This is a genomic window from Luteimonas sp. BLCC-B24 (assembly GCF_028550595.1).
In the GTDB taxonomy this organism is placed as follows: domain Bacteria; phylum Pseudomonadota; class Gammaproteobacteria; order Xanthomonadales; family Xanthomonadaceae; genus Luteimonas.
Window position 1 is genome coordinate 112,294 of record NZ_JAQQGN010000004.1, and the last position, 55,782, is coordinate 168,075.

Consider the following 55,782-nt stretch of genomic DNA (forward strand, 5'->3'; position numbering starts at 1 on the left):
CGCGCGCAGTTCCGCGCCGCTTCTGCTGTTCGGACTCGGCGGCCTCGCATTGACCATCACGGCCTATGCGTGGATGGATCTGCCCGGCGTGGACCGCACGTTCGAGGGCCTCGTCCACGGCCTCTCGGCGCAGGCGGCGTTTCTCTGTGCGACCGGCGGCATGGTGCTCCAGGCCCTGCGCTTCGCGGCTGATTCCGCGTGGCGGGCCACGGCGCGCTGGGCCTTGCCCTGGGCCCTGCTGTGCTTCGCATCGATCTGGGTGCTCGCGGCCTGGCGCGATGCGCCGCGGGGCCTTGCGCAGAAAACGGTGATCGCCCTGATCGTCGGATGGCTGGTCTGCGTGGCACTGACCCTGTGGCGGCGAACGCGGCGCAGGCACGCGCACGCGAGCTGATCGCGTTCACGCCGGCAGCACTGCGGCCGCACGAGACTCCGGAGCAAGGACGCACTGCGCATCGCGGTGCGTCCATCGACTGCCAGGAGAGCAACATGATCAAGTGGGCCATCATCTTCGCCGTCATCGGCCTCATTGCCGGTGCGCTCGGCTTCAGCGGCGTCGCGGGCGCCTCGATGGGCATCGCCCAGTTCCTGTTCTGGGCCGCGATCATCATCGCGGTGGTCCTGTTCGTGCTGGGACTCACCGTCGCCAAGAAGGTCGTGCGCTAGGCCGGACGCGGCACGTTTTCACACCCGCCGCCTGCGTCCGCGCAGGCGGCGTTTTTCATGGTCCTGGGCCAGCCTGTCAGGCGACGGGGCCGCACTCCGCAACACCGCTTCGAGGACACGCCGTGGACCAGACCGTGCATCCGTTTTCAGAACTCTTCGCCCAGCTGGGGCTGCCGAACGACGAGGCATCGATCCGCGCGTTCATCGCCGAACACGGCCCGCTGCCCGCGGACATGCGGCTCGAGGAAGCGCCGTTCTGGTCCGACGCTCAGGCCCAGCTGTTACGGGAGGAGCGGATCGAGGACGCCGACTGGATCGTGGTGATCGACCAGCTCAATGTCGCCATGCACGCCACGCCCGATACCTGAGCCGGGCTCGCAGCGGCCGGCCAGCCGCTTCCGATCACGGTGAGCGCGCCCGCGGTGCGCAGGCCGCCCGCAGCAGGTGCAACCACCCGGGAGCGCGCGCCGGCCTCAGGCGAGCAGCAGCACGAGTCCGATGATCACGCCCGATGCGAGCAGCAGCATCAGGCAGTAACCCATGATGTCCTTGATCTTCAGGCCGGCGATCGCGAGCAGCGGCAGCGCGAAGAACGGCTGCAGCATGCTGGTCCAGGCGTCGCCCCACGCGACCGCCATCGCCACCCGCGGCAGGTCGGCGCCCAGTGCCTGCGCGGCCGGGATCATCACCGGGGCCTGCACGGCCCACTGGCCGCCGCCGGAGGGCACGAACATGTTGATCAGTCCGGCCGACAGGAAGGTCAGCACCGGCAGCGTCTCCGCGGTGGCGAACGAGGCGAACCACGTCGACAGGGTCGTCGCCAGGCCGGAGCCGACGAGAATCGCCATGATGCCGGCGTAGAACGGAAACTGGATCACGATGCCGGCACCGCCCTTGATCGCCTCCTGCAGCGCCGCCAGCAGCCGCGCCGGCGTCCGGTGCAACACGATCCCGAGCATCAGGAACGCGTAGTTGACGATGTTGAGGTTCAGGCCGCCACCACCGATGAAGTGATCGGCGAGATAGACGAGGCCGGCGCCGCCGATCGCGACCGACAGCAGCCCGCCATGCTCGAGGCGTTCGGCCGGCGACGCGTGCGCGTCCCGTGCCGGAGGTTCGACGTCCTCCGGCGGCGTGAACAGCACGCTGTCGTGTTCGGGCGGTGTCATCGCGCGATTGATCAGCGGAATCGCGATCACCAGCAGCGCGATGATCAGAAGATTGAAGGGCGCGAACAGGGTCTCGCGGGTCGGGATCAGCCCGATGGCCTCCTGCATGAAATGCCCGTCGGTGGCGATGGTCAACGGAATCGAGCCGGACAGGCCGCCGTGCCAGAGGATGAAGCCCGAGTACGCACTGGCCACCAGCAGGCGGTAGTCGACACGCACATGCCGCGCCACTTCGCGCGCGAACAGCGCGCCGATCACCAGACCGAAGCCCCAGTTGATCCAGTTCGCCGCCATCGCGACCAGGGTGACCATGACGATCGCGTTGCGCGGGCTGCGGCAGCGCGACGCCAGCCAGGTGAGTCCACGTTGCACCGGCGGCGTCTTGGCGAGAATGAAGCCGGTGACCAGCACCAGCAGCATCTGCATCGAGAACCCGAGCAGCTCCCAGAAGCCGGTGCCCCAGTAGCGCACGAGCGCCAGTGGCGGCGTGCGCTCGATCGCCAGCGCCGCGATGGCGGCGAGTGCGGTGAAGATCAGGACGAACACGTAGGCGTCGGGCAGATAGCGCTCGACGAGGCGGACGGACGAACGGGTCGCACGCTGGAACATGGGGAACACCGGCTGACACGCGGGCGGCCAAGCCTAGCGGCATCGCCGGGCGCTGCCTGCTAGACCTTGGTCGGCGCGCGGTCGACCAGGGCACGGATGCGCGCGATGCGCATCCGTGCTGCAACCCGTCAGACCGGGTCGGCCGGATGCCCGGTGCAGCTGCGGTCGGGCTGGTCGGCGCGCATCAGCAACGCATCGTGGGCGCCGCGGGTCCAGAGCACGTTGCCTGCACCGTCCACATACTTCGTGCCCGAGGCGGCAGGCTCGGTCTGCATGGCCAGGGTCAGGCCGTCGACCCGCACCGTGGCCCGATCGCCGCCGTCGAAGCTGGCGTCGACCGGCGTGCCCTCGCAGTCGTAATGGACGACCTGTGGCGCGGTAACGGTCGCCGTCTCCGCGGGTGTCGAGCCGCCCGCATCGGCCGCCGGCGGGGGCGTGCGCTCGTCGGGCGGGGCTTCAGCAGGTGAACAGGCGATCAGCGCGCCGCTGACCGCAGCAACGAGGATGGAAAGATGCCAGCGCATGGTCGTCTCCTTGCCGTGGTAGGACCGGAACGACGCGGGGGAGGTCGCAGCATAGCCCGGCGGAGCGCCGGGCGTGGACTTCAGTAGACGCGGTGGCAGTTGCGCTCGTGGTCGCCTTCGAGCGTCAGCCGGGCTTCGTCGGGACGGTGCGCCCAGAAGCGGTTGCCGGCGGCGTCGGCATACATCGCGCCGGACGCCGCGTCTTCGCGGTCGAGCGCGAGGGTTTCGCCGTCGACGACGAATTTCGCGAGTGCATCGTCGTTCTCGTAGGCCACGGTGATGCGGATGCCCTCGCAGTCGAAGTCGAGGGTGGACGTCGGCTGGGACGCGGCCTCGCGCGCGGCGAGCGAGCCGGTCATCGGCGTGTCCTCGGGTTCGGTCGGCGCGGCAGGCGGCGCCGGCGGTGGCGTCGCGACGTCGTGGGGCGTCACGTCCCCGGGCGCCGGTGTGGCCGGCGTCGGCTCGCTGCAGGCGCCGAGTGCGAACGCGGCGATCAGGGCGGTCAAGGCGGGGGCTGCGCGCATGGGATGTCCTCGTCGAACGTGGATCGGGGCCGGCTGACCGGCCCGCTTACCGTAGGCAGGCCGCCGTGAACACCCGGTATGGCATCCACGGCGCGCTGCACGTGCGTCGGCACGGTCACGGGTGCGACGCGATCAGGCCGCGAGCCCGCGCATCGCGTAGCGGTGCCGGTCGGCGCCGCTGCCCGTACTCGCGACCGCCGCGAGGAAATCGCGCCCCCAGCGCTCGATGTCGTAATGGCGCACGGTCTCGAACAACTGGCGCTGGCGCCCCACGGCCTCGTGATCGGGCATCGCCAGCGCCTGGCGCAGGCCGGCGACGAGATCCGTCTGGTCGTGCGGATTGGTCAGCACCGCGCCCTTGAGTTCGGCGGCGGCCCCGGCGAATTCCGACAGCACCAGGGTGCCGGCCGACCCCTCGATGCCATGGGCGGCGACGAATTCCTTGGCGACGAGATTCAGGCCATCCCGCAACGGGGTGATCCACATCACGTCGGCTGCCGCGTAATGCGCCAGCACTTCCTCGAAGGCCAGTGCGCGGGCGAAGAACCGCACCGGCGTCCAGTCGAGCATCGCGTAGCGCCCGTTGATGCGTCCCACGGCCTGTTCGATCCGGGTCTGCAACTCGCGGTAGATGGTCATCTCCTTTGCGGCCGGCACGCAGACCATCAGCAGGTTGACCTTGCCGCGCAGCTCGGGCTCTGCGTCCAGAAGGCGCTCGAACGCCAGCAGTTTTTCCAGCGTGCCCTTGGTGTAGTCGAGGCGCTCGACCGACAGGACGAGCTTGCGCCCGGCGAATTCGCGCCGGATCTGCTCCAGGCGCACGCGCACCCGGGGATGGGCGAGGCCGCGCTCGATGCGCTTGATGTCGGTGCCCACCGGATGCGCCCCCAGGCCCACGGCGCGGTCACCGACCCGGATGCGGGTGATCATCTCGTCGAGCCCGACGGCGCAGCCGTAGGTGAGGAAGCGTGGTGCGCAGCCTTCGCGCTCCAGCACCTCGGTCGGCATCGCACCGCGCACCACGTCGACGAAGTTCTCCACCTGCCGCGGAATGTGGAAACCGATGTAGTCGCACTGCAACAGGCTGCCGAGGATCTCGCGGCGCCACGGCACCACGTTGAACACGTCGGCCGACGGGAAGTACGTGTGATGGAAGAATGCGATGCGCACGTCCGGCCGCAGCTCGCGCAGGTAGGCCGGCACCATCCACAGGTTGTAGTCGTGCAGCCACACCGTGGCGCCGGGCGCGGCCTCGGCAGCCGTGGCCTCGGCGAACTTGCGGTTCACGCGCAGGTAGATGGCCCAGTCGTCCTCGCTGAAACGCGCGCGTTCCCAGAACGTGTGCAGCATCGGCCAGAACGCTTCCTTGGAGAAGCGCTTGTAGAACGCATCGACTTCGGTCTTCGACAGCGGCACGCGGGCCACCGTGAGATCGGGATAGGCCTCCGCATCGACCGGCGTGCGGGTTTCGAAGCTGCCGAGCTTGGGATCGTCGACACTCCATGCCACCCACGAGCCCCGCTGCCCGCCACCGAAAAAGCCGAGCAGACTCGGAATGATGCCGTTCGGGGAGGTCGGACGCCGACGCTTGCGCGCGCCGTCCTCGACGTATTCCTCGTAGGGCAGGCGGTGGTAGACCATCACCAGATCCGACTGGCCCGTCGCCGGCTCGGCCGTGCTGCGCAGGTGCGGGTCGTCGGCGTCGAGCAGGTCGAAGTGTGCGATGGCTTCGAGGATGCCGCCGCAGCCGGGCGCCTGGGCGTGGAAGACGTTGGAGAGCTGATCGGTGGCCTTGACCAGCGCCGGCTCCGATTCACCCACGCACACGCCCTGGAAGCCCGAGGTGTACATCGACAGGTCGTTGAGCGTGTCGCCCGCCACGAGCACGCGCTCGCAAGGCAGATCGAGGTGCGCGGCGAGTGCGGCCAGCGTGCGGCCCTTGTCGGTATCGGGCGGAAGGATGTCGAGATAGCGGTCGGCCGAATACAGCACCGAACAGCCCAGACGCCTGGCCGTCGCCTCGATGTCGCCGCGCATCTCGGCCAGCGCCTCGGGTTCGCAGAAATACGAGCAGCGGCGTTCCTGGGGGACGTCCTGGCGCACGAGGCCGGGGAACACCGCCATTTCGCCGGCGACGGCGTGCTCGCCCGGCCAGCGGCGGTCGATCCGCGTCTGCAGTGGCTGGATGGGCTGCAGCGTGTGTCCGTCGACGACGGTGCCGCCGACGTCGCAGATCACGTAGTCGGGACGCGGCAGGCTGGGATCGGCGAGCAGCGGCATGACGGCTTCGAGGCCGCGGCCGGTGACGAAGGTCAGACGGATCTCCGGATGACGGTCGACCAGGCGGTAGAGCTGCTGGCGGTGCGCGGGGGATCCGGCGAGGAAGGTGCCGTCGAGGTCGGTCGCGAGCATCAGACGCGGCACGAACGGCATGTTGGCAGGGGCGAGGTCGGGCGAGATCGGATCTGGGGTCAATGCTTGTCCTTGTGGTGTGGGTCGGAACGGTCGGGGCCTTCGGGCGCAGGGCCGGTTTCGGGCAGCAGTTCCAGCGCCGAGGGCGTGGTGCGCAGCATCGGATGGAAGTGCGCCGGGTGGTCGTTGTCGCGGCGACGCACCAGTCGGCGCCCGGCCGCGATCAGGGCCAGCGCGCCGAGGATCACCGCGAACGAGGCCGGCAGCGCGGACGGCCCGAACCGCGACATGGCGACGCCGGCCAGCGCCGGTCCGATCGCCGAGCCGACCCCGTTGAGCAGCAGCAGGCTCGAGCAGCCCGACAGGGTGTCTTCGGTCGGCAGGTGGTCCAGCAGGTGGGCCACGCAGATGGGGTAGATCGCGAACGCCACGCCGCCGAACAGGAAGAACAGGCCGAACAGCAGCCACTGCGACTGGGGTGCGATGAACACCATCGCCACGCCCAGCAGCGCGGCCGCGGCGCAGATCAGGGCCAGGGTGATGCGCCGGTCGCCGCCATCGGACATGCGCCCGATCGGCCACTGCAGCAGCGCACCGCCGAGGATCGTCGCGCTCATCAGCGATGCGATGCCCTGCAGGTCCAGGCCCAGACCACTCGCGTACACCGCGCCCATGCCCCAGAAGCCGCCCATCGCCAGACCCGCCAGCAGCGAGCCGCTGGCGGCGGCCGGTGCGGCGCGCCACAACGCCGCCACGGCCAGCCGCGGCACCGACGGCAACGTCGGCTGCACCATCCGGCTGGCCACGACCGGCAGCGCCGCCAGGCAGACGAGAATCGCGACCACGCTGAAGAGTGCGAACGAGGCCGGATCCTGCAGGCCCAGCAGCCACTGGCCGGCCGCCAGGGCGAGCAGGTTGACCGCCATGTAGACAGCGAACACCTGACTGCGCTTGTCCGGCGGCGCCTGCACGTTGAGCCAGCTTTCGATCACCGTGTACAGGCCCACCAGCGCGATGCCGGTGAGCACGCGCAGGCCGCCCCAGGCCCAAGGATCGATGAAGATCGGATGCAGCAGCACCGCCGCCGCGCACAGCGCCGCGTAGAACGCGAACGCGCGGATGTGGCCGATGCGCTGGATCAGCCCGGGTGCGAGATAGGTGCCGAGAAAGAACCCGACGAAATAGCCGGACATGATCAGACCGAGCGTCTGGTCACTGAACCCCTCCAACCCGCCGCGGACGGCGAGCAGGGTACCGAGCAGGCCGCTGCCCATCAGCAGCAGGGCCACACCGGCCAGAAGCGCGGTCAGGGCGCGCACGACAGCGATAGCAGCCTCCGGGCGTTGCGACGAAGGCGGACGATCATAACACGTTGAAAAATATGGTTATTTCACGCCGTCTTTGCGGCTGCTCCAGGCTGCTGCGACGCAGCAGAAACCGGTTGCAGAACAGGCGCTTGCGTCGCGTGGCAAAAGGCCGCGCGCGGTTCGACTCCCCCTGAACACGGGGTGCGCGACGATGGCGCTTTCCGATACCAGGAGTGATCGATGGCGCGTCCGCCCGTGCTGCTGTCCCTGTCCGCCGTCGTTTCGACCCTCGTCCTCGCCGCGTGCGGCGGCGGGTCACCGGCGTCGGACGACATCGCGCCGATGCCTGCCGACCCACCGGGCTCGATCGCCGCCTCCGACGACGTGGGACGTGCGCTGGACGAGGATGTGGTGGTATCGACCAACGAGCCGTTCTGGCAGGCCCGGGTCGAAGGCACCACCCTGGTGTTGACCGGCGTCGACGCGTCGGAGCGCAGGCTCGAGGTCGTCACCTCGACGATGACGGCGGACGGGCGACGCGTCACCGCGCGCGACGTGAAGGGCGAGGTGGTGCTGATCGTGCGCCGCATGCGCTGCGAGGACGACATGTCCGGCGCGCGCTTCCCGATGACGGGGCTGCTGACCATCGACGGCCGCGGCCCGTTCCGCGGCTGCGCGCGTCCCGCGTCGATGGCGATGCCGGGCGAACCGGAGACTGCGACGCGCGTCGTGCCCGATGTCTTCATCGGACGATGGGATGCGGACCAGGCCGCATGCGCGGCGGGGCGCGCCAGCGATCTGGCCCTGACGATCGCCCCCGACCGGCTGGTCTTCCACGAGAGCACGGCGATGCCGACGGACGTCGACCCGGTGGATGCACGCACCGTACGCGTCTCGCTCGACTTCGAGGGCGAAGGCGAGCGCTGGCAGGCGATCCGCACCCTGCGCCTCGACGCCGAGGGCGGCACGCTGATCGTCGAGGCCCCGGACGGCGCAGCGCCGCCGCGTGTGCGTTGCGAGGACTGAACAGGCTGTCCCGACCGCTGCAGTGCCGTGCGCCGGCGTCCTCGTCGGCCGCGCTCAGGCGCTGTCGATGCGTTCGATCGTCTCGATGTCGCCGACCCAGATGAAATGCGGGACGTCGGGCGCGGCCAGGTCGTCGAGCCGGAGCAGGGCGTTGTGACCTTCGTCGCCAGCGGCGTCACGGAAGGTTTCCACGGTGGGACGTACCGCGACGATGCCCTCGATGCGCGCGCCGCTGTCCAGAGTGACCCGCACATGCGCCTCGTCGTGGAGGATGCGGATCCGCTCTTCGATCCGATCGAGATCGGCGCGCGCGGTGTGGATGCGCGGCGGGGTATGACTCATGGCGATGCTCCGTTCGGGCGGCACAGGCTGCGACGCGGACGGACAAGGCCGGGTGACGGCCGTCAGGCCCCGCTGTCGGACCCGAGCAACCGGTCGTATTCGTTGCGGATGCCCGAATAGCACTCGCAGCTGCGTGCGAGCAGGCATTCGCGCTCGAGCACCTGGATCAGACCGCGGCTGTAGCGGATGCAGCCGTCGTCCTGCAGCCGTCGCGCCGCCTCGGTGATGCCCTCGCGGCGCACGCCGAGCAGGCGCGCGATCTGCTCCTGGGTCATCTTGATCTCGGCCGAGCCGATCCGGTCGTTGACCAGCAGCAGCCAGCGCGACAGCTGCCGATCGACGGTGTGGTGCCGGTTGCAGACGCCAGTGAGGGCGGTCTGGGTCAGCAGGGCCTGCATGTAGCGCAGCAGGATGGCCTGGAAGGCCCCCCCGCGCCGGAACTCGCGCTGGGCGATGTCCGCGCGCAGGGCCAGCGCTTCACCGCCCGCCTGCACGACCGCGCGCACCGGCAAGGTGCGGTTGTTGGCCACAAGACCAATGCCGACGACGCCTTCGTTGCCGATCATCGCGACTTCGCTGGTATCGCCGTTTTCCAGCGCATAGAGCAGCGACACGATGCCCTCGCGCGGAAAGTACATCGTGCTCTGCTGCGCGCTGGCCTCGTGCAGCACCTTGCCGACAGGCAGCTCCACGAGCTGCAGATCGCCACCGATGCGTTCACAGACATCGTGGGGAAGATCCTGCAGCAATCCGTTGTGGGGGGCCCAATCGGCTTTCTTTGCCATGCGTGTTCGTAGCGTGAAGACCTGGAAGCGGTGTCGGATTGTCCCGGCTGAATGCGGAAGCGTATGTGCGCCACCGCGCATAAAGTCGCCGGGCTGCAACCTCGATGCCTTCGGCCGTTCATCTTCGTGCGGACCATGCCTGCATGGCGTGTTCAGGGACCGTGGAGGGCTGTGTGTGTGTGCCGTCGATCAGCGCCGGCCGCTGCCGGCGCGGCCACGATCCAGGCCCGGGCGGATTCCGCGCGATGGACTACACACGGCATTCGGGGCGGGTGCTGCGCGTCCGTCAGGATGTGCACCCGTGGCAATGCGGCCACTGACCGTCCGCGACGCGATCGCGCGGCGCGGTGACCGCGCAGGTGGGGCAGGTCAATCGTCCCGGCCGCCCTCGAGCCGGACGGCGTCGCCGTCCACATCGAGATGCATCGTGATCGGCCGGCAACAGACCGGGCAGTCTTCGATGTACTCCCCGGACGTCTCGCCGCCATCGACCAGGGCTTCGAAGCGCTCACCGCACCACGGGCATCGCAGGGAAGTCGTCGTCCACATGGGGCCATCATCGCCCGAACCGCGCCGCCGGATGTCGAGCTTGCGCAATCCGCGCATCGCCACTGCCCGGCGTTCACGCCTGCCGACATGCCGCCCGCCTAGTGTGGTGCCGGTGTTCCACAGGACGAAGGCGACACCGATGAGCGATACCCGGATCCATCCGTACTCAGGGCCCGCCGGCGGCTGGGGGTCGGCACGTTCGCTGGCGCGCCACGTGACCGGACGCGAGACACCGACCCTCGAAGGCGTGCGCCAGCTCCAGCGGCAGAACAAGGTGGACGGCTTCGCCTGTGTCAGTTGTTCCTGGGCCAAGCCGGCCGAACCGCACGCCGCCGAGTTCTGCGAGAACGGGGCGAAGGCCACGATGTGGGAACTCGATACCGGCCGCGCGGATGCCGACTTCTTCGCCCGGCACACCGTCACCGAACTGGCCACCTGGGCCGATTACGACCTCGAGGCGCAGGGCCGGCTGGTCGAGCCGCTGCGCTTCGATGCCGCGAGCGACCGCTATGTGCCCGTGAGCTGGAGCGAGGCCTTCGAACTCATCGGCCGCGAACTGCGCGCCCTCGAGCCCGAGCGCGTGGTGTTCTACGCCTCGGGCCGTGCATCGCTGGAAACCTCGTACATGTACGCGCTGCTGGCGCGGCTGTACGGCAACAACAATCTGCCCGACAGCTCGAACATGTGTCACGAGAGCACGTCGGTCGGACTTCCGCGCAGCATCGGCGTGCCGGTGGGCACGGTGCTGCTCGAGGATTTCGAGCACTGCGACTGCATCCTCTCGTTCGGACAGAACGTGGGCGTCAACAGCCCGCGCATGCTCCATCCGCTGCAGGATGCGGCGCGCCGCGGCGCGGACATCATCACCTTCAATCCGCTCTACGAGCGCGGCTGGGAGCGCTTCACCAACCCGCAGGAGCCGCTGGCGATGGCCACCGGCGCGTCGACACGGATCAGCAACGCCTATTTCCCGGTGCGCGCGGGCGGCGATCTGGCCGTGATGCACGGCATCGCCAAGGCGCTGTTCGCGCTCGACGACGCCGCCCAGGCCGATCCGTCGCGCGAGCGCGTGCTGGACGTCGACTTCATCGCGAACCACACCAACGGCTTCGATGCGTTCGAGCAGGCGGTGCGCGCGATCGACTGGCGCGACATCGAACGCGAAGCGGGACTGTCGCGCGCCGACATCGAAGGTGTGGCCGCGGTCTACGCGCAGGCCAAGGCGTCGATCCTGATCTACGGCATGGGCCTGACCCAGCATCGCTACGGCGTCGACAACGTGCGCATGATCTGCAACCTCGCCTTGATGCGCGGCAACATCGGGCGGCCGGGTGCGGGTATCTGCCCGGTACGCGGTCATTCCAACGTGCAGGGCCAGCGCACTGTCGGTATCTCGGAAAAGCCCGAGCTGGTGCCGCTGGACCGGCTGGAGGCGCAGTACGGCTTCTCGGCGCCTCGGAACAAGGGCCTCGACACCGTGGGCACGGTCGAAGGCGTCATCGACGGTTCCGTACACGCGTTCATCGGCCTCGGCGGCAACTTCGTCCGCGCCGCGCCCGAGACCGAGCAGCTCGAAGCGCACTGGAAACACCTCGCGCTGACCGTGCAGGTGGCCACCAAGCTCAACCGGAGCCATCTCGTCTGCGGCCGCACGGCCTTGCTGCTGCCGTGCCTCGGGCGGATCGAACGGGATGTCCAGCGCAGCGGCGAGCAGTGCGTGACCGTCGAGGACAGCACCACCTGCATCCATGCGTCGTTCGGCACCAGCGAGCCGGCCAGCGACCAGCTGCTGTCCGAACCTGCGATCGTCGCGGGCATCGCCCGTGCCTGGAAGCCCGACGACACGCGTGTGCCGTGGCAGGCCTGGGTGGACGACTATGCGCTGGTGCGTGATGCGATCGAGGCGACCTATCCCGACCAGTTCCGCGACTTCAATGCACGCCTGCACACTCCCGGTGGCTTCCCGCGCCCCATCGGCGCGCGTGAGCGGCGCTGGGAAACGCCGAGCGGCAAGGCGGAATTCCACGTGCCGGGGCGCCTGTGCGCGACCGGTTTCGAGGATGCCGAGGGCCGGTTCCGCCTGCTGACCGTGCGCAGCAACGACCAGTTCAATACGACGGTCTACGGCTATCGCGATCGCTTCCGCGGCATCGAAGGCACGCGTCGGGTGGTGCTGATGCACGAGGACGATATCGCCGAGGCAGGCCTCACCGCCGGCGAGCAGATCGCGCTGGTCGCCGATGCCGAGGATGGGGTGGAGCGTGCGGTGGGCGGACTGCGCGTGGTGCCGTATCGGGTGCCCCGCGGCTGTATCGCCGCGTACTACCCGGAATGCAATCCACTGGTGCCCGTGGCCCACCATGCGGTCGACAGCCACGTGCCGGCCGCGAAATCGGTGCCGGTGCGCATTTCCCGCCGCACCGATGCGCCCGTGCCGGCGGGGCCGTCGCCCGACTGAGCACATGGCATGCCCGGAGCGGTCAGCCGCTCCGGGCCGGTGATCGCGCCGGGCGCGGTCAGAGCATCGCCAGTTCGGCGTTGTCCAGCGTGCGGCCGTAGTGCGCGCGCAGGCGCAGCTTGCGCTCGAGATCGTCCAGGATGTGCCCGCTGAAATCGAGTCCGGTGAGTTCTTCGACCATGTTGATGCCGCCGGGCGTGTCGACGTTCACTTCCATCAGCTTGTCGCCGACGATGTCGAGGCCGACGAAGTACATGCCGTCACGGATCAGCTTGGGCGCGACCAGTTCCGCCAGGCGCAGCGCGTCCGCATCCGGCACGGCCATTTCGTATTTGCCGCCGGCGCTGATGTTGCTGCGCGCATCGCCGCTGTCGTTGTAGCGGCGGATGCAGGCATAGGTGCCGTCGACTTGCAGCGGCCGGCCGTTGAGCATCAGCAGGCGCAGGTCGCCGTCCTTCGCCTTCGGCAGGTACTCCTGCGCTATGGCGTAACCGTCCCGGGTGACGGCGTCGATCATCTGGTTGAGGTTGCCGCCACTGTCGGGCGTGATCACGAAGACACCCTGGCCCCCCGAGCCCTGCAGCGGCTTGATCACCCCGTAGCCGTCGCGCGACTTGATGAAGGCCTTGATCTCGTCGGCATCCCGGCTGATGCAGGTGACCGGACGGACTTCTTCCGGGAAATGCTGGAAGTAGGTCTTGTTCGACGCGTCGGTGAGATGGGTGGGGTCGTTGACCACGAGTGCGCGGCGCAGGGCGACCAGCTGCGAAAACAACAGGCCGCTCGCCGGGGCCCAGGGCCGTTCGATCATCTCGTCGGCCGGGTCACTGCGCAGCATCAGCACGTCCAGTTCATCGACCGAGATGCGTTCGGTCACGCCGTCGGCCGCCTGGATGTCCGCCAGCAGCGCCGCGTCGTCGGCGTAGTCGGCGCCGCGCGGGCGCTTCGCACAGGCGCGCACGATGCCGCAGGCGTCGTAGGTGAAGTCGCCCAGGCCCATCAGGGCGACCTCGTGGCCACGGGCGATGGCCTTCCGCGCCAGGCGGATGGTGGTGTAGTTGTCCTGCTCGGTGGCGACGTCGTTGACGACGAAGCCCAGGCGCATCGGCGTGCGCGTTTCGGTCATGCGGTCTGCTCCATGGGGCGGTGCGTCTGGAAAAGATGGTCGACCGACGTTCGCCGGCAGACCTCGAGCCGGTCGTGGAAATCCTCGGCGGCGGCGTATCGGGGGAGCAGGTCGGGCGGCACGATCCAGCCTTCGTCGAGCAGCGTGTCCAGCTGCTCGAGATGGGGCAGGGCGAACTTGCCGAGAAACAGCGCGTCGAACTCGCCGCCGGCTTCGAGGTAGACCAGCAGGTCGCGCAGTCCGCGCAGGTACACCGCGTCCTTGGTCAGGCCGCCGCCGCGGCGCGCGCGTACGGCGACGTCGAAGGCATCGTCGGTCGGCAGGCCGTGGGCTTCGTGCAGGCAGGCGAAGATCGCCGGGAGACGTTGGCCCTCCGCCGCCATCGCGGCTGCCACCACGCGTGCGGCGAGCACCCGCAGGCGTTCGCCCGGCAGATACCCGGCGAGAAATTCGGAAAGCACGCCCAGCCCCTCCTGCATGGGGTCGTAGCCGGCGAGGCCGACCTCGAGCTGCCGCAGGGCCTGGCGGCGCCCGTTGTGGCGGGTGACGACATGCGTGCCGATTTCATGCTGGATCAGCGGATCGATGCGCGCACGCGGCAGGCGGATGTTGCCGTCGATGTAGAACGTGCCGTGGGACACCATGAGCATCGAATTGATGTCGGTATCGATCACCACATCGATATGGAAATCCGGAGCCTGGGCGCGGTACCAGGCGATTTCCGCCTCGACGGCGCAGCGCATCTCGTCGATGCCCGCATCCGCCACGAGCGGATCACCGTCGGGAACGTGATCCAGAATGCGCTCGGCCAGCGCGAGCAACTCCGGCTCGACCGCGCCGAACAGGGCCACGCTGGCATCGACGAAGCCGGGCTGGTCACGCTGTTCGACCAGATCGATCATGCGCGCGAGTTCCTGCTGCTTTTCCGTCAACAGGCTGCGCAATGCGGGAACATCGATCTCGGCAAGGGGCAGCGCGGCGAGTTCGCCCCGGAGCGCCGCGAGATCGTCGTCGAGATCGAGATAGCGCAGCGGCGGCTCGTGTCGTCGACCTCCCGCGTCGAAGGCGCGCCACAGCGCATCGCCGTCGAGCGGCGACAGGGCCACGAGCCAGTCGAGCCGGGCATCCAGGCGCGCGAGGACGGCATCCACGTGCGCCGCGGCGGCCGGCAGCGGCCGCGCCTCGGGCCGCAGGCGGTTGCGGGTGCGGCCGGTCATGCGAGGAATTCCGGACGCACCGCGTCGACCGCGTGCTGCAGACCATCGCGCAGCGCGTACAGCGCCGGGATGTCGGCCTGGCCGCTCCATTCGTCCATGAAGATCTTCTTGTACTCGGGCGAAATCGTGCACACCCGCTCGCCCCAATGCGCATACACCCACTCGGGAAAATGGCCGCCGGTCGGAAAGCGCACGTTGCAGCGCACGTCGGGCAGCGCGCCGCGCACCGGATGCCGGCGCAGCACGTTGGCGAACCGCCGCGCGGTGTCGCCCCAGCGGTCGGGATCGAGCGTCGTGATGCCGAGTTCGATGTCCGGATTGCCGGCCGCGTCGGCCGGCGCGGCATCGGGGCCGTCGCGGCGGTGGTTGTAGCTGTGGATGTCGACCAGCAGCGCGCAGCCCCAGCGTTCCACGGTGCGGTCGATGAGTTCGCCCATCATCGCGTAGAAGCGGTCGTAGAGCGCCAGCGATGCGGCGCGCTCGGCGTCTTCGAGCGGTCCGTTCCAGACCTGCAGCCCCCAGCTGGCCTCGGGCGTCTCGTAGATGCATCCGGCGCGGGGCCGGTTGAGATCCACCTCGAAACGCGAAGTGCGCACCCGGAGCCGGGCGTCGCCGACCTGGGTGAGCAGACTGGTGAGCGGGTCTTCCTCGCGCCAGCGCGACTGTTCGTCGAGCGCGATGTGGTGCCGAAGCGCGGGACGCAGCGTGTGGCCGTCGTGGATCGCGGTCGCGATCACCGGGCCGTCGGATACGGTGAGATCCCAGGCGTCCTCACGCAGGCGCAGCGCCGGCGGCGTGGTGTCGGTGAGAACGGCTTCGGAGTGGGGGCGTCGGGCATCGGGGGCGTCTGACATGGTGCGCATGCTCGCAACGCGGCAATGATGTGGACGTGACCGGACGTGCCGCGACGCTTGACGTCGCGTTAACCCGTCCATCGCCTGCGCCATTGCCGCGCGGCACGCCGCTCGTTAAGGTCGCGGGCCATCGATTCCGTTGTGAGCGCCCATGCCGCCTCGTCGCCTGCTCGCCGCTGCCCTGCTCATGGGCCTGTTCACCACGGCGGCACAGGCCGACGAGGGCATGTGGATGCCGGGGCAGCTGTCCGACATCGCCGCGCCGATGCGGGCCGCCGGCTTCCGGGGCGATGTGCGCACGCTTGCCGACGTCACCCGGCCGCCGCTGAGTGCGGTGGTGCGCGCGGGCGGCGGCACCGGCGCGTTCGTGTCCGGCGACGGCCTGCTGCTGACCAATCACCACGTCGCCTACGGCGTGATCCAGTACAACAGCCGCCCCGAGCGCGACATCATCGAGGGCGGCTTCATCGCCGCGGGCCGCAGCGACGAGCGGCCGTCGAACCCGGATTTCCGCGTGCTGGTGACGGTGGGCTTCGACCGGGTGACCGACACCGTGCTCGAGGCCGCACGCGGCTTGCAGGGACGCGCCTATTTCGATGCGGTCGATGCCGCCAGCAAGCGCATCGTGGCCGACTGCGAGCAGGCCGGCGACGTGCGCTGCAGCGTGGCGAACATGTACTACGGCACCGATTTCTACCGCATCCGCCAGCTCGAACTGCGCGACGTGCGCCTGGTCTACGCGCCGCCGCGCGCGATCGGCAATTACGGCGACGAGATCGACAATTTCATGTGGCCGCGGCACACCGGCGATTTCACGCTGCTGCGGGCCTACGTGTCGCCCGACGGTCGGCCCGCCGACTACAGCCCGTACAACGTGCCGTACGCGCCGCCGGCGCATCTGCAGATCGCACGCACGGGCCTGCACGCGGGTGATTTCGCGATGCTGGCCGGATATCCGGGGGTGACCTTCCGCCATCGCACGGCCGACGAGTTCGAGGCCCAGGTGACGCGCACGCTGCCGCAGCGGGTTGCGGTGTTCGACGCGCTGATCGCGGCGGTGGAGCAGGCCGGGCAGGGCGACGCCGATGTGCGGACGCGTTACGCCGCCCAGTTGCAGTCGTTGAAGAACAACCGCAAGCGTGCCGCCGGCGAGCTCGAGGGACTGCGGCGCAGCGATGCCGTCACCCAGCGACGCGAGGACGAGCGCGCGATGCTCGCCGCCACGCCCGCGGCGACGCGGGGCGAGATCGACGCGTTGCGCACCGTGCTGGCCGAGGGCGACGCGATGGGCGAGCGCGATCTTCTGCTTGGCCTCGTCGCCAGCCAGACCCAGTTGATGCGCGCGGCCCTGCTGCTCGAGCGCCTGCGGCTGGAATCGGCCCGGCCCGACGGCGAACGCGAGACCGGCTACCAGCGCCGGGATCACGCCCTGATCGAGGGTGTGTTGCGCCAGGCCCAGCGCCGGTATGCGCCCGCTGCGGAAAAGGCGCTGATGACCGTGCTGATCGGCCGGTACCAGCAGTTGCCCGACGCGCAGCGCCTGCCGGCGTTCGACGCCGCGTTCGGGCGCACGCCCGAGTCGCTGGCGCGTGCGCTGGATACGCTGTACGCCGGCACCCGGCTCGGCGACGAGGCCGAGCGCCTGTCGCGTTTCGCGGCCGCGCGCGACGGTCGGGCGCTGGCGGACGATCCGCTGATCGCGCTGGCCGGGCCCCTGGTGGCGGCGCAACTCGAGATCGAACACGCGCGCAAGAGCCGCGACGGCGAGCAGCTGCGCCTGCGCCCGGCCTACATGCAGGCGTTGTTCGCATGGCGCGCATCGCAGGGGCGGGCGGTGTATCCCGATGCCAATGGCACGCTGCGGGTGAGCTACGGACGGGTCGAAGCCCTGTCGCCGCGCGATGCGGTGACCTACGCGCCGGTGACGACGGTCGCCGGCATCGTCGAAAAGCACACCGGACAGGCGCCGTTCGATGCACCGCGTCCGCTGCTCGACGCGATCGCCCGCGGCGACTTCACCGGCACCGACGAGCCCAGCCTGGGCACGCAGCCGGTGAATTTCCTCACCAATCTCGACACCACGGGCGGCAACTCCGGCTCGCCGGTGCTGAACGCGCGCGGGGAACTGGTGGGCCTGAACTTCGACAGCAACTGGGAGTCGGTCAGCGCCAGCTGGTGGTTCGATCCGCGGCTGAAACGTGCCATCCACGTCGACATGCGCTACATGCGCTGGCTGATGGCCGAGGTCTATCCGGCGCCGGCGCTGCTGGAGGAAATGGGCCTGCCCGCACGATGAACGCCGGCGGCGCCGCTCCGTGACGCGCGCGCGCCTGCCGCCCCGCGACGGCGTGCCGGCCAGTCGTCTGCAACTGCCGCCGGGCGAGTGGCGCACGGTGCTGGAGGCGCTGTGCGCGCGGTTCCCGGCGATTCCGCGTGCCACGTGGATCGACCGTTTCGCGCGCGGGCGGGTACTCGGCGGCGACGGCGCGGCCTTGGACGTGGACGCGCCCTACCGCGTGGGTCTGGAGGTCGGCTATTACCGGGAGGTTGCGCAGGAGCCGGTGATCGACGCCGAGGCCCAGGTGCTGCATCTCGATGCGCACCTGCTGGTGGCCGACAAGCCGCACGGCCTGCCAGTGGTGCCGTCGGGCGGCTTCGTCGAACAGACACTGTTGACGCGTCTGATGCGCACGCACGGCGTGCCGGATCTCGTGCCGCTGCACCGGCTGGACCGGGCCACCGCCGGCCTGGTCCTGTTCTCGGTGAATCCGGCGAGTCGCGGCGCCTACCAGGCTCTGTTCCGCGACCGGCGCATCGACAAACGTTACGAGGCGCTGGCGCCGCCGCTGCCCGGTCAGGTGTTTCCGCTGCGCCGGTGCAGCCGCATCGAACGCGGCACGCCGTTCTTCCGCATGCAGGAAACCGCGGGCGACGCCAACAGCGAGACCGGTATCGACGTCATCGAACGCGGCGCCGAGGTCTGGCGCTATGCGCTGGCCCCGGTGACCGGGCGCAAACACCAGTTGCGTGTGCACATGGCGGCGCTGGGCGCGCCGATCCTCCACGACCCCTGGTATCCCGAACTGCGCGAGCAGGTGGACACACCGTTGCGGCTGCTGGCCCGCAGCCTCGCCTTCGTGGATCCGCTGGACGGCACGGCGCGCCGGTTCGAATCGGGACAGGCCCTGGCGCTCTGAGCCACGCCGCGCGTGACGCAGGCGCCGCTCAGGCGCGGGCGGCCAACCAGTCGATCGCGCCGTGCGCCGCCACCCGGGCGCTCGCATAACAGGCCGTGAGCAGGTAGCCGCCGGTCGGCGCTTCCCAGTCGAGCATTTCGCCGGCGACGAAGGTGCCGGGACGGCGTCGCAGCATCAGCGCATCATCGAGCGCGTCGAGGCGCACGCCGCCGGCGGTGCTGATGGCCTCGGCCACCGGTCGCGCCGCCTGCAGCCGCAGCGGCAGCCGCTTGATGGCCGCGGCGACCCGGGCGGGATCCTCGAAGGCCTCGCGGGGCAGCCGTTCGAACAGCAGCGCGCTCTTGGCCGCGTCCAGGCCGGAGGCGCGGCGCAGGTGTTCCCCGATGCTGCGCCGGCCGCGCGGGCGCTGCAGCGCGGCCTGCAGGCGGTCGGGGTCGCGCCCGGGCGCCAGGTCCAGCGTGAGCGTCGCCGCGCCGTCGCGCGCGATCGCGTCTCGCAGATCCGCTGCGGCAGCGTACACCGCGCTGCCCTCGATGCCGGTGGCGGTGAGTACGCATTCGCCCTGCAGCGCGCGCGCGCGGCCCGCGACATCGCACCAGTGCAGCACCACGGGTTTCAACGGCGCGCCGGCGTGGCGTTCGACCAGATGCGTGCTCCAGTCGACGTCGAAGCCGCAGTTGGCCGGTACCAGCGGCGCCACGTCCACGCCTTGCGCCTGCAGCACCGGCACCCAGGCGCCGTCCGAGCCGAGCTCCGGCCAGCTGGCGCCGCCCAGGGCGAGCACGCCGGCGTCGGCGGCGTGCAGCCGCTCTCCCGCAGGCGTCGCGAACCGCAGGCGCCCGTCGGCCTCCCAGCCCGTCCAGCGGTGATGCACGTGGAAGCGCACCCCGGCATCGCGCAGGGCGCGGACCCAGCCGCGCAACAGGGGCGCGGCCTTGAGGTCGACCGGGAACACCCGACCGGAACTGCCGACGAAGGTCTCGACCCCGCGTGCGGCCGCCCAGGCGCGCAGCGCCGGGGCGTCGAACCCGTCCAGCCAGCGTGCGACGTCGTGCTGGCGCTCCCGGTAGCGCGCATCGAAGGCCGGGCGCGCCTCGGAGTGGGTGAGGTTGAGTCCGCCCTTGCCGGCAATGAGGAACTTGCGGCCCACCGAGCCCTTGGCGTCGAACAGGTCGACCTGCAAGCCGGCAGCGCATGCGATTTCAGCGACGAACAGGCCGGCCGGTCCACCGCCCACGATGGCGAGGCGGGCAGGCGAGGGGCGGGGCGGAACGTTCGACATCCCGCCATTATGCCGGCGCGCCCCGCACTCATCCGGCGGCCACGCATGCGCTGCTAGCGTCGCGGTTCGGAAACAGCAGAACGCGCAGGAGCCCATCATGGCCACCGGCTGGGCCGGCGATACCGCCGTGCAGGATCAGATCGACGCGACCGTGGAAGACGCCATCAAGCGCGCGCGCAGCCAGCTGCGCAGCGGGCCGGGGCTGACGCATTGCGAGGAATGCGATGCGGCGATCCCCGAAGCGCGCCGACGCGCGGTGCCGGGCGTGCGTCTGTGCGTCGAATGCCAGGCCCTGCACGACGAGGACGCGGCCAGCACCGGGTACAACCGGCGCGGCAGCAAGGACAGCCAGCTGCGCTGACGCGGGTTTGCGCCCGGCCGGGCGGCTGTCTACCGTGGCGGTCCCACCGACTGGAGACGCACGGATGATCGATCGCATCGACCCCGGCCCGCGCCTGTCCGAGGCCACCCGTCACGCCGGCATCGTCTATTGCGCGGGTCAGGTGCCCGAGACGGTGGACGGGGACATCCGCGTGCAGACCCGTGAGGTGCTGGCCGCGATCGACGCGCTGCTCGCACAGGCCGGAACCGACCGCACCCGGCTGCTGTTCGCACAGATTTTTCTGGCCGATATCGCGGATTTCGACGGCATGAATGCCGAATGGGACCAGTGGGTGCCACCAGGTGCGGCGCCGGCCCGGGCCACGGTGGAGGCGCGTCTGGCCGATCCCCGCTGGCGCGTCGAGATCGTGGTCACCGCTGCGGTGGCCTGAGCGGCCGCGCGTCTCGCGCGTGCCCGCCGCGGGCACGCGACGTTCGGGCGCCGCGGCGGCTCAGATGTCCAGCGGATCGCGCCCCTGGCCGCCGTTGGAGCGCAGCGCCGGCAGCGCGCCGCCGCGCCAGCGGCGCAGCACGCGCTGGAAGAACAGGCTGTTTGGAATCTGCAGCACGGTGCCGGCCCCCTCGCCGTCGTCGGTTTCGCGCAGGGTCGTATAGACAAGGTTGATGTCGACGACCTTGCCACGCAGCCCGGGCTTGTCGCCGTTCTCCAGCAGTTCCACGTGGTCGTAGAGCCGGAACGCACGCGTGGTGAGAATCAGCATGGTGCAGAAGATGTTCGACAGCACGCTCCACGCGGCGAAGAACGCCACCGCCGCCACCGCCGCGAAGCCGGTGAAGGCCGTCCACAACACGGTGCCGGAGACGCCGAGTCGTTCGAGCACGAGCAGGAACGCGCCGGCGTAGATCAGGAACGACAGGACGCGACGCGCGCCGATGACCGCTTCGGGCGGCAGCGTGTAGCGGCTGCCCACGCGCGCCACCAGACGCCGCGCCACCAGGCGCAGCAGCCAGGCGATCGCGAGAATCAGCAGGATCTGGCCCAGCGGCACGACGATGTCCAGCCAGTCGTGCAGCCAGACCGGTAATCGGTGGGGATCGAACACACGAACTCCGGGGCGCGGGGATGGCGCGCATTCTAGCGGCGCCGCCACCCGGGTCGCGTACGGACGGTGGGTGCGCGCAACGGCGCGGGCATCAACGAAAAAAGCCGCCTCTGCAGGCGGCTTTCCGGATCCGATCCGATGGTGGGCGGTACAGGGATCGAACCTGTGACCCTTGCCGTGTGAAGGCAATGCTCTACCGCTGAGCTAACCGCCCGGTGACGCATCGTCCGGCGATGCCGGCCCGATCGGGACGCGCATTCTACGGGCGATCGCGGACATCGGCAAGCATCGGATTCGTGCACGTGCGCCGGGCCGGACGCGCCGCGCGCCGTTCGGCGCGTTGGCGTTGCGCGCGGCCGGCATGCGGCGGGTTCGCGCCCGCTGACAACGCCCGATCAGAAGCTCCGGCACTGCAGGAAGCGGTTGGCCTGGCCGCTGCCGGGCGGCGGACTGAACTGGATCCTGGACGCGGTGAGGTCGGGCTGCCGCAGCACCAGCGCACAGACGCTGTCGACGGTGGCCTGGTCGTCGCTGCGCGCGACGAAGACCTGGATCGTGGAACTGCTCACCCAGATGGCGCGATCCACCGCGGGCAGTGTGCCGAGCGCGCTCGCCAGGTCCGCGCGTTGCTGATCGATCGACGCACGCGGCGGTGCCTCGATATGCACCGGCGCGCCCGGAGCAACCGCCGGCTGCGCCGCAGCGGCCGGAGCGGACGTCGCGGCCGCCCGCGGCGCCGGCATGACGATGAACACGGCCACGCCCGCGAGCAGCGCGAGCAGCCACGACAGCAGGATGCGCCGCCGCGCCTGGGTGGCGGTGCGCGCGACGATGTCCTCCAGCTGCGCGGGCGGCATCAGGTCCCGCAGCTCCGGCCACAGCGCCTGGCCGTCGAGCAGCTCGATGCGGTGCTTGCCCGACAGGCGACGGGCTTCTTCGTCGATCCGGCCCTGGGTCACCAGCAGGCCACCGGTGGCGCCCTGCAGCAGCATCTGACTCGACAGGGCCTGCACGGCATTGCGCCCGAGCACGAACGTGGCGCCGTGCTTGCACGACAACAGCCAGCGCCCGTCGGGATGCTCCAGCACGTAGTCGCTGTCGCCGGCGACTTCCCCGGTGCCCGTGGTGTGTACGTAGCCTCGCCGCTGCAGCGCCTGCAGCACCATGCCGATGAAACCGCGCCAGGAAATGCCCGACAACGCGACGATGCCCGCGGCCGTTTCGTCGCGGCGACGCTGGATGGTGTGGAAATACAGCGTCGCGGCGATACCGATGGCGAGTGCCACCCCCGTCGCGACCAGCCATTGGGAACTCATGCGCTGCCGTCTCTGCGTATAGGCGCGGAAGAATACCGGACGCCACGTGCGACTCGTCGAGGAGCGGCCACCTGGGCCCGTGCCCGTCCGCGGCGGTGACCGCCCTGCGTCCGCTGGGGATCAGGTGGACGTGCGATTGCGTGGACTGCGTGCCTTGGCCGGCCGTGCAGGCCCCGGCTTGGCCGCGCCCGCGGTCTTGGCCCCGGCCGTCTTGCGGACGGGCGCCTTGCGCCCGGCCGTCGAGCTGCGCGTGGATACCGGCCGGTCGGCGGCGCCGGTCGTCCGCGCACGCAGTTCCGTCTTCAGTGCATCGACCTGCGCGCGCAGCGCCTCGATCTCCTCGCGCCGGGCCACGCCCCACTGCTGCAACACGCCGTGCATGCGGGTCTCCACGAGGGTTTCGACCCGCTCCCAGCTTTCCATCGCGCGGTCGCGGGTCTGCGCGACGCCCTGTTCGACCACGCCGCGGATGTCGCTGGCGCGGGCGGTGGCGAAGTCGCGTGCGGTCTTCTCGAGGCCTGCGCCGTCGCGGACCAGACTGTCGAACAGCCGCGTGCCTTCGGCCTGTGCACGGCCGAATGCGCCCACACCCGCGAGCCAGATCTGCTGCGCGGTCTCGCTGATCGAACGTGGCGTGGTGTCGGCACCGGCGGCGGTGCCCGCGCGCCGGCGGTCGCGGGGGGTGGCGCCTGCCGTTTTCTTCGTCGTCTTCCGGGTGGTGGCCATGGGCGTCTCTCGATCGGGAGGAAATTGCCGCCTGTCGGACGGGCGCCGCCATCATGCCGCGGCGCCGGGGAAGAGCGTGCGATTGAACGCGCGCGTTCGAGCCTCGAAGATGCAGGCATGGGCAGATCCGACATCCACCGGCGGCTCGGCAACCGCCTGCACTGGCACCAGCGGCTGCACGATCCGCATGACGAGCCGCGCAACAGCTCGCGCTGGTTGCCCGAACTCCGGCGCTGGCAGGCCGGCCGGCTCGCCACGAGTTTCGCCCACGCGCTGGACGATCCCGGTCGGCGGCCAGCGGCCGAATTTTTTCTCGAGCACGTCTACGGCGACCGCGACTTCACCCGGCGCGACGCCGACATCGCCCGCACCCTGCCGGTGATGCGCCGCCTGCTGCCCGAGGCCCTGCTCGAGACGGTGGCCGACACGCTGGAGCTGGGGGCCCTGAGTCACGCGCTCGATCTGCAGATGAGCGATGCTCTGCATGCCCTGGCCCCGCGGCGCCGGAAGCTGGACGACGCGCTCTACGCCGACGCCTATGTCGTCACCGGGCGCCCGCAGCTGCGGCGGCGGCAGATCCGGCTCGTCGCGGAGGTGGGCGCCGGCTTCGCCCGGGCGCTGCGCATGCGCGGCGTCTCCGCGTTGCTGGCGTTCGCACGCGGACCGGCGCGGCTGGCGGGCCTGAGCGAGCTGCAGGGCTTTCTCGAGCAGGGCTATGCCGCGTTCGACGCCCTCGACGATGCCGACGCCTTCGTCGCGGAAATCGAGCACGACGAACTGGAAGTGTCGCGGCGCCTGTTCGCGGGGCACCCGACTCCGTACGCGCGGCCCTGAACGGCGCTCAGAACTTCTCGTCGAGCACGCGGCGGATCTCGGACTCGATCGGGCCGCGCATCGCCGCCAGCAGAAATCCGAGCTTCGCGGTCACGCGCAGGTTGCCCGGCAGCATGTCGATCGCCCCGTCGACGCCCGATCGCTTGAAACGCAGGGTGTCCCCCTCCCAGGCGGTCTGCATGTCGAAGCGCTGGGCGAGCTTTCCGGCCACGTCCTCGACGGCGGCGCGGGCCTGCTCGGGCGGCAGTGAATGCGGATGGGTGATGTCGATGCCGGACATGCGGGCGCTTCCGTAACTGGGGACGTGCATTCTGCGGTGCCGCCGCGCATCGACCAAGTGACGGCCGCGCCGCGACCGGACCGCGCACCGCACGTGCTAGATTGCCGCCGCATGACCGCGCTGAAGCTGCGTTTCCCCACACCCGACGAACCCGAACTGCCGCTCGACGTGGGCGAGCACGGCATCGCGCCACGCGCCGGCGGCGCCGGTCTCGCGCCGGCCGCGGACGGAACGCCGCCGAGCGTGCGCTTCTGCGTCGATCGCCGCGGCGTCTGGTTGACGGTCTGCGAGGGCGTGCGCGGCGTGCATGTCAACGGACGCGCGATCCAGCGCATGGCGATGCTGCGGACCGGCGACGCGGTCTATGTCGACGGTCACGAGCTGCGTCTGGTGGCCGCATCGCCGATCGGCGCCCGCGGGATGGCGGAAAGCGCGCAGGACGCGCTCGACCCGACGGATGCCGACATCCGCATCGTGCTGCGCGGCGTCGGCGGCCGGTATCACGGGCGCAGCTTCACGCTCGCGCAGCCGCGTCTCGTCGGCCGCCATGCCGAGGCCGACATCCGGATCGACGATCCCGGGTTCGCCGAACGCCACGCGCGCCTCGAACGCGCCGGCGGTGGCGTTCGTCTGGTCGATCTCGGCGGCGAGGGCAGCCTGGTGAACGGTGAACCGGTCCGCGATGCCTGGCTGCAAGCCGGTGATCAACTCGTGTTCGATGCGCATCACCGCTTCGTCGTGGAGGCGCCGGTGCGCAGCGTGCATCTGCCCGAAGAGGACGACGACATGCCGGCGGTGGTCGCGGACGTGCCCGCGATGCGCGGCGGCGGATTGCGGCTGCCGTGGCTGCTGCTGGCCGCCGTCCTGATCGCCGGACTGCTGAGCGCGCTGTTGCTGTTCGGCGCCGCCTGATGCCCTGCGCGGCCGCGCCCCCGACGTGTGCGGCTGAAAGCGCCGGCTAGGCGCCGGCTGGGGGCGTCGGCCCGCGCCGACCACCGTGCGCGGCGGTACGCGCGGACATCCGCGCCGCGCGTCGCCGCTGCAGCGCCTTCCCGCCGCGCCACGCGAGCAGCACGGCCAGCAGGGCAGCATACAAGGCCGGCTCGCGCCAGTCGGACTTCACGATCCACCAGAAATGCAGCACCGCGAGCGCCGCGATCGGATAGATCAGCCGGTGCAGGCGCCCCCAGTTGCGCCCGAGGCGACGCATCCAGCCCCGGGTCGAGGTGACCGCCAGCGGCACGAGCAGCAGCCAGGCGAGAAAGCCGACGGTGATGAATGGTCGGCGCGCGATTTCAGTGGCGATCTGCGCCACGTCGCCCACGAGATCCAGGCTCAGCCACGCGGCGAAATGCACGCTGGCATAGACGAAGGCGTACAGACCGAGCATGCGTCGGAAGCGCAGCAGGACGGCGGCGCCGGTGAGCTGGCGCAGCGGGGTGATGGCCAGGGTGATCAGCAGCAGGCGCAGCGCCCCGATTCCGGTTTCGTGCTCGATGGTCACGATCGGATCGGCGCCGAGTGCGTCGATGTCCGCGCCGCCCAGCACCTGCCAGGTGCGCCATGCGAGCCAGACCAGCGGCGCCAGCGCCAGCACGTGCACCAGCACCTTGGCCGCGATCACGCCCGGCGCGGCCGGTGGGGTGGCCGGGCGACGCGGGGCCACCGTGGCCGCGCGCGCGCTCAGTACCACCGGCGCAGATCCATGCCCGCATAGAGCCCGGCCACCTGGTCGGCGTAGCCGTTGAAGGGCAGGGTGTCGATGCGGTTGGCGATCAGGCGGTTCGACGTCCCTGCGATCCGGCGCTCGGTCTTCTGGCTCCAGCGCGGGTGATCGACCGCGGGATTGACGTTGCTGAAGAAGCCGTACTCGGACGGCTGCAGCTGGTTCCACGCCGTCGCCGGCATGCGTTCGACGAAGCGGATCTCCACGATCGACTTGATGCTCTTGAAGCCGTACTTCCACGGCACCACGAGCCGGAGCGGGGCGCCGTTCTGCTGCGGCAGCGGCTTGCCGTAGAGCCCGGTCGCGAGGAAGGCGAGGGGATGCATCGCCTCGTCGATGCGCAGGCCTTCGCGGTAGGGCCAGTTGATCGAACGGAAACGCAGGCCCGGCATCTGCTCGCGATCGGCCAGCGTCGTGAAGGCGACGTACTTGGCTTTCGAGGTCGGTTCGAACCTCCTCAGCACCGAGGCCAGCGGCACGCCGTTCCAGGGAATCACCATCGACCAGCCCTCGACGCAGCGCAGGCGATAGATCCGCGCCTCGTCCACGACGCCGCGCAGGAGATCCTCGAGCGCGATGCGACCGGGCTTGGCGCACTCGCCGCCCACCTCGACCGTCCACGGCGATGTGCGCAAGGTCTTGGCCGCCCGCGACGGGTCGCTCTTGCCCGTGCCGAACTCGTAGAAGTTGTTGTAGGTGGTGATGTCTTCGTAACGCGTCAGCGCCTCGTCGGTGCGGAAGCCGCTGCGCGCCTGCTCGGGAGTGAGCCGCGCGGCCGACGGCGGAGGCGGCTCGGCCTCGGCGCAGCCTGCCAGCCCCAGCGCGGGCGCGGCGGCCATCAGCGCGAGCAGACGACGGCGGTCGCGGTAGACGGTTTCATCGGTGACCTCCGCTTCGCGGATCCGCAGGGCATCGCGCAACGACATCTCGAACTCCTCGGCGCGTGGCGCCTGCGTATGGACCGGTAGAATTACGTTGCCAGCGCAACCATTGGATGCGCGTCAAACTGTTGCGCTGCGGCATACTTGCCGGCCCTTGATCCCAGCGGGAGTGCTCCGATGGCGCGTGCGTACAACTTTGCCCCGGGACCGGCGGCCTTGCCTGAAAGCGTGCTGAAACAGGCGCAGGCGGACATGCTGGAGTGGGGTGATGCCGGCGCGTCGATCGTCGAAATGAGCCACCGCGGCCCGGAGTTCATGGAGGTCGCCGCGCGTGCCGAGGCGGATCTGCGCACGCTGCTCGGCGTGCCCGACGACTATGCGGTGCTGTTCCTGCCCGGTGGCGCGACGACGGCGCAGGCCCTGCTGCCCCTGAACTTTGCCAGTGCGGGCGACACCGTCGACTACGTCGTCACCGGTCACTGGGGCAAGACGGCGCTCAAGCAGCTCACCCCTTCGGTGCAGCTCAACGTCGCCGCCAGCGGCGAGGCCGACGGCTATCGCACGATTCCCGCACGCGATACCTGGCGCCTGACGCCGGGCGCGGCCTATGTGCACATCACCGCCAACGAGACCATCCACGGCGTCGAGTTCCGTCCGGCCTGGGGCGAACCCGCCCCCGATACCGGCGACGTGCCGCTGTTCGCGGACTTCAGTTCCAGCATCGCGTCCGAGCCGATCGACATCTCGCGGTACGGCGTCATCTACGCCGGTGCGCAGAAGAATCTCGGGCCGGTGGGCATCTCGGTGGTCATCGTGCGTCGCGATCTGCTCGAACGTGCCGGCCAGCCACGCGCCGACATCTTCAATTACGGCTCGCAGCTCGCCAATGATTCGATGCTCAACACGCCGCCGACCTGGAACTGGTACGTGGCCGGCCTCGTGTTCCGCTGGATGCTCGACCAGGGCGGCACACAGGAGTTCAACCGCCGCAGCGACGAGAAGGCGGCGCTGCTCTACGGCGCCGTCGACGGCTCCGGTGGCTTCTATCGCAACGACATCGATCCGCGCGTGCGCTCGCGCATGAACGTGCCGTTCTTTCTCGCCGACGAGTCCCGCAATCCGGCGTTCCTCGCCGGTGCGCGCGAGGCGGGATTGATCGGCCTCAAAGGCCATCGGGTGCTCGGTGGCATGCGCGCGTCCATCTACAACGCGATGCCGGTCGACGGTGTCCGCGCGCTCGTCGACTACATGCAGGATTTCCAGACGCGCAATGGCTGATTCGAAGAAGAAAAAGAGCGCCGGTGCCGCCACGGCGAAGCCGGACGCGGTCAGGGCCGCTGCGACGGCGGGTGTCGTCAAGCCCGATCTCGATGCGGTGCGCGCCCAGATCGACGGCATCGACCGCCAGATTCAGACCTTGATCGCCGAGCGTGCGCAGTTCGCGCGCCAGGTCGGCAAGGCCAAGGGCAAGCTCGCCGCGGCCGTCGACTACTACCGGCCCGAGCGCGAGGCGCAGGTGCTGCGCCGCGTGGTGGACCGCAATGATGGTCCGCTGTCGGACGCCGAGCTGGTCCGCCTGTTCCGCGAGATCATGTCCGCGTGTCTGGCCCAGCAGGAGCCGCTGAAGATCGGATACCTCGGGCCGGAGGGCACGTTCTCGCAGCAGGCCGTGCACAAGCAGTTCGGACATTCGGCCAAGGGCCTGCCGCTGGCGAGCATCGAGGAAGTCTTCGACGAAGTCGCGGCCGGCAATGCCGACTTCGGTGTGGTGCCGGTCGAGAACTCGGGCCAGGGCACCATCCAGTCGACGCTCGACATGTTCCTGACCTCGCCGCTGAAGATCTGCGGCGAGGTGGAACTGCGCGTGCACCAGTACCTGCTCTCGCGCACCGGCCGCATCGACGACATCGAGCGGGTGTACTCGCACGGCCTGTCGCTGGCGCAGTGCAAACAGTGGTTGCGCGAGAACCTGCCGGGCGTCGAGAAGCAGGCAGTGGTCAGCAATGCCGAGGCGGTGCGCCGCGCCAAGAAGTCCGACGATGCGGCGGCGATCGCCGGCGAGAATGCCGCCCACGTCTACGGCATGCAGGTCATCGCCGGGCCGATCGAGGATCGCAGCGACAACACCACGCGCTTCCTGGTCATCGGCCGCGGTGCGTTTCCGCCGTCGGGCAACGACCGCACCTCGCTGATGGTCTTCATCCGTGACCAGCCCGGCGCCCTGTACCGCATCCTCGAACCGCTGGCGCGGCGCGACATCAGCATGAACCGCATCGAGTCGCGGCCCGCGCATGGCGCGCTGTGGCAGTACGCGTTCTTCATCGAGGTCAACGGCCACGTCGACGAATCGCCGCTGAAGGACGCGCTCGGCGAGATCGACGCCTTCGCCGGCGAGGTCCGTGTGCTCGGTTCCTACCCGGTCGCGGTGCCGTGAGCGCGGCCGCATGGAACGCGGCGCCGGGTGCGCCGCTGCGCGGCGAAGTGCGTGTGCCGGGCGACAAGTCGGTGTCGCACCGGGCGATCATGCTCGCGGCGCTCGCCGACGGCACCTCGCGGATCGACGGCTTTCTCGAAGGGGAAGACGCGCGCGCGACCGAGGCGATCTTCCGTCGCCTGGGTGTCGCCATCGAAACGCCGGAACCCGGCGCGCGGGTCGTGCACGGGGTCGGCATCGACGGCCTGCGTGCGGCCGACGGCCCGCTCGATTGCGGCAATGCCGGCACCGGCATGCGCCTGCTCGCCGGGCTGCTGGCCGGCCAGGCGTTCGACAGCACGCTCATCGGCGATGCCTCGCTGTCGAAGCGCCCGATGCGCCGCGTCACCGAACCGCTGGCGCGGATGGGCGCTCGCATCGCTACTGGCGAGGGCGGTGTTCCGCCGCTGCACGTCCACGGTGGAACGCCGCTGACCGGCATCGAATTCGACAATGGGCTGGCCAGCGCGCAGGTGAAGTCATGTCTGCTGCTCGCGGGGCTGTATGCCGATGGCGAGACCGTGGTGCACGAGCCGCGGCCGACACGCGACTACACCGAACGCATGCTCGCCGCGTTCGGCTGGCCGATCGAGTTCGCCCCCGGAATCGCACGTCTGCGCGGCGGGCACCGCCTGCGCGCGACCGATGTGCGTGTCCCGGCGGATTTTTCGTCGGCTGCGTTCTTCCTGGTCGCGGCGTCGATCGTGCCCGGGTCTGATCTCCTGCTGCGCCGCGTCGGCATGAACCCGCGTCGCACGGGCCTGCTGCACGTGCTGCGGCTGATGGGCGCGGATATCGTCGAAGCCGATGCGGGCGAGGAGGGCGGCGAGCCGGTGGCCGATCTCCGCGTGCGTCATGCACCGCTGCACGGGATCGACGTGCCCGAGCAGCACGTGCCGGACATGATCGACGAGTTCCCGGTGCTGTTCGTGGCCGCGGCCTGTGCGTCGGGCGTCACCCGCGTCACCGGGGCGCACGAACTGCGGGTCAAGGAGTCCGACCGCATCGCGACCATGGCCGCCGGGTTGCGTGCGCTGGGGGTGGATCTGGACGAGGCCGACGACGGGGCGACGATCCGCGGCCGCGCGGGGACTCTGCTTCCCGGCGGCGCGCGCATCGAGAGCCACGGCGACCACCGCATCGCGATGGCGTTCGCGGTTGCCGGGCAACGCAGCGAGCGCGCACTCGTGATCGACGACGTCGCCAACGTGGCGACCTCGTTCCCCGGCTTCGACGCGCTGGCCCGCGACGTCGGGTTCGTCCTGGACACGCGCTGAGCGGCGGACACTGCACGCCGGCCGAGGAACGACCTGATCTGCGGCGGTTGCAGTCGCCCGCCGATCAGTTGCCGGCGCCCGTCCGGCCCTCGTCCAAGGTGAAGTCCACGGGCACGCGTACGGCGCTGGCCGCCGGACGGCCGTCGCGGATCGCCGGTTCGAAGCTCCAGCCGCGTACGGCCTCGACGGCGGCCCGATCCAGCTCGCGCGACCGGCTGCGGGTTTCCACGTTCACCTCGGTGGGGCGACCGTCCGCGCCGACCTGCGCCAGCACCACGACGGTTCCCTCCTCGCGGTTGCGCACGGCAGTCGGCGGATAGACCGGCGCGGGTTGCGCCAGCGGACGTGCGTCGCGGTCGGTCACCGGCGCGGGACGAGGGGGCGCGCGGTCCACGGGCGCCGCGGCGGGCTCGCGTTCGACCGGCGGGGCAAGGCCGTCTCCGATCACGGGGGCGGCCGGAATCTCGGGCGGCGGCCCCGGCAGACGTTGCTTGAGGACGTACCAGCCGACGGCCACGAGTGCGACCAGCAGCAGGATCCAGATCAGCGGACTCGAGCGCTTGCGGGGCGCGTCGTCGGGAGTCGGGGCGCCCCGGGGTGGCGGCATCGGATCGCTCATGACCACATCTCCAGGTTGGACCGCAGTCGGAAGGTTCCCATGCGGCCTGTCGAAAACGCGTCGCTACGCTGGCCGGATCAGCGGGCCTCGGGCGTGAACGCCACCGGCACCTGCACGTCGCCCCGCACCGCCTGGCCGTTCTCCATTGCCGGCTCGAACCGCCAGCGACGCACGGCGGCGACGGCCGACTGGTCGAGGCGACGGTGCCCGCTGCTGCGCACGACGTCGATCGCTTCAGGGCGGCCGTCCGTGCCGACATGGATGCGGAGCACCACCTCTCCGGCCTCGCCGCGACGCAGCGACGCGCGCGGATAGTTCGGGCCCGGCGTGGCGATGGGCCGCGGCGGGCGCCGTGCGCCTTCGGCCGCGACCGGGGCTGCGGACGTCGCGCCACCGGGTGCCTGCGCGGCCGGGGGCGCCGGTGCGGCAGCAACGGGCGGAGGCGGGGGCGGCGGTGGATACGCGATGCCCGTGGTCACACCGTCGGTCGCGGCCGGCGGCGCGGGCAGCGCGGCCAGGGGCGCCGTGCGCCCGTCGGGCCGCGGTGCGTCGCCGCTGGCCTCCGCAGGCGCCTCACGCCCGCCGAGCACCATCGTGACGAAGAGCAGCGTTCCGGCGACGCAGGCGCCTGCAATCAGCCACCAGGCGCGCCCCTGCGGGCGCAACTCGCGCAGCGCGCTGCGGAGACGGGACGAGGGTGCGGACATGCGGGCCTCCGGCGGACGACGCGGCATTCTTGCACAGCGTCCGCAGGCGCCCCGGTGCCGATCCGGGCGATAATGCCCGCTGTCCACGCCCTGCGATGTCCTCCATGCTCGATCCCAGCCTGCTGCGCCAACACCTCGCCGATACCGCCGCGCGACTGCGCGCCACCCGCGGCGTCGACCTGCCGGTTGCGCGTCTGGAATCGCTGGAAGCCGAGCGCAAGCAGATCCAGGTGCGCACCCAGGAGTTGCAGAACCTGCGCAATACCCGCAGCAAGGCGATCGGTCACGCGAAAGCCAAGGGCGAGGATGTGCAGCCGCTGCTGGCCGAGGTGGCCGGCTTCGGTGAGGAACTCAAGGCGAGCGAGATCCGCCTCGACGCGATCCGCCGCGAACTCGACGACATCGCCTCCACGATTCCGAATCTGCCCGACGCGGGCGTGCCGCTGGGCAAGGACGAGCAGGACAACGTCGAGCACGCCAGGTGGGGCACGCCGCGCAGCTTCGACTTTGAGGTGCTGGACCACGTGGCACTGGGCGAACGGCATGGCTGGCTGGACGCCGAGACGGCCGCCAAGCTCAGCGGCGCGCGTTTCACCGTGCTGCGCGGCAAGCTCGCACGCCTGCATCGCGCGCTCGCGCAGTTCATGCTGGACCTGCATACCGGCGAGCACGGCTACGAGGAGACCAGCGTGCCGCTGATCGTCAATGCGGACACGATGCGCGGCACCGGCCAGCTGCCGAAGTTCGAGGACGACCTGTTCGCGACGCCGTTCGGCGATGAAACGCGCTATCTGATTCCCACTGCGGAAGTGCCGCTGACCAACATCGTGCGCGACACGATCGTCGACGCCGCGCAGCTGCCGCTGCGGATGAGCGCACACTCGATGTGCTTCCGCTCCGAGGCCGGCAGCCACGGCCGCGACACGCGCGGCATGATCCGCCAGCACCAGTTCGAGAAGGTGGAACTGGTGACGATCGCGCGGCCCGACGACAGCGACGCCGAGCACGAGCGCATGACCCGGGCGGCCGAGACCGTGCTCGAGCGCCTCGGACTTCCGTACCGGCGCATGCTGCTGTGCACGGGCGACATGGGCTTCGCTGCGCAGCGCACCTTCGATCTCGAAGTGTGGCTGCCCTCGCAGCAGACGTATCGCGAAATTTCCTCGTGCTCGAACTGCGGCGATTTCCAGGCCCGCCGCATGCAGGCGCGCTGGCGCAACCCGGAGACCGGCAAGCCCGAGCCCGTGCACACGCTCAATGGCTCCGGTGTCGCCGTCGGGCGGGCGCTGATCGCGGTGATGGAGAACTACCAGAACGCCGACGGCTCGATCACGGTGCCGGAGGCACTGCGCGCCTACATGGGCGGTCTCGAACGGATCGAATGACGGGCGTCGCGCCCACGGGCGGGCGCGACGGTCGAGGGTGGTGCCTGCCGCGGCGTGGGGATCACGGGACCTGCATCCGTCCGGGCCGTGCGGCGAGGAGCGCGCCTGTCATCGCACGAGGCCTGCGAACGTGCGGTTCGACGCGCCGCTCGCCGACTGCAGACGGCGGCGGCCGGTCAATCGGGGCTATCGGACGGCGACGCGTGCGCATCGCGGGGCTCGTTGCGCTGATGGAATAAAGGTGGTCAAATGACCGCCATCGTCCCAATTCGAGCGAAATCCCTTGCAGGATCTCAATGATCTGTATTACTTCGCGATGGTCGTCGAGCACGGCGGCTTCGCCGCGGCCGAGCGCGCGCTCGGTATTCCCAAGTCGCGCCTGAGCCGGCGCATCAGCCAGCTCGAGAACGATCTCGGCGTGCGCCTGCTGCAGCGTTCGACGCGCCGCTTTGCCGTCACCGATGTCGGGCAGAGCGTGTTCCGGCATGCGCAGTCGATGCTTGCCGAAGCCACGGCCGCGCGCGAAGTGGTGGACCGGTTGAGCGCCGAACCGCGTGGTCTGGTCCGGGTCAGCGTGCCGGTGAGCATCGCCCAGCAGTCGATTCCGCAGATGCTGCCGGAGTTTCTCGCGCGCTATCCGCAGGTCCGCGTGCAGTTGCACGTCAGCAACCGGCGCGTGGACGTCATCAACGAAGGCTTCGACGTCGCGGTGCGCGTGCGCTCCAAGCTCGACGACGACGGCAGCCTGGTGATGCGCAGCTTCGGCCAGATCCAGGAACTGCTGGTCGCCAGCCCCGCCTACCTCGATCGCATGGGCCGACCGAAGGACCCCGACGAACTCGACCAGCACACGACGATGAGCATGGGCGAGGACGAGGTGAAGCAGCGCTGGGACCTGCAGGCCAACGATGGCACCACCCGTCGGGTGGAACTCAAGCCGCGCGTCGCCGGCTTCGACTTCCCGATGTTGATGGCCTTGGCCAAGCAGGGTCTCGGCATCACGATGCTGCCCGAAACCCTGTGTGCCGAAGCGGTGCGCAACGGGGAACTCGAGGTGGTGTTGCCGGACTGGCATCTGCCGCAAGGTATCGCCCATGCCGTCTTCGCGTCGCGCCGCGGACTGCTGCCGGCGGTGCGTGTCTTCATCGACTTCCTGGCTGAAAAACTGCCGCCGCTGATCGAGGCCTCCAGTCTCGATTGCCGCAACTGCGACAAGAAGCCGGTCGCCGGCGGCCCGGTGCCGCCGCCGCGTATTGCCGCATCCGTCGCGCATGCGACAATGGCCTGACGCTGAACCCCGGCGCCGACGCCCCGACTCAATGTGCCGGCGCGGGACGGGGTGTGACGCGATGCACCGGAGAGATGGCCGAGTGGTTTAAGGCAGCGGTCTTGAAAACCGCCGAAGGGTCAAACCTTCCGTGGGTTCGAATCCCACTCTCTCCGCCAATTGCATCGCGAGGTCGGTCGCATGGCGCAGGTCGCCCCGCTCAGCTCAGTGCGGAGGGCTCCTCGTAAGGCAGGTGCACCGCGCCGGCGGCCGCGAGCGCGGCTTCCGCACGCTCCAGCGTGTCGCCTTCGCCGTCGATGACGACGAGAATGCGGCCGGCCTCGATCTCGCTTTCGAACCGGCGCCGGATCGGATCCGGCAACGACGCGCCCACGAGCGACGACGCCCAGGTGCCGACGGCGGCGCCGCCGAGGGTCGTGAGGGCGACACCCGCGATCGTCAGTCCCAGCGGCGGAAACGCGACGGCCGCAAGACCGGCCAGCAGTCCGGTTGCGCCGCCCAGGCCAGCGCCGCGCAGTGCGGCATGCTTGAAGTCGGTCGACGCCTCCTTCTGATGCTCGGGCACCCGCTCGAGTTCGATATCGGACCGTGCGATCAACGAGATGTCGTCGTCGTCGATACCGGCATCCCGGACGTCGCGAATCGCCGTCTGTGCGGCAGGCAGACTCGAGGTACTGTAGACGCGGCGGACTTTCATCGGGGGATGCTCCAGCGGGCGGGGGGCCAGCGTCCGCCACGCGCCGTGGCGCGGCTGTGAACCGGGCCGCCACGATGAAACGGCGCATCGGCATCGCCGACCGGTCCGCTTACAGCAGCGACACGCCGCCGCCGCTGAGGTGCTCATGGAGAATCGCACTGCCCACACCGATGAGGATCAGCCCGCCGACCACCTCGGCGCGCTTGCCGACCACGGCGCCCAGTGCGCGGCCGAGCAGGATGCCGGCGGTGACCATGACCAGGGTGCAGGTGCCGATCACGCCCGCCACGAGCACGATGTTGACGTCGATGAACGCCAGGCCGACGCCGATCGCCATCGCGTCGATACTGGTGGCGAAGCCGGTCGTGGCGAGGTTCCAGAAACCGTGACGCTGCGGTGCGGGACCGGCCGTTGCATCGTCGGTGGTCAGCCCGGCGCGGATCATCCGGCCGCCGAGCACGGCCAGCAGCACGAACGCGATCCAGTGATCCCAGCGCGTGACGTAGGCAGCGGCTGCGAGGCCGAGTGCCCAGCCGATGATCGGCGTGATCGCTTCGATCACGCCGAAGATCACACCGACGCGCAGCGCCTGCACGAAGCGCGGACGCTGCATCGCCGCGCCCTTGCCGACGGCGGCGGCGAAGGCATCGGTCGACATCGCGAATCCGATCAGGAGGATCGAGAGAAGAGACATGCTCGGGCGGGATTCCACGCAGGCGGAGGCGACGACGGACCGCGGCGCGCCCATGCCTGCATGGCGCCGTGATGCCGCTGGTCTCGCCAACCTGGACTGGTGGCCTGCGCCACGATCGCATCGGATCGAGTGTGTTGACGCAGGCGCTTCCGCGGCGCGGAAGCCGGCTACTCCCCAAGGGGACGCGCATGCTAGCAGCGCGATTTCAATCGCGCACACGTATAGCCCGCTGCATGTCTCATAGGCGGCGTCATCCAGCGTAGTGCGAAGTCGAGCGAGCGCATGCGCCGCCGTGACGATGAACCGCGTGCCGGCGTCGCGCGTGGCCGCCTTGCGACGCGTGGATTCGCCCCTATACTTGCGGCATCAGCGCGAGTTCTGGTTTCCCGGGGGTGTCATGGCTTCGACGGGGGATGCGAAATTGCCTGGTGCATGCCGAGGGGGCCGCTTTCCTCGTAAATCCAGCAGCAAACTTATAGTTGCCAACGACGACAACTACGCTCTCGCCGCTTAAGGCGTAAGCCCTGAACCCACTTGTGTCCGTGCTCGTGGATGTAGGGTCATTATCACGGAATCGGCTGTGATGGCTGCCTGTCAGTCACGGCTTCAATCAAGCAGGCTGGTTCCGGGATGCGCTTCGCGCACCGTGCTGTTCCGGAACGAGATCCAACGGTGAGCTAAGCATGTAGTGCCGGGGATGGAGTGCCTTCGGACGCGGGTTCGACTCCCGCCACCTCCACCATCTGACGAACCGGGCCCGCGCAATCGGGCCCGGTTTTTTTATGGCGATGATGCGGCCCGAGCACGGCCGGTATGCTTGGGCCATGCCCGATTCCGTGCCCGACCGTCGTAGCGGTCTGTTCCCCTCCGCCGCGCGCCTGCGTCGCAGTCATGTCCTGGCGGTGCTGGTGTTGATCGGCGCGTTGCTGCTCGTGGCGCTGTACGCGCGCAATGCCGGAGAGCGCGAGCGCCGCCTGGCCGAAACGAGCTTCGTGGCGGAGGCCGACCAGCTCGCGGACACCATCCGCCAGCGCATGCTGCAGTACGAGCTCAGCCTCAGGGGCGGAGTCGCCCTGCACAGTGCGGCTGCCGATACCCCCACGGCGCGTCAGTGGCGCGGTTACGTCGAAGGTCTCGACATCGCGGCGCAATTGCCGGGCCTGCAGGGGCTCGGATATGTCGCCTATCTCGATCCGGATTCCTTGAAGAACCTGCAACTGCAGCGCCGCGCGGCCGGGGAGGGCCTGTTCGTGCTCACTCCGCGCGGTGTCCGCTCGCACTACGGCGCCATCGTCTATTTCGAGCCCGAGGACGCGTCCACGCGGGAGGTCATCGGCTACGACCAGTACAGCGATCCGGTCCGCCGCGCGGCGATGGACGCGGCGCGCGACAGTGGCGAAGTCCAGCTCAGCGCGCCGCTGACCCTGCATCGGGGCAGTCCGGGGGTACTGATGTTCGCCGCGGTCTACCGCACGGCACGTCTGCCCGGCAGCCAGCCGGACCGTCAGGGGGCGCTCGTGGGCTGGGTGTTCGCGCCGTTCCGCTCGGCCGAGTTTCTCGGGCGTTCGCGTATCCCGCTGAGCGAACGGCTGGCGTTCCGGATCGTCGACGTCACCGACGCCAGCGCCCGTCCGGTGCTCGCATCCGAGGGGTATGACGAGGAGGCCGGGCCGCCGCTCCACAGCGTGACCCAGTCGCTCTACGGGCGCATCTGGCGCTACGACTTCCAGCCGGTGGGCGCGCTGACGTCGCCGGGAATGGACGAACTGCGGATCACGGTCGCCGCCGGAGTGCTGGCGGCGCTGCTGATGTTCGCGGTGGTGATGACGCTTGCGCGGACCCAGTCACGCGCGGAGATGCTCGCGCTGCGGCTCAGCGATTCCTACCGGCGCAGCGAGCAGCGTTTCCGCAATGCGATGCAGTATTCGGCGATCGGCATGGTGCTGCTGGACCGCCGGGGCACGATCGTCGAAACCAACCCGGCGATGGCCGAGATCGCGGGTGTCGACGAGGCCGCGCTGGTGGGCAGCCTGTTCGAGCGTTACTTCGTCGACGGACCGGAGCGCATCTCGCGGACCGGCCAGATGCAGGCATTCCGGGAAGGCGTGCATCGCAGCGTGCGGCGCCTGCGCCGCGAGGACGGGGACATCCGCGAAGTGCATCTCGCATCGACAGTCGTACCGGGCGATCCCCGCAGCGACGTGGTGCGGCTGGTCCAGGTCGACGATGTGACCGAGCGCCTGCGTGCGGAGGCGCAGGTGCATGCGCTCAACCGGACACTCGAGTCGCGCGTCGAAGCGCGGACGCGCGAACTCACCCGGGCCAATCACGAACTGGAATCCTTCGCCTACATCGTCTCGCACGACCTGCGCGCGCCGCTGCGCAGCATCGACGGCTTCGGCCGCATTCTGTCCGAGCGCTACAGCGGTGTGCTCGACGCACAGGGGCACGATTATCTCGCGCGAGTGCGCAACGCGGCCGGGCGGATGGATGCGTTGATCGATGCCCTGCTGGCCATGTCACGCATCACACGCGGCGAGTTCAAGCGCAGCCCGCTCGATCTCAGCCGCATGGCCGGCGAGGTGGTGGCCGATCTGCGGCAGACCGATCCGGCGCGCCAGGTGGACGTGCTCATCGCGCCCGACCTGCATGCCAAGGGCGACGCTGCGCTCGTCCGCAACCTGTTGCAGAACCTGCTCGGCAACGCCTGGAAGTTCACCGCATCGACGCCGGGCGCACGGATCGAATTCATACGCGCCGACGCAGGTCATTTCGAAATCCGCGACAACGGCGCCGGCTTCAATGCCGAGTATGCCGGCAAGCTGTTCCGCCCGTTCCAGCGTCTCCACCGCGAGGACGAATACACCGGCCACGGCGTGGGCCTGGCGTCGGTGAAGCGGATCGTCGAACGGCATGGCGGCAGCATCAGCGCCGAGGGCAGGCCGGGGCAGGGCGCCACGATCCGCTTCACGCTCGCACCGGCGCAGTACGAGGACGAGGACGAAGAGCGCTAGGCGTGCGCGGTTCGGTCGCCGGACGACACCGGCTAGACGATCTCACGCATCCTTGTTGTGCCGACGCAGGACACGCTGTTTGTCGCGTGCCCAGTCGCGATCCCGCTCCGCATCCCGCTTGTCGTGTTGCTGCTTGCCCTTGGCGAGCGCGACCTCGGCCTTGACCTTGTTGCCTTTCCAGTACAGCGCGGTCGGCACGATGGTGTAACCGTCGCGCTGGACGCGGCCGACCAGAACGTCGATTTCGCGCCGGTGCAGCAGCAGCTTGCGGGTGCGCTGCGGATCGGCGATCACGTGCGTAGAGGCCTGGGTGAGCGGCGTGATCTGGGCACCGAACAGGAACAGTTCGCCGTTGCGTATGATCGCGTAGCTCTCGCCGATGTTGGCGCGGCCGGCACGGATCGCCTTCAACTCCCAGCCCTGCAACGACAGACCGGCTTCGTAGCGGTCCTCGAGATGGTATTCATGGCGCGCGCGTTTGTTCAGCGCGATGGTGCCGGTGCTGTTTGCCTTATCCTTGCTCTTGCCGCTCTTCTTGCTCATCCGCACATTGTCCTCGAAGCACGTCCCCCAGGCGAGTCATGCCCAAGATCGAACGTAGCGCCCTGGTCGGGCAGTCCGCCGAGCGCATGTTCGCGCTGGTCAACGATGTCGCCGCCTATCCGCGCCGCTTCGCCTGGTGCGATGCGGCCGTGATCGAGGAAGCCAGTGCCTCGCGCATGGTCGCGCGTCTGGATCTGGGCCTCGGCGCACTGCGCACCTGGTTCACCACCGAGAACACGCTCACGCCGCCGGAGTCGATCGACATGCAGCTGCGCGATGGGCCGTTCAAGTCCCTGCATGGCCGCTGGACGTTCACCCCGCTCCGTGACGACGCCTGCAAGGTCGGGCTGACGCTGGAATTCGAGCCGCGCAGCCGTCTGATGCTGCCGGCGCTGACCCTGGGCTTCCAGGGGCTGGCGGACCGCATGGTCGACGATTTCGTGCGGGTGGCCGAGCGCGAACCGGCCGAACCGTGAGCGTGCGGTCATGAAGGTGGACGTGGTGCTGGCCCGGCCGCGTGCGGTCCGCAGCCGGACGCTGGAGCTGCCCGACGGCGCCACGATCGCAGCTGCGCTGGCGGCATTCGGCCCGCTGGACGCGGAGATCGCCGGCTATGCCGTCTACGGCGTTCGCGCCACGGAGGACACCGTACTGCGCGACGGCGATCGGCTGGAACTGCTGCGCGCGCTCCAGCTGGACCCGAAGGATGCGCGACGACGGCGCGCGGCGAAGCCGGCCGCGCGCTGAGGGCGGTCAGCGCCGGCGGTTGTTGCCGCGCTCACGCGGCAGGTTGCCGAACTTGCGCATTTCCTCGGCCAGCGCCTGATCGCGGTTCGGGAAGTAGTCGCCTTCCCAGCGCACCACCTGGTCGTTCTCGAAGAACACGGTGAAGTTCTTGATCTCGGTACGACCACTGCGACCGACGCGCTCGGTGGAGGTGTAGTCCCAGCGCTGGTGATGGAACGGGTCGCTGATCGACGGCGTACCGAGCAGGGCTTCCACCTGCGGCTTGCCCATGCCGGCCTGCAATTGCTCGACCGCCGATTGCTCGATCAGATTGCCCTGATAGATCGGCTGCTTGTACAGCAGACCGCAACCGCTGGTGGCCAGGGCGATGACCGGAACGAGAAGGAATTTCTGCATGGACGCGTGCGCTCGGCGGGGCTGCGGGAAACGGGGCCGATGATACACTCTGGCGCACGCCGCGACCGGGGTCTGGACAGTCGGCGATAAACCGCCAGTGAATGCCGGCCTGTACCTGGAGACACACCTGATGGAATCGCTCGACCTGCGCAAGGCCGGCCTGAAAGTCACCCATCCGCGGATGCGGATTCTCGAGTTGCTGGAGCAGCGCACGCCGCGCCAGCACCTCACCGCGGAGGACATCTACCGGCAACTGCTGGAGCAGGGCGACGAGATCGGACTGGCGACGGTGTATCGCGTCCTCACCCAGTTCGAGGCGGCGGGCCTCGTGCTCAAGCACAATTTCGAAGGCGGGCACGCGGTGTACGAGCTCGATCGCGGCGGCCATCACGACCACATGGTCGATGTGGACACCGGCAAGATCATCGAGTTCGAAAGCGAAGAGATCGAGGCCCTGCAGCGGCAGATCGCCGAAAAGTACGGCTACCACCTCGAGGAACACTCGCTGGTGCTGTACGTGCGCAAGAAGCGCTGACGTCCGCCCGTCGCCCGGGTCCGGCGGGCTCAATCCTCGTGTCGCATCGCGCCGACCAGGTGCAGCCAGTCGTGCATGCGCGTCTCGTAGAACGACACGTCCGGGGGCGGGAATCGTGGATCCGCGAAGGCGCCGACCGGAATCGCGACCAGGCCCGGGTCCGCGTCCCCCGTGTAGAACACCGTCGAGCCGCAGTGCGGGCAGAACGCGGCGTCCATGCGACCGCCGCTGTCGCCGGTGCGCACATACGTCGCATGCGCGCCGTGCTGACGCACCGCCTCGCGCGGAAACCGTGCCTGGACACCGAAGGCGCTGCCGGTGCGACGCTGGCAATCCAGGCAGTGGCAGACCGACACCCGCACCGGAGCGCCCGAGACTTCGACCGACAGTCGACCGCACGCGCACCGGGCCGTGCGGCGTTCCATCGCGTCAGGCCACGTCCTGAAGCAGCTTGCGCGCCGCCGCGCGCGCTTCCTTGCTGACGTCCACGCCGCCGAGCATGCGCGCCAGTTCCTCGGTGCGTTCGCTGGCGTCGAGGCGGCTGACCCGGCTTTCGGTCGCGCCTTCCTCGCTGGATTTGTGCACCCGGTAGTGGGTGTGGCCCTTCGACGCCACCTGCGGCAGATGGGTCACGCACAACACCTGGCGGCTTTCGCCCAGTGCCCGCAGCTTGCGTCCGACGATGTCGGCGACCGCGCCGCCGATGCCCGAATCCACTTCGTCGAACACCATCGTCGGCACCGCATCGTGCCCGAGCGCGGCGACCTCGATCGCCAGCGAGACACGCGACAGCTCGCCGCCCGAGGCCACCTTGCGCAGCGGGCGCGGCGGCTGGCCGGCATTGGCCGAGACCATGAACTCCACACGTTCGGCGCCTTGCGGATCGGGTCGCGCGGTGTCGACCGGTTCGATCGCGACCTCGAACACGCCGCCGCCCATGCCCAGCTCGTGGATCAGCGCGGTGGTGGCCTTGGACAGGGCCTTGGCCGCCTTGCGCCGCGCCGCGCCGAGACGATCCGCCGCCTCGCGCCAGCGGCGCAGCGCGGCGTCGATTTCACCGTCGAGCTGCTTGAGGCGTTCGCCGGCGCCGTCGAGCTGGTCGAGTTCGGCCGCCAGCCGCGCCTGCACGTCGATGAGCTCCTCCGGCGTCACCCGGTGTTTGCGCGCGAGCTCATGCAGCCGGCCGAGGCGTTGCTCCAGCGTCTCCAGTTGGTCGGGATCGATGTCGAGATCGTCGCGGACCTGACCCAGAAGCAGTGTGGCTTCGTCGAGCTGGATCGCGGCGGCGTCGAGCAGGGCGTCGACCTCGCCCAGGCGCGGCTCGTGCGCGCGCATCCGCGCCAGATCATGACGCAGGGTCTGCAGGGCCTGGGGCAGGCCGAGTTCGTCATCGCCGCGCATGCGCTCGAGCGCGGTGTCGCAGGTCTGGATCAGGCCTGCGGCGTTCGCGTGCCGGCGATGACTGGCGAAGAGGTCGGCGACGGCCTCGGCCGCCAGTGGCTCGCCGTCGAGCTCGTCGAGCTGGTGACGCAGCCAGTCGCGCCGCTCGGCGACATCGCCGATGCCGACCAGCGCATCGCGCTCGTCGTGCAACGCACGCCACGCCTGCGCGGTCGCGCGGACCTCGGACAAGAGCGCGCCGTTTCCGGCCTGGGCGTCGAGCAGCGCGAGCTGGCTGCCGCGGGCGAGCAGGGCCTGGTGTTCGTGCTGGCCGTGGATCTCGACCAGATGCCCGGCGAGTTCACCGAGTTGGCTGATCGTGGCCGGGCGGCCGTTGATCCAGGCGCGCGAGCCGCCGTCGGCGCGCAGGGTGCGGCGCAGCTGGCAGGTGTCGCCATCGTCGAGTTCGTGCTCGCGCAGCCAGCGCAACGCGGGTGCGGCATCGTCGAGCGCGAATTCGGCGTGCAGCTCGGCGCGATCGGCGCCGTGGCGCACGATGCCGCTGTCGGCCCGCTGGCCGGACAGGAAGCCCAGGGCGTCGACCAGCAGCGACTTGCCGGCGCCGGTCTCGCCGGAGATGACGGTCAGGCCGGCCCCGAACTCCAGGTCGGACTGGCTGGCGACGGCGAAATTGCGGATGGCGAGATGGGTGAGCATGGGTGCGGATTGTGCCTTGGCGCGCTGCGGGCGAGTAGATCGGGACGCGACGACGCGCTTGATACCCGGCCCCTGTCTCACTGTCGGAGATTGGCGCGCTTGCATCGCCGGGGGGCGCGCCGTATACCGCCCGCATGTCCTCCGACGCCCATCACCCGCTCGATGCTCGTGCCAGGCAGCTGCTGCGCACCCTGATCGCACGCCACATCCGCGACGGCGAACCGGTGGGGTCGCAGACGCTGGCGCGGCATGCTGGCCTCGACGTCAGCCCGGCGACGATCCGCAGCATCCTCTCCGATCTGGAGGACGCGGGTCTGCTCGCCTCCCCGCACACCTCCGCCGGGCGCGTGCCGACCACCCAGGGCTACCGTGTGTTCGTGGATTCGCTGCTGCAGGTCAAGCCGCTGCGCGAACAGGAGATGGTGCGCCTGCGCGGCGAACTCAGCGCGGGCGGCGGCCAGCAGTCGCTGCTGGGCAGCGCGTCGGAACTGGTGTCGGCGATGACCCATTTCGTCGGCGTGGTCTCGGTGCCGCGGCGGGAGCAACTGGCGTTCCGGCATATCGATTTCGTGCCGCTGGACGGCCAGCGGGTGATGGCGATCGTCGTGTTCGCCGATCACGAGGTGCAGAACCGCATCTTCCAGACCCGACGCATGTTCGATGCGGGCGAGCTCGAACGCGTGGCCAACTATCTCAACCAGCACTGCGCCGGCCGGCCGCTGGCCGAGATCCGCGCCCGCCTGGTGGACGAACTGCGCAATGCCCGTGACGCGATGGAGGCGCTGCTGAGCCAGACCGTGGAACTGGCCGAGCACGCCCTGGTGCCCGGTGACGAGGACATGGTCCTGTCCGGGCAGAACCGCCTGATCGGCGTGCAGGATCTGTCGGATCTGGACCGGCTGCGCGAGCTGTTCGAGGCGTTCGCGCGCAAGCGCGAGATCCTGCAGCTGCTCGAGCGCACGATCCACGCACCGGGCGTGCGCATCTTCATCGGCGAGGAGACAGGCCTGGCCCCGCTGGAGGGGGTCTCGCTGGTGACCGCGCCCTATGCCGCAGGCGGGCGCACGCTGGGCGTTCTGGGCGTCATCGGGCCCACCCGCATGGCCTATGACCGGGTCATTCCCGTGGTGCAGGCCACCGCGAGTCTGCTCGGCGCCGCCTTGAATCCCGATCCGGCGGCCCCATAGCGGGTCGGTCGGCGGCCACACGCCCGCCCCGGAACCCGATATGACCCAGGAACAGCACGATCCCCAGACCCCCGAATCCGAGCACGCCCCGGCCGGACACGAGGCGCCGCCCGACGGCGTCGATGCGCAGCTCGACGAGCAGATTGAGCTGCTGAAGGCCGAACTGGAGCAGGTGCGCGCGCAGAGCCTGCTCGAGCGCGCGGACCTGGAAAACCAGCGCAAGCGTCTGGCGCGCGAGATCGACAGCGCCCGCCGGTTCGCCAACGAGCGTCTGTTGTCGTCCCTGGTGCCGGTGTTCGACGCGCTCGAGGCCGGTCTGGCCAACGCCTCGGACTCCGATCCGCTGCGCGCCGGCGTGGAACTGACCTTGCGCGAGCTCACCCGTGCCACCGAGGCCAGCGGCCTGGCGACCGTCGCGCCCGCGCCGGGCGACGCCTTCAACCCCGAGCACCACCAGGCGATGAGCATCATCGAGGCCCCCGGCGTGCCCGCCGGCGCCGTGGCCCAGGTGTTCCAGAAGGGTTACCTGCTCAACGAACGCCTGCTGCGCCCGGCGATGGTCGTCGTCGCCAAGGCCGACTGACGCGCCGCGCGCCTGCTCATTACCGGATGCGTCACACCGCTTGAACGCAGTGTTGCGTGTCCCCAGATCACGGTCATCGACGGCTCCGCCCGTCCCCCAGACAGACATTTCCTAGAGGAATTCCCGCAATGGCAAAGATCATCGGCATCGACCTCGGCACGACCAATTCGTGCGTGGCGATCATGGACGGCGGCAAGGCCAAGGTCATCGAGAACAGCGAGGGCGACCGCACCACGCCGTCGATCGTCGCCTACACCAAGGACGGCGAAGTGCTGGTCGGCGCCTCGGCCAAGCGCCAGGCCGTGACCAACCCCAATAACACCTTCTTCGCGGTCAAGCGCCTGATCGGCCGCAAGTTCAAGGATGCCGAGGTCCAGAAGGACATCGGCCTGGTGCCCTACAAGATCCTCGAGCACGACAACGGCGACGCCTGGGTGTCGACCAGCGACGGCAAGAAGCTGTCGGCGCAGGAAGTCTCGGCGCGCATCCTGGAGAAGATGAAGAAGACCGCCGAGGACTACCTGGGCGAAAAGGTCACCGAGGCGGTGATCACCGTGCCGGCCTACTTCAACGACAGCCAGCGCCAGGCGACCAAGGACGCCGGCCGCATCGCCGGTCTCGACGTCAAGCGCATCATCAACGAGCCGACCGCGGCTGCGCTGGCCTACGGCCTCGACAAGTCCGGCGGTGACCGCAAGATCGCCGTGTACGACCTCGGCGGCGGCACCTTCGATGTGTCGATCATCGAGATCGCGGAAGTCGACGGCGAGAAGCAGTTCGAAGTGCTGGCCACCAATGGCGACACGTTCCTCGGCGGTGAGGATTTCGACGCCCGCGTCATCGACTACCTCGTCGAGGAGTTCAACAAGGACCAGGGCATCGACCTGCGCAAGGACCCGCTGGCGCTGCAGCGCCTGAAGGACGCGGCCGAGCGCGCGAAGATCGAACTGTCGTCCTCGCAGCAGACCGAGGTGAACCTGCCGTACGTCACCGCGGACGCCTCCGGCCCGAAGCACCTCAACATCAAGCTCACCCGCGCCAAGCTCGAGGCGCTGGTCGAGGACCTGATCAAGAAGTCGATCGAGCCCTGCCGTATCGCGCTCAACGACGCCGGCCTGCGCAGCTCGGACATCAACGAGGTGATCCTCGTCGGTGGCCAGACCCGCATGCCCAAGGTCCAGCAGGCCGTCGCCGAGTTCTTCGGCAAGGAGCCGCGCAAGGACGTGAACCCCGACGAGGCCGTGGCGATCGGCGCGGCGGTGCAGGGCGGCGTGCTGGCCGGTGACGTCAAGGACGTGCTGCTGCTCGACGTGACCCCGCTGAGCCTGGGTATCGAAACCCTCGGCGGCGTGTTCACCAAGATCATCGAGAAGAACACCACCATCCCGACCAAGGCCTCGCAGACGTTCTCCACCGCCGACGACAACCAGTCGGCCGTGACCGTGCACGTGCTGCAGGGCGAGCGCGAACAGGCCCGCTTCAACAAGTCGCTGGCCCGGTTCGACCTCACCGGCATCGACCCGGCACCGCGCGGCATGCCGCAGGTGGAGGTGTCGTTCGACATCGACGCCAACGGCATCCTGCACGTCTCGGCCAAGGACAAGAAGACCGGCAAGGAGCAGAAGGTCGAGATCAAGGCCGGCTCGGGCCTGTCGGACGAGGAAATCCAGAAGATGGTCGCCGACGCCGAGGCGCATCGCGAGGACGACAAGAAGTTCCAGGAGCTGGTCGGCGCGCGCAACCAGGCCGATGCGCTGGTGCACAGCACCCGCAGTGCGATCAAGGACAACGGCGACAAGCTGCCGGGTGACGTGATCGGCAATGCCGAGGCGGCGATCGCCGATGTCGAGACCGCGATGAAGGGCGACGACAAGGCGCAGATCGAGGCCAAGTCGAAGAAGCTCGAGGAGGTCGCCCAGCAGCTCTTCGCGGCAGCCGCGGCGGCGGGTCAGGGCGGTGCCGACGCGGGTCAGGCCGAGACCTCGACGGCCGACGACGTCGTCGATGCGGAGTTCACCGAAGTCAAGGACGACGAGAAGAAGTAATCGGTGGACTCGTGCTTCGTGATCGGAACAGGCGGGGCCTCGGCTCCGCTTGTTCTGTCATGAATCATCGAATCGCGTCGCCTGCAGCTCCTTCGAATCACCAATAACGAATCACGAATCACGGCCTCATGACCAAACGCGATTACTACGAAGTCCTGGGCGTCACGCGCACGGCCACCGAAGACGAGCTGAAGAAGGCCTACCGTCGCTGCGCGATGAAGCATCATCCGGATCGCAATCCGGGTGATGCGGCGGCCGAGGCGGCGTTCAAGGAATGCAAGGAGGCCTACGAGGTCCTGTCGGACGGTGGCAAGCGCCGCATGTACGACCAGCACGGGCATGCCGCGTTCGAGCACGGCATGGGCGGCGGCAATGCGGGGCCGGGCTTCGGTCACGGCGCCGACATGGGCGATATCTTCGGCGACATCTTCGGCAACATCTTCGGTGGGGGCGCGCGAGGTGGCGGGCCCCGGCGCGGTGCCGACATCGGCTACGTGATGGAACTTGATCTCGAGGAGGCCGTGGCCGGCGTCGAGAAGCGTATCGAACTGCCGACGCTCGCCGTGTGCGACAGCTGCGACGGCAGCGGCTCGGAGGACGGCAAGCGCGAGACCTGTTCGACCTGCGCCGGTCGCGGCCAGGTGCGCATGCAGCGCGGCATCTTCACCATGCAGCAGACCTGCCCGCATTGTGCGGGGCAGGGCCAGATCATCGCCAATCCGTGTACGACCTGCCGCGGCGCGGGTCGGGTCGAGGACGAAAAGGTCCTGTCGGTCAAGGTGCCGGCCGGCGTGGATTCCGGTGATCGCATCCGCCTGGCAGGCGAGGGCGAGGCCGGCCCGGCCGGCGCGCCGCCCGGTGATCTGTACGTGGAGGTGCGCGTGCGCGAGCACGCGATCTTCCAGCGCGACGGCGACGATCTGCATTGCGAAGTCCCGGTGCGCATCTCGCAGGCGGCGCTGGGTTCGACCGTGCGTGTGCCCACGCTCGGCGGCGAGGCGGAGATCCGCGTGCCGGCCGAGACCCAGACCGGCAAGGTGTTCCGGCTGCGGGACAAGGGCGTCAAGTCGGTGCGCAGTCGTGTCACCGGGGATCTCTACTGCAAGATCGTCGTGGAGACGCCGGTCAATCTGACCGCCGAGCAGCGCGATCTCCTGGAGCGCTTCGAGAGCACCTTCACCAGCGAGAACGCCCGCCGGCATTCGCCGCGGTCCAGCACCTTCATCGACGGCGTCAAGGGCTTCTGGGACCGGATGACCTCCTGATTCGCCCGACGCACCACCATGTTGACGCCCGGCCTTCGCCGGGCGTTGTCGTGTCGGGGCGGCGCGCCGGCCCGGGCGATTCCGTCATCCACAATCGCTGTGGATCACCTGTCGACCATCGTGTGGATAAGCCATGCAAGTGGCCGCCCCGCGCCGGATTTCGGAATGTGATCAAAGTCTCGCCACCCTCGCGGCCGGTCCGCGCCGATGCGATAGCGCCCGCGTCGCGCCGGCGCTGACGAACCGCGTCGCGTCGCGCCCGGGCGCGCTGCACAGGGCGGACGCGACTTGACCTGGCGCCTCGGCGGCGCTAGCGCGGCAGCTGTCCACATCGGGTGTGGATGAGGCGTTGACAAAGGTGTGGATAAGCCGCGCGAGGCCGCATGCGGGCCGGCATCGGTTCGCGTGGTCAGGATTTGGCCAGGCGCGCAGGTGACTCCCTCACGTGACTCTTGATTCGCGCGGCACAGCGTGCATCGCAGCGCGGCGCGCACGGTCGATCGCAGGCGCGACCGGCCGGCCCCGGATCGCGCGCCACGGGCCCGCCGACGGTGTTGGCCGCATGCCAGCTCCGGCCGCCCGGCCGCCGCATGCGGAATGCGCGTCTCGCGGCATGTGCGCGCCGATGCCTGACGCGCGCCGCGCATCGGGACGCGTCCACCAGCGGGCGGGATGCCTCGTGTCGCACCCGTGAAGCGGGCGCGTGCGCAGACGGCGACGCTAGAATGGGGGCATGAACGACGTCGCATCGATCGCAGAAGTCCGGACCAGCGCCGCGGGAACGGCCGCGTGAGCGCGCCCGTGCGTGTCCTCGTCCAAGGCGCGTCCGGACGCATGGGGCAAGCGCTGCTGCGCCTGGCACGCGCGCGGACCGACCTGCAGGTGGTCGGCGCGGTCTCCGGCAGTGCGCCGCGGCAGCGTGTCGTCGACGGCGTCCCGTATTTCGGCGGCTCGGAACTGGGCGGCGTGCCGACCTTCGATGTCGCGATCGACTTCAGTCTGCCGCAGGGGTTCGATGCGATTCTCGCGCTGTGCGAGCGCCGCGGCGCGGCCCTGGTCTCCGGCACGACCGGCGTGTCCGGCGCGCAGTACCACGCACTCGACGCTGCGGCGGCGCGCATTCCCGTCGTCTGGGCATCGAATTTCAGTCTGGGCGTCGCGGTGCTCGAGGACCTCGTGCGCCGGGCGGCCGCGCTGCTGCCGGGCTGGGATTGCGACATCGTGGAATCGCACCACACGCGCAAGCTCGATGCGCCGTCGGGCACGGCGCTGACCCTGGGCGAGGCGGCGGCCGCGCACGGCGCGCAGCCCCGCTACGCATCGCTGCGCGCGGGCGACATCGTCGGCGAACACCTCGTGCAGTTCACCGGCATCGGCGAACGCGTCGAGCTGGTGCATCGCGCCGGCAATCGCGACATTTTCGCGGCCGGTGCCTTGCACGTGGCCCAGCGTCTGGCCGGTCGCGCACCGCAGCGCTACGCGGTCGCCGAGCTGCTCGCGCCCGCGCCCGACGCGCCGCGCTGAACCGGCGCCTCGCGGCGCTGGCGTGAACGCGGGCGCGCCGGTACAATTCTCGCTCGCCTGAACCCCGAACCTCCGGACCGGTTACCACCGCTCTGGCGGTTTCCTGCAACCTGACGTAGGCGAAGACCTCGTGACTGAATCCGCAATCCTCGTCCTTGAAGACGGCACCGTATTCGAGGGCGTTTCCGTGGGCGCTGCCGGCCTGTCGGTCGGCGAAGTGGTGTTCAACACCGCCATGACCGGCTACCAGGAAGTGCTGACCGATCCGTCGTATGCGCGCCAGCTGGTGACGCTGACCTATCCGCACATCGGCAACACCGGTTGCACCGACCAGGACGACGAAGCCGCCAAGGTCTGGGCCTCGGGCCTGATCGTGCGCAACGTGCCCCGGCGCCCGAGCAGCTGGCGCAGCGCGGTCTCGTTGCCCGAATGGCTGCGCGCGCGCGGCATCGTCGCGATTTCCGAGATCGACACCCGCAAGCTGACGCGCCTGCTGCGCGACCGCGGTGCGATGAACGGTGCCGTGATGGCCGGCGACGTGGACGTCGATCAGGCGCTCGAAGCCGCCCGCAAGTTTCCGGGCCTCAAGGGCATGGATCTGGCGAAGGACGTCAGCACGACCGAGCGCTACGGCTGGACGGACGGCCCGCTGGATCTCGACGCGAATGCATTCGTGCAGACGCCGCCGAAGTTCAAGGTCGTGGCCTACGACTACGGGGTCAAGACCAACATCCTGCGCATGCTGGCCGAGCGCGGCTGCGCGTTGACGGTGGTGCCGGCGCAGACGCCCGCATCCGACGTGCTGGCGCTGAAGCCCGACGGCGTGTTCCTGTCGAACGGCCCCGGCGATCCGGCGCCCTGCGATTACGCGATCGATGCGATCCGGACCCTCATCGACGCGAAGATTCCCACGTTCGGCATCTGCCTCGGCCACCAGCTGCTGGCGCTGGCCGCCGGCGCGCAGACGCTGAAGATGCCGCACGGGCATCACGGCGCGAACCACCCGGTGCAGGATCTCGACTCGGGCAAGGTGCTGATCACGTCACAGAACCACGGCTTCGCGGTGGACGAGGCGTCGCTGCCGGCCAATGTGCGCGTCACCCACCGCTCGCTGTTCGACGGCACCAATCAGGGCATCGAACTCACCGACGCACCGGCGTTCTCGTTCCAGGGCCATCCCGAAGCCAGTCCGGGTCCGCACGACGTGGCGCCGCTGTTCGATCGCTTCGTGGCGCAGATGGGTGCCGACCGCGCATGAGTGCAAGGTACGCCTTCGGGCTCGCCGCGCTGCTCGCCTGCGCTCACGTGCAGGCCGCGCCCGCATCGGAGGGCGGCGTGGCCGCGTTGTTCGAGCGTCTCGGTCTGGACGCGCTGGGTGAGAACATCGCCCGCGACATGGTGGTCTTGATACCGCCGTTCCACGACCAGGACGAAGCGACGCGGCAATGCGCCGCTGGCCCCCTGAAGGGGCTGGTCCTCGGCCACATGCGGGACATGTTCGTGTCCACCCTGGGGCCGGATGGCGCCGAACACCTGGCGGCGTGGGATGCGTTTCTGCAGACCTCAGCCGGTGCGCGCATCGGCGATCTGGTGACCGCCAACATGCGCGCCGGGGCGATCCTGCCGTTGCCTGACGACATGACAGCGGGCGACGCGGCGGAGGCGGAGATGTTCATGCGCAGCGATGCGTTCCGCGCCTTCGTCCTCGGGTTCGACCAGCGCCGCGACTTCTCACCCAAGCGGGTGCAGGCCGCTGTCGATGAACTCGAGCACAAGTGCGGCCTCGTCGTGCCGTCCAAGATGTTGTCCTGATCGTGCGCGCCTCCGCTCACCACGGTGTTGCCCTCGGCGCGTCACTGCTGCGCTCGCCGGAGGGTGCTGCCGCCCGGCCGGGCGCGTTGCCCGCACGCGGTGTCGGCTACCAGGCGCGCGACACCCGCGCTTCGGCCGGTCGTGATGCCGCCATGCAGGGACGCCGTCCTTCCAGAAGTTCCATCCTGATCGACCGCGTGCGATCGCCCTTCGACACGCCGTACCGACTTAGAGAAGACCATGCCCAAGCGCACTGACATCAAGACGATCCTCATCATCGGCGCCGGACCGATCGTCATCGGCCAGGCCTGCGAGTTCGACTATTCCGGCGCGCAGGCGTGCAAGGCGCTGCGCGAGGAGGGTTACCGGGTGGTCCTGGTCAACTCGAATCCCGCGACGATCATGACCGACCCCGAGACCGCGGACGCGGTCTACATCGAGCCGATCAACTGGCAGACGGTCGAGAAGATCATCGCCAAGGAGAAGCCCGACGCGCTGCTGCCGACGATGGGCGGCCAGACCGCGCTCAACTGCGCGCTCGATCTCGCCGATCACGGCGTGCTCGAGAAGTACGACGTCGAGCTGATCGGCGCCAAGCGCGAGGCCATCCGCATGGCCGAAGACCGCGAGTTGTTCCGCGTGGCGATGGGCGAGATCGGCCTGGAATGCCCGCGCGCGGCAGTGGCGCACACGCTGGAGGAAGCGCTCGAGATCCAGACGCGCGTGGGCTATCCGACGATCATCCGTCCGAGCTTCACCCTGGGCGGCTCGGGTGGCGGCATCGCCTACAACCGCGAAGAACTGATCGAGATCGTCAACCGCGGTCTGGAGCTGTCGCCCACGACCGAAGTGCTGGTCGAGGAATCGGTGCTGGGCTGGAAGGAGTTCGAGATGGAAGTGGTCCGCGACACCGCGGACAACTGCATCATCGTCTGCTCGATCGAGAACCTCGATCCGATGGGCGTGCACACCGGCGACTCGATCACCGTCGCGCCGGCGCAGACACTCACCGACAAGGAATACCAGCGCCTGCGCAATGCGTCGGTGGCCGTGCTGCGCAAGATCGGCGTCGATACCGGCGGCTCGAACGTGCAGTTCGGTATTAATCCGAAGGACGGCCGCGTCGTCGTCATCGAGATGAATCCGCGCGTGTCGCGGTCGTCGGCGCTGGCGTCGAAGGCCACGGGCTTTCCCATCGCCAAGGTCGCGGCCAAGCTCGCGGTCGGCTACACGCTCGACGAGCTCAGGAACGAGATCACCGGTGGCAAGACGCCGGCGTCGTTCGAGCCGTCGATCGACTACGTCGTCACCAAGATTCCGCGCTTCGCGTTCGAGAAGTTTCCGGCCGCCGACGCGCGCCTGACCACGCAGATGAAGTCCGTCGGCGAGGTGATGGCCATGGGCCGCACCTTCCAGGAATCGATGCAGAAGGCGCTGCGCGGTCTCGAGACCGGCAAGGTGGGCTTCGACCCGACCGGTCTCGACCTCGACAACGAGGACGACCTGGCCACGCTGCGCCGCGAAGTGCGCGAGCCGGGCCCGGAGCGCCTGTTCTATCTGGCGGATGCGTTCCGCGCTGGCCTGTCGGTCGACGACGTCTATGGTCTGTCGTACGTGGATCACTGGTTCCTCGACCAGATCGAGGACCTGGTGGCGACCGAGGCCGACGTGGCGGCCGCCGGCATCGACGCCCTGGACGAACGACGCCTGCGTGCGCTCAAGCGCATGGGCTTCTCCGATGCGCGTCTGGCCCAGCTGCTGGGCACCGACGAGCAGGCGATCCGCGCCCTGCGCCGCGCGTTCGGCGTGCGTCCGGTCTACAAGCGCGTCGACTCCTGCGCGGCCGAGTTCGCCACCGACACCGCCTATCTGTATTCGACCTACGAGGACGAGTGCGAGGCGCAGCCGACCGGTCGCGACAAGATCATGGTGCTCGGCGGCGGTCCCAACCGCATCGGCCAAGGCATCGAGTTCGACTACTGCTGCGTGCACGCCGCGCTCGCGCTGCGCGAGGACGGGTACGAGACCATCATGGTCAACTGCAACCCGGAAACCGTGTCCACCGACTACGACACCTCCGACCGCCTGTACTTCGAACCGCTGACCCTCGAAGACGTGCTGGAGATCGTCGAGGTCGAGAAGCCCAAGGGCGTGATCGTGCAGTACGGCGGCCAGACGCCGCTCAAGCTCGCACGTGCGCTCGAGGCCAACGGCGTGCCGATCATCGGCACGTCGCCCGATTCGATCGATCTGGCCGAGGACCGCGAGCGCTTCCAGAAGCTGGTCGACGAGCTGGGCCTGAAGCAGCCGCCCAACCGCACCGCGCGCAATCCCGAGGAGGCGCTGGTGCTGGCGCGCGAGATCGGCTATCCGCTGGTCGTGCGCCCGAGCTACGTGCTCGGCGGCCGCGCGATGGAAGTCGTGCACGCCGACGCCGACCTCGCGCGCTACATGCGCGACGCGGTCAAGGTCTCCAACGACTCGCCGGTGCTGCTCGACCGCTTCCTCGACAACGCGGTGGAAGTGGACATCGACGTGATCGCCGACAAGGACGGCAACGTGCTGATCGGCGGCGTCATGGAGCACATCGAGGAAGCCGGCGTGCATTCGGGCGATTCGTCCTGCTCGCTGCCGCCGTACTCGCTGTCCGACGATGTGCAGGCCCGCCTGCGCGAACAGGTCGTCGCCCTGGCGCGCAAGCTCAAGGTCGTCGGTCTGATGAACACCCAGTTCGCGGTGCAGACCAGCGACGAGGGTGAGGAGACGATCTACCTGCTGGAAGTGAACCCGCGCGCCTCGCGCACCGTGCCGTTCGTGTCCAAGGCGATCGGCAAGCCGCTGGCGAAGATCTCGGCGCGCTGCATGGCCGGCAAGACGCTGGCCGAGCAGGGCGCGACCGAGGAGATCGTGCCGTCGTACTACTCGGTGAAGGAAGCGATCTTCCCGTTCGCCAAGTTCCAGAACGTCGATCCGATCCTGGGCCCTGAAATGCGCTCGACCGGTGAGGTCATGGGCGTGGGCGAGAGCTTCGGCGCGGCGTTCGCGCGTGCGCAGGAGGCGGCGAGCATCAAGACCCCGCCGACCAGCGGCAAGGTGTTCGTCTCGGTGCGCGATCCGGACAAGAAGCGCGTGCTCAGCGTCGCCCGCGACATCATCGCGCGCGGCTACAGCATCGTCGCGACCGCCGGCACGGCAGCGTGGCTGCGCGAGCACGACATCGCCTGCGAGCAGATCAACAAGGTGGTCGAGGGCCGCCCGCACGTGGTGGATCTGATCAAGAACGGCGAGATCGCCTACATCGTCAACACCACCGAGGGCAAGCAGGCGATCGCCGACTCGTTCTCGATCCGCCGCGAGGCGCTGCAGCACCGGGTGACGTATTCCACCACGGTGGCCGGTGCCCGGGCCCTGCTGCATTCGCTGGACTATCGTGGCAGCGGCCCGGTGTGGTCGCTGCAGGAACTGCACGCGCAGCTGGAAGGCCGCGCGGCAGACACATCAACCCACTGACGGAGGCACGCCCATGCGCGCACCCATGACCCTGCGCGGCGCCCAGCGCCTGCGCGAAGAACTCGAAGAACTCAAGTCCGTGAAGCGCCCGGCGGTGATCGAAGCGATCGCCGAAGCGCGCGCGCACGG

General features: G+C 69.5%; 55 protein-coding genes, 2 tRNA genes, 1 other RNA gene and 1 riboswitch (2 of these 59 cut by a window edge). Of the genes, 31 read left to right on the forward strand and 27 right to left on the reverse strand.

The features are described 5' to 3' along the window. The 3 genes from PQS31_RS10290 to PQS31_RS10300 form a co-directional block, all read left to right on the forward strand. Positions 1-394, forward strand: the 3' portion of a protein-coding gene (locus PQS31_RS10290; RefSeq protein ID WP_272762634.1) for a DUF998 domain-containing protein. Its footprint begins 266 nt before the window's first position; 394 of the gene's 660 nt are visible here — the last part of the coding sequence; its start codon lies off the left edge, out of view; it ends in the stop codon at positions 392-394. Between the two features lie 95 nt (positions 395-489). Beyond that, positions 490-666, forward strand: coding sequence for a DUF1328 domain-containing protein (locus PQS31_RS10295; RefSeq protein ID WP_272762635.1), 177 nt, complete (start codon positions 490-492; stop codon positions 664-666). A gap of 122 nt (positions 667-788) precedes the next feature. Further along, positions 789-1,034, forward strand: a complete 246-nt coding sequence (locus PQS31_RS10300) for a DUF2789 domain-containing protein (RefSeq protein WP_272762636.1) — start codon at positions 789-791, stop codon at positions 1,032-1,034. Between the two features lie 105 nt (positions 1,035-1,139). Here PQS31_RS10300 and PQS31_RS10305 read toward each other — a convergent pair whose 3' ends face one another. The 5 genes from PQS31_RS10305 to PQS31_RS10325 form a co-directional block, all read right to left on the reverse strand. Further along, positions 1,140-2,444 carry a TIGR00366 family protein gene (locus PQS31_RS10305; protein WP_272762637.1) on the reverse strand — a complete coding sequence of 435 codons (1,305 nt, stop codon included), beginning with the start codon at positions 2,442-2,444 and terminating at the stop codon, positions 1,140-1,142. A 128-nt stretch (positions 2,445-2,572) separates the two neighbouring features. Next, positions 2,573-2,968 carry an MliC family protein gene (locus tag PQS31_RS10310; protein WP_272762638.1) on the reverse strand — a complete coding sequence of 132 codons (396 nt, stop codon included), beginning with the start codon at positions 2,966-2,968 and terminating at the stop codon, positions 2,573-2,575. Between the two features lie 80 nt (positions 2,969-3,048). Beyond that, a complete protein-coding gene (locus PQS31_RS10315) occupies positions 3,049-3,492 on the reverse strand; it encodes an MliC family protein (RefSeq protein WP_272762639.1) in 444 nt (147 codons plus the stop codon). 132 nt (positions 3,493-3,624) lie between these two features. After that, the gene (gene ggpS, locus PQS31_RS10320) at positions 3,625-5,967 is read right to left on the reverse strand and encodes a glucosylglycerol-phosphate synthase (RefSeq protein WP_272762640.1); all 2,343 of its coding nucleotides are present in this window, start codon (positions 5,965-5,967) and stop codon (positions 3,625-3,627) included. Next, entirely contained in the window at positions 5,964-7,223 is a 1,260-nt protein-coding gene (locus PQS31_RS10325) for an MFS transporter (RefSeq protein ID WP_272762641.1), read from the reverse strand. Before PQS31_RS10325 ends, ggpS begins: the two co-directional genes overlap by 4 nt. 228 nt (positions 7,224-7,451) lie before the next feature. Here PQS31_RS10325 and PQS31_RS10330 point away from each other — a divergent pair, with 228 nt between their 5' ends. Next, positions 7,452-8,237, forward strand: coding sequence for a hypothetical protein (locus tag PQS31_RS10330; protein WP_272762642.1), 786 nt, complete (start codon positions 7,452-7,454; stop codon positions 8,235-8,237). Positions 8,238-8,291: 54 nt separating this feature from the next. On the opposite strand, the gene PQS31_RS10335 is transcribed toward PQS31_RS10330, so the two are convergent. The 3 genes from PQS31_RS10335 to PQS31_RS10345 form a co-directional block, all read right to left on the reverse strand. Further along, a complete protein-coding gene (locus tag PQS31_RS10335; protein WP_272762643.1) occupies positions 8,292-8,579 on the reverse strand; it encodes a DUF3247 family protein in 288 nt (95 codons plus the stop codon). Between the two features lie 62 nt (positions 8,580-8,641). Beyond that, positions 8,642-9,364, reverse strand: coding sequence for a Crp/Fnr family transcriptional regulator (locus PQS31_RS10340; protein WP_272762644.1), 723 nt, complete (start codon positions 9,362-9,364; stop codon positions 8,642-8,644). Positions 9,365-9,733: 369 nt separating this feature from the next. Then, on the reverse strand, positions 9,734-9,961 hold the full coding sequence (locus PQS31_RS10345; protein WP_336314347.1) for a CPXCG motif-containing cysteine-rich protein: 228 nt from the start codon (positions 9,959-9,961) through the stop codon (positions 9,734-9,736). 91 nt (positions 9,962-10,052) lie between these two features. Between PQS31_RS10345 and PQS31_RS10350 the strand changes: the two genes are divergently transcribed. Then, complete coding sequence (locus tag PQS31_RS10350) at positions 10,053-12,371, forward strand: FdhF/YdeP family oxidoreductase (RefSeq protein WP_272762645.1); 2,319 nt, start codon at positions 10,053-10,055, stop codon at positions 12,369-12,371. Positions 12,372-12,429: 58 nt separating this feature from the next. Here PQS31_RS10350 and PQS31_RS10355 read toward each other — a convergent pair whose 3' ends face one another. Genes PQS31_RS10355 through PQS31_RS10365 form a run of 3 tightly spaced genes read right to left on the reverse strand, consistent with a single transcriptional unit; the run spans position 12,430 to position 15,568 of the window. After that, positions 12,430-13,497, reverse strand: a complete 1,068-nt coding sequence (locus tag PQS31_RS10355) for a hypothetical protein (RefSeq protein ID WP_272762646.1) — start codon at positions 13,495-13,497, stop codon at positions 12,430-12,432. After that, a complete protein-coding gene (locus PQS31_RS10360) occupies positions 13,494-14,714 on the reverse strand; it encodes a tyrosine/phenylalanine carboxypeptidase domain-containing protein (protein ID WP_272762647.1) in 1,221 nt (406 codons plus the stop codon). The genes PQS31_RS10355 and PQS31_RS10360 overlap by 4 nt, the downstream gene beginning before the upstream one ends. Continuing rightward, positions 14,711-15,568 (reverse strand): N-formylglutamate amidohydrolase, encoded by an 858-nt coding sequence (locus PQS31_RS10365; protein WP_272762648.1) that lies wholly within the window; start codon positions 15,566-15,568, stop codon positions 14,711-14,713. Before PQS31_RS10365 ends, PQS31_RS10360 begins: the two co-directional genes overlap by 4 nt. Before the next feature lie 151 nt (positions 15,569-15,719). Here PQS31_RS10365 and PQS31_RS10370 point away from each other — a divergent pair, with 151 nt between their 5' ends. Both PQS31_RS10370 and PQS31_RS10375 read left to right on the forward strand, forming a co-directional pair. Further along, positions 15,720-17,864, forward strand: coding sequence for a S46 family peptidase (locus tag PQS31_RS10370; RefSeq protein WP_272762649.1), 2,145 nt, complete (start codon positions 15,720-15,722; stop codon positions 17,862-17,864). 19 nt (positions 17,865-17,883) lie between these two features. Then, positions 17,884-18,765, forward strand: coding sequence for a pseudouridine synthase (locus tag PQS31_RS10375; RefSeq protein ID WP_272762650.1), 882 nt, complete (start codon positions 17,884-17,886; stop codon positions 18,763-18,765). Positions 18,766-18,793: 28 nt separating this feature from the next. Here PQS31_RS10375 and PQS31_RS10380 read toward each other — a convergent pair whose 3' ends face one another. Further along, entirely contained in the window at positions 18,794-20,047 is a 1,254-nt protein-coding gene (locus PQS31_RS10380; RefSeq protein WP_272762651.1) for a TIGR03862 family flavoprotein, read from the reverse strand. Positions 20,048-20,144: 97 nt separating this feature from the next. Here PQS31_RS10380 and PQS31_RS10385 point away from each other — a divergent pair, with 97 nt between their 5' ends. Then, a complete protein-coding gene (locus PQS31_RS10385; RefSeq protein ID WP_272762652.1) occupies positions 20,145-20,408 on the forward strand; it encodes a DksA/TraR family C4-type zinc finger protein in 264 nt (87 codons plus the stop codon). Between the two features lie 64 nt (positions 20,409-20,472). Further along, a complete protein-coding gene (locus PQS31_RS10390) occupies positions 20,473-20,820 on the forward strand; it encodes a RidA family protein (protein WP_272762653.1) in 348 nt (115 codons plus the stop codon). Positions 20,821-20,880: 60 nt separating this feature from the next. On the opposite strand, the gene PQS31_RS10395 is transcribed toward PQS31_RS10390, so the two are convergent. The 4 genes from PQS31_RS10395 to PQS31_RS10410 all read right to left on the reverse strand — a co-directional run bounded on the left by PQS31_RS10395 (position 20,881) and on the right by PQS31_RS10410 (position 23,534). Next, complete coding sequence (locus PQS31_RS10395; RefSeq protein ID WP_272762780.1) at positions 20,881-21,462, reverse strand: mechanosensitive ion channel family protein; 582 nt, start codon at positions 21,460-21,462, stop codon at positions 20,881-20,883. A gap of 169 nt (positions 21,463-21,631) precedes the next feature. After that, positions 21,632-21,706, reverse strand: a tRNA-Val gene (locus PQS31_RS10400). Between the two features lie 181 nt (positions 21,707-21,887). Then, positions 21,888-22,808 carry a restriction endonuclease gene (locus PQS31_RS10405; protein WP_272762654.1) on the reverse strand — a complete coding sequence of 307 codons (921 nt, stop codon included), beginning with the start codon at positions 22,806-22,808 and terminating at the stop codon, positions 21,888-21,890. 120 nt (positions 22,809-22,928) lie between these two features. Continuing rightward, entirely contained in the window at positions 22,929-23,534 is a 606-nt protein-coding gene (locus PQS31_RS10410; protein WP_272762656.1) for a phasin family protein, read from the reverse strand. A gap of 117 nt (positions 23,535-23,651) precedes the next feature. On the opposite strand from PQS31_RS10410, the gene PQS31_RS10415 reads away from it, so the two are divergent. Further along, complete coding sequence (locus PQS31_RS10415; RefSeq protein WP_272762657.1) at positions 23,652-24,368, forward strand: hypothetical protein; 717 nt, start codon at positions 23,652-23,654, stop codon at positions 24,366-24,368. A 7-nt stretch (positions 24,369-24,375) separates the two neighbouring features. Here PQS31_RS10415 and PQS31_RS10420 read toward each other — a convergent pair whose 3' ends face one another. Beyond that, positions 24,376-24,648, reverse strand: a complete 273-nt coding sequence (locus PQS31_RS10420) for a polyhydroxyalkanoic acid system family protein (protein ID WP_272762658.1) — start codon at positions 24,646-24,648, stop codon at positions 24,376-24,378. A 111-nt stretch (positions 24,649-24,759) separates the two neighbouring features. Between PQS31_RS10420 and PQS31_RS10425 the strand changes: the two genes are divergently transcribed. Continuing rightward, entirely contained in the window at positions 24,760-25,560 is an 801-nt protein-coding gene (locus PQS31_RS10425; protein WP_272762659.1) for an FHA domain-containing protein, read from the forward strand. Positions 25,561-25,606: 46 nt separating this feature from the next. On the opposite strand, the gene PQS31_RS10430 is transcribed toward PQS31_RS10425, so the two are convergent. Both PQS31_RS10430 and msrP read right to left on the reverse strand, forming a co-directional pair. Further along, positions 25,607-26,272, reverse strand: a complete 666-nt coding sequence (locus PQS31_RS10430) for a protein-methionine-sulfoxide reductase heme-binding subunit MsrQ (protein WP_272762781.1) — start codon at positions 26,270-26,272, stop codon at positions 25,607-25,609. A 59-nt stretch (positions 26,273-26,331) separates the two neighbouring features. Beyond that, positions 26,332-27,300, reverse strand: coding sequence for a protein-methionine-sulfoxide reductase catalytic subunit MsrP (msrP, locus tag PQS31_RS10435; protein ID WP_272762660.1), 969 nt, complete (start codon positions 27,298-27,300; stop codon positions 26,332-26,334). A gap of 132 nt (positions 27,301-27,432) precedes the next feature. Here msrP and serC point away from each other — a divergent pair, with 132 nt between their 5' ends. The 3 genes from serC to aroA are packed head-to-tail and all read left to right on the forward strand — an operon-like array spanning position 27,433 to position 31,005. Then, a complete protein-coding gene (gene serC / locus PQS31_RS10440) occupies positions 27,433-28,533 on the forward strand; it encodes a 3-phosphoserine/phosphohydroxythreonine transaminase (protein ID WP_272762661.1) in 1,101 nt (366 codons plus the stop codon). Then, positions 28,526-29,689, forward strand: a complete 1,164-nt coding sequence (pheA, locus tag PQS31_RS10445) for a prephenate dehydratase (protein WP_272762662.1) — start codon at positions 28,526-28,528, stop codon at positions 29,687-29,689. Before serC ends, pheA begins: the two co-directional genes overlap by 8 nt. Then, positions 29,686-31,005 carry a 3-phosphoshikimate 1-carboxyvinyltransferase gene (gene aroA, locus PQS31_RS10450; protein ID WP_272762663.1) on the forward strand — a complete coding sequence of 440 codons (1,320 nt, stop codon included), beginning with the start codon at positions 29,686-29,688 and terminating at the stop codon, positions 31,003-31,005. The genes pheA and aroA overlap by 4 nt, the downstream gene beginning before the upstream one ends. Before the next feature lie 64 nt (positions 31,006-31,069). Here the strand turns inward: aroA and PQS31_RS10455 are convergent, their stop codons facing one another. Together PQS31_RS10455 and PQS31_RS10460 are read right to left on the reverse strand one after the other, a co-directional pair. After that, positions 31,070-31,624: a TonB family protein gene (locus PQS31_RS10455; RefSeq protein WP_272762664.1), complete on the reverse strand. Its 555-nt coding sequence runs from the start codon at positions 31,622-31,624 to the stop codon at positions 31,070-31,072. 77 nt (positions 31,625-31,701) lie between these two features. Continuing rightward, positions 31,702-32,331 carry an energy transducer TonB gene (locus tag PQS31_RS10460; RefSeq protein WP_272762665.1) on the reverse strand — a complete coding sequence of 210 codons (630 nt, stop codon included), beginning with the start codon at positions 32,329-32,331 and terminating at the stop codon, positions 31,702-31,704. Between the two features lie 104 nt (positions 32,332-32,435). Between PQS31_RS10460 and serS the strand changes: the two genes are divergently transcribed. The 3 genes from serS (at position 32,436) to PQS31_RS10475 (ending at position 35,162) form a co-directional block, all read left to right on the forward strand. Further along, positions 32,436-33,716, forward strand: a complete 1,281-nt coding sequence (gene serS, locus PQS31_RS10465) for a serine--tRNA ligase (RefSeq protein WP_272762666.1) — start codon at positions 32,436-32,438, stop codon at positions 33,714-33,716. 283 nt (positions 33,717-33,999) lie between these two features. After that, positions 34,000-35,004 (forward strand): LysR family transcriptional regulator, encoded by a 1,005-nt coding sequence (locus tag PQS31_RS10470; RefSeq protein ID WP_272762667.1) that lies wholly within the window; start codon positions 34,000-34,002, stop codon positions 35,002-35,004. A 68-nt stretch (positions 35,005-35,072) separates the two neighbouring features. Further along, positions 35,073-35,162 (forward strand) — tRNA-Ser (locus PQS31_RS10475). Positions 35,163-35,203: 41 nt separating this feature from the next. On the opposite strand, the gene PQS31_RS10480 is transcribed toward PQS31_RS10475, so the two are convergent. Together PQS31_RS10480 and mntP are read right to left on the reverse strand one after the other, a co-directional pair. Then, complete coding sequence (locus PQS31_RS10480; RefSeq protein ID WP_272762668.1) at positions 35,204-35,701, reverse strand: hypothetical protein; 498 nt, start codon at positions 35,699-35,701, stop codon at positions 35,204-35,206. A gap of 109 nt (positions 35,702-35,810) precedes the next feature. After that, positions 35,811-36,395: a manganese efflux pump MntP gene (mntP, locus tag PQS31_RS10485; protein ID WP_272762669.1), complete on the reverse strand. Its 585-nt coding sequence runs from the start codon at positions 36,393-36,395 to the stop codon at positions 35,811-35,813. Positions 36,396-36,449: 54 nt separating this feature from the next. Beyond that, a riboswitch (yybP-ykoY riboswitch) is annotated at positions 36,450-36,577 on the reverse strand. Positions 36,578-36,783: 206 nt separating this feature from the next. On the opposite strand from mntP, the gene ssrA reads away from it, so the two are divergent. Together ssrA and PQS31_RS10495 are read left to right on the forward strand one after the other, a co-directional pair. Further along, positions 36,784-37,137, forward strand: a transfer-messenger RNA (tmRNA) gene (ssrA, locus tag PQS31_RS10490). Between the two features lie 82 nt (positions 37,138-37,219). Then, positions 37,220-39,409 (forward strand): CHASE domain-containing protein, encoded by a 2,190-nt coding sequence (locus tag PQS31_RS10495; RefSeq protein WP_272762670.1) that lies wholly within the window; start codon positions 37,220-37,222, stop codon positions 39,407-39,409. A 42-nt stretch (positions 39,410-39,451) separates the two neighbouring features. Here the strand turns inward: PQS31_RS10495 and smpB are convergent, their stop codons facing one another. Next, entirely contained in the window at positions 39,452-39,952 is a 501-nt protein-coding gene (gene smpB / locus PQS31_RS10500) for an SsrA-binding protein SmpB (RefSeq protein WP_272762671.1), read from the reverse strand. A gap of 38 nt (positions 39,953-39,990) precedes the next feature. On the opposite strand from smpB, the gene PQS31_RS10505 reads away from it, so the two are divergent. Both PQS31_RS10505 and PQS31_RS10510 read left to right on the forward strand, forming a co-directional pair. Then, on the forward strand, positions 39,991-40,428 hold the full coding sequence (locus PQS31_RS10505) for a type II toxin-antitoxin system RatA family toxin (RefSeq protein ID WP_272762672.1): 438 nt from the start codon (positions 39,991-39,993) through the stop codon (positions 40,426-40,428). 10 nt (positions 40,429-40,438) lie between these two features. After that, entirely contained in the window at positions 40,439-40,699 is a 261-nt protein-coding gene (locus tag PQS31_RS10510; RefSeq protein ID WP_272762673.1) for an RnfH family protein, read from the forward strand. 6 nt (positions 40,700-40,705) lie between these two features. Here PQS31_RS10510 and bamE read toward each other — a convergent pair whose 3' ends face one another. Next, a complete protein-coding gene (gene bamE / locus PQS31_RS10515) occupies positions 40,706-41,095 on the reverse strand; it encodes an outer membrane protein assembly factor BamE (protein WP_272762674.1) in 390 nt (129 codons plus the stop codon). Between the two features lie 130 nt (positions 41,096-41,225). Between bamE and fur the strand changes: the two genes are divergently transcribed. Next, the gene (gene fur / locus PQS31_RS10520) at positions 41,226-41,630 is read left to right on the forward strand and encodes a ferric iron uptake transcriptional regulator (RefSeq protein WP_272762675.1); all 405 of its coding nucleotides are present in this window, start codon (positions 41,226-41,228) and stop codon (positions 41,628-41,630) included. Between the two features lie 29 nt (positions 41,631-41,659). On the opposite strand, the gene PQS31_RS10525 is transcribed toward fur, so the two are convergent. Together PQS31_RS10525 and recN are read right to left on the reverse strand one after the other, a co-directional pair. Continuing rightward, positions 41,660-42,055, reverse strand: coding sequence for a GFA family protein (locus PQS31_RS10525; RefSeq protein ID WP_272762676.1), 396 nt, complete (start codon positions 42,053-42,055; stop codon positions 41,660-41,662). 4 nt (positions 42,056-42,059) lie between these two features. Further along, positions 42,060-43,727, reverse strand: coding sequence for a DNA repair protein RecN (gene recN, locus PQS31_RS10530; RefSeq protein WP_272762677.1), 1,668 nt, complete (start codon positions 43,725-43,727; stop codon positions 42,060-42,062). Between the two features lie 134 nt (positions 43,728-43,861). Here recN and hrcA point away from each other — a divergent pair, with 134 nt between their 5' ends. The 9 genes from hrcA to greA form a co-directional block, all read left to right on the forward strand. Further along, entirely contained in the window at positions 43,862-44,914 is a 1,053-nt protein-coding gene (gene hrcA / locus PQS31_RS10535; RefSeq protein WP_272762678.1) for a heat-inducible transcriptional repressor HrcA, read from the forward strand. A 40-nt stretch (positions 44,915-44,954) separates the two neighbouring features. Beyond that, the gene (grpE, locus tag PQS31_RS10540; protein WP_272762679.1) at positions 44,955-45,497 is read left to right on the forward strand and encodes a nucleotide exchange factor GrpE; all 543 of its coding nucleotides are present in this window, start codon (positions 44,955-44,957) and stop codon (positions 45,495-45,497) included. A gap of 128 nt (positions 45,498-45,625) precedes the next feature. After that, positions 45,626-47,542, forward strand: coding sequence for a molecular chaperone DnaK (gene dnaK, locus PQS31_RS10545; RefSeq protein ID WP_272762680.1), 1,917 nt, complete (start codon positions 45,626-45,628; stop codon positions 47,540-47,542). A gap of 128 nt (positions 47,543-47,670) precedes the next feature. After that, a complete protein-coding gene (gene dnaJ / locus PQS31_RS10550) occupies positions 47,671-48,807 on the forward strand; it encodes a molecular chaperone DnaJ (protein WP_272762681.1) in 1,137 nt (378 codons plus the stop codon). Positions 48,808-49,596: 789 nt separating this feature from the next. After that, a complete protein-coding gene (gene dapB / locus PQS31_RS10555; RefSeq protein ID WP_272762682.1) occupies positions 49,597-50,331 on the forward strand; it encodes a 4-hydroxy-tetrahydrodipicolinate reductase in 735 nt (244 codons plus the stop codon). Positions 50,332-50,461: 130 nt separating this feature from the next. Next, positions 50,462-51,589: a glutamine-hydrolyzing carbamoyl-phosphate synthase small subunit gene (carA, locus tag PQS31_RS10560; RefSeq protein WP_272762683.1), complete on the forward strand. Its 1,128-nt coding sequence runs from the start codon at positions 50,462-50,464 to the stop codon at positions 51,587-51,589. Positions 51,590-51,666: 77 nt separating this feature from the next. Then, complete coding sequence (locus PQS31_RS10565; RefSeq protein WP_272762684.1) at positions 51,667-52,143, forward strand: hypothetical protein; 477 nt, start codon at positions 51,667-51,669, stop codon at positions 52,141-52,143. A 240-nt stretch (positions 52,144-52,383) separates the two neighbouring features. Continuing rightward, a complete protein-coding gene (gene carB, locus PQS31_RS10570) occupies positions 52,384-55,653 on the forward strand; it encodes a carbamoyl-phosphate synthase large subunit (protein WP_272762685.1) in 3,270 nt (1,089 codons plus the stop codon). A gap of 13 nt (positions 55,654-55,666) precedes the next feature. After that, on the forward strand, positions 55,667-55,782 hold the beginning of the coding sequence (gene greA, locus PQS31_RS10575) for a transcription elongation factor GreA (protein WP_272762686.1). The gene runs 361 nt beyond the window's last position; 116 of the gene's 477 nt are visible here — the first part of the coding sequence; the start codon lies at positions 55,667-55,669; its stop codon lies off the right edge, out of view.

Excerpts from the sequence above, each read along its gene's own strand:
- PQS31_RS10295 (WP_272762635.1), top strand. The coding sequence starts at position 490 with ATGATCAAGTGGGCCATCATCTTCGCCGTCATCGGCCTCATTGCCGGT.
- PQS31_RS10305 (WP_272762637.1), bottom strand. The coding sequence starts at position 2,444 with ATGTTCCAGCGTGCGACCCGTTCGTCCGTCCGCCTCGTCGAGCGCTAT.
- PQS31_RS10310 (WP_272762638.1), bottom strand. The coding sequence starts at position 2,968 with ATGCGCTGGCATCTTTCCATCCTCGTTGCTGCGGTCAGCGGCGCGCTG.
- PQS31_RS10315 (WP_272762639.1), bottom strand. The coding sequence starts at position 3,492 with ATGCGCGCAGCCCCCGCCTTGACCGCCCTGATCGCCGCGTTCGCACTC.
- PQS31_RS10330 (WP_272762642.1), top strand. The coding sequence starts at position 7,452 with ATGGCGCGTCCGCCCGTGCTGCTGTCCCTGTCCGCCGTCGTTTCGACC.
- PQS31_RS10335 (WP_272762643.1), bottom strand. The coding sequence starts at position 8,579 with ATGAGTCATACCCCGCCGCGCATCCACACCGCGCGCGCCGATCTCGAT.
- PQS31_RS10340 (WP_272762644.1), bottom strand. The coding sequence starts at position 9,364 with ATGGCAAAGAAAGCCGATTGGGCCCCCCACAACGGATTGCTGCAGGAT.
- PQS31_RS10350 (WP_272762645.1), top strand. The coding sequence starts at position 10,053 with ATGAGCGATACCCGGATCCATCCGTACTCAGGGCCCGCCGGCGGCTGG.
- PQS31_RS10355 (WP_272762646.1), bottom strand. The coding sequence starts at position 13,497 with ATGACCGAAACGCGCACGCCGATGCGCCTGGGCTTCGTCGTCAACGAC.
- PQS31_RS10360 (WP_272762647.1), bottom strand. The coding sequence starts at position 14,714 with ATGACCGGCCGCACCCGCAACCGCCTGCGGCCCGAGGCGCGGCCGCTG.
- PQS31_RS10365 (WP_272762648.1), bottom strand. The coding sequence starts at position 15,568 with ATGTCAGACGCCCCCGATGCCCGACGCCCCCACTCCGAAGCCGTTCTC.
- PQS31_RS10370 (WP_272762649.1), top strand. The coding sequence starts at position 15,720 with ATGCCGCCTCGTCGCCTGCTCGCCGCTGCCCTGCTCATGGGCCTGTTC.
- PQS31_RS10380 (WP_272762651.1), bottom strand. The coding sequence starts at position 20,047 with ATGTCGAACGTTCCGCCCCGCCCCTCGCCTGCCCGCCTCGCCATCGTG.
- PQS31_RS10385 (WP_272762652.1), top strand. The coding sequence starts at position 20,145 with ATGGCCACCGGCTGGGCCGGCGATACCGCCGTGCAGGATCAGATCGAC.
- PQS31_RS10390 (WP_272762653.1), top strand. The coding sequence starts at position 20,473 with ATGATCGATCGCATCGACCCCGGCCCGCGCCTGTCCGAGGCCACCCGT.
- PQS31_RS10405 (WP_272762654.1), bottom strand. The coding sequence starts at position 22,808 with ATGAGTTCCCAATGGCTGGTCGCGACGGGGGTGGCACTCGCCATCGGT.
- PQS31_RS10410 (WP_272762656.1), bottom strand. The coding sequence starts at position 23,534 with ATGGCCACCACCCGGAAGACGACGAAGAAAACGGCAGGCGCCACCCCC.
- PQS31_RS10415 (WP_272762657.1), top strand. The coding sequence starts at position 23,652 with ATGGGCAGATCCGACATCCACCGGCGGCTCGGCAACCGCCTGCACTGG.
- PQS31_RS10420 (WP_272762658.1), bottom strand. The coding sequence starts at position 24,648 with ATGTCCGGCATCGACATCACCCATCCGCATTCACTGCCGCCCGAGCAG.
- PQS31_RS10425 (WP_272762659.1), top strand. The coding sequence starts at position 24,760 with ATGACCGCGCTGAAGCTGCGTTTCCCCACACCCGACGAACCCGAACTG.
- msrP (WP_272762660.1), bottom strand. The coding sequence starts at position 27,300 with ATGTCGTTGCGCGATGCCCTGCGGATCCGCGAAGCGGAGGTCACCGAT.
- serC (WP_272762661.1), top strand. The coding sequence starts at position 27,433 with ATGGCGCGTGCGTACAACTTTGCCCCGGGACCGGCGGCCTTGCCTGAA.
- pheA (WP_272762662.1), top strand. The coding sequence starts at position 28,526 with ATGGCTGATTCGAAGAAGAAAAAGAGCGCCGGTGCCGCCACGGCGAAG.
- PQS31_RS10455 (WP_272762664.1), bottom strand. The coding sequence starts at position 31,624 with ATGAGCGATCCGATGCCGCCACCCCGGGGCGCCCCGACTCCCGACGAC.
- PQS31_RS10460 (WP_272762665.1), bottom strand. The coding sequence starts at position 32,331 with ATGTCCGCACCCTCGTCCCGTCTCCGCAGCGCGCTGCGCGAGTTGCGC.
- serS (WP_272762666.1), top strand. The coding sequence starts at position 32,436 with ATGCTCGATCCCAGCCTGCTGCGCCAACACCTCGCCGATACCGCCGCG.
- PQS31_RS10480 (WP_272762668.1), bottom strand. The coding sequence starts at position 35,701 with ATGAAAGTCCGCCGCGTCTACAGTACCTCGAGTCTGCCTGCCGCACAG.
- mntP (WP_272762669.1), bottom strand. The coding sequence starts at position 36,395 with ATGTCTCTTCTCTCGATCCTCCTGATCGGATTCGCGATGTCGACCGAT.
- PQS31_RS10495 (WP_272762670.1), top strand. The coding sequence starts at position 37,220 with ATGCCCGATTCCGTGCCCGACCGTCGTAGCGGTCTGTTCCCCTCCGCC.
- smpB (WP_272762671.1), bottom strand. The coding sequence starts at position 39,952 with ATGAGCAAGAAGAGCGGCAAGAGCAAGGATAAGGCAAACAGCACCGGC.
- PQS31_RS10505 (WP_272762672.1), top strand. The coding sequence starts at position 39,991 with ATGCCCAAGATCGAACGTAGCGCCCTGGTCGGGCAGTCCGCCGAGCGC.
- PQS31_RS10510 (WP_272762673.1), top strand. The coding sequence starts at position 40,439 with ATGAAGGTGGACGTGGTGCTGGCCCGGCCGCGTGCGGTCCGCAGCCGG.
- bamE (WP_272762674.1), bottom strand. The coding sequence starts at position 41,095 with ATGCAGAAATTCCTTCTCGTTCCGGTCATCGCCCTGGCCACCAGCGGT.
- fur (WP_272762675.1), top strand. The coding sequence starts at position 41,226 with ATGGAATCGCTCGACCTGCGCAAGGCCGGCCTGAAAGTCACCCATCCG.
- PQS31_RS10525 (WP_272762676.1), bottom strand. The coding sequence starts at position 42,055 with ATGGAACGCCGCACGGCCCGGTGCGCGTGCGGTCGACTGTCGGTCGAA.
- recN (WP_272762677.1), bottom strand. The coding sequence starts at position 43,727 with ATGCTCACCCATCTCGCCATCCGCAATTTCGCCGTCGCCAGCCAGTCC.
- hrcA (WP_272762678.1), top strand. The coding sequence starts at position 43,862 with ATGTCCTCCGACGCCCATCACCCGCTCGATGCTCGTGCCAGGCAGCTG.
- grpE (WP_272762679.1), top strand. The coding sequence starts at position 44,955 with ATGACCCAGGAACAGCACGATCCCCAGACCCCCGAATCCGAGCACGCC.
- dnaK (WP_272762680.1), top strand. The coding sequence starts at position 45,626 with ATGGCAAAGATCATCGGCATCGACCTCGGCACGACCAATTCGTGCGTG.
- dnaJ (WP_272762681.1), top strand. The coding sequence starts at position 47,671 with ATGACCAAACGCGATTACTACGAAGTCCTGGGCGTCACGCGCACGGCC.
- carB (WP_272762685.1), top strand. The coding sequence starts at position 52,384 with ATGCCCAAGCGCACTGACATCAAGACGATCCTCATCATCGGCGCCGGA.